Source organism: Faecalibacterium hattorii, assembly GCF_003287455.1.
GTDB classification, from domain to species: domain Bacteria; phylum Bacillota; class Clostridia; order Oscillospirales; family Ruminococcaceae; genus Faecalibacterium; species Faecalibacterium hattorii.
The window spans coordinates 57,079-113,931 of the sequence record NZ_PRLC01000009.1 but is presented as its reverse complement, the minus strand read 5'-3'; the positions used below and the strand labels follow the sequence as shown (position 1 = coordinate 113,931).

Below are 56,853 nucleotides of genomic sequence, written 5' to 3'. Positions count from 1 at the left end.
GAAAGACCATGCAAAAATGTCTGCGCAGGCAGCGTTCCGTACAAAAATACTGTTTGATACAAATCAGCTTTTACAGAGAGCAAAAAGCGAGGAAGAAATCCTCTCTCAGACAGCGTCCCAGTTGATGAAGCTGCTGAACCGGAGCCTGATCGTCTACCCGGAACAAAACGGAGATCTTGGTTCAGAACAGATTTTTTGGGTTGACGGGAAAACGGTGCAAAACATCTTTTCTGCACCGGAAGAACGGGATGCAGCAAACTGGACGTTTGCCAACAAAAAGCGTTCCGGCGCAGGCACGGATAGCTACCCGGATGCAAAGGGGCTTTATCTTGCGCTTCGGACCGGAGGCGGCGTGTTTGGAGTGATCGGGATCGATCTGTCCGAAAAACCGCTGGATGCCTTTGAAAACAGTGTGCTGCTTTCCATTCTGGGCGAAGGTGCGCTGGCCATCGAAAATCGCAGAAACGCGCTGGAAAAAGAGCAAGCTGCATTGCAGGCAAGGAATGAAGAACTGCGGGCAAACCTGCTGCGCACGATCTCCCATGACCTGCGCACCCCGCTGACCTCCATTTCCGGCAATGCCAGCAATCTGCTTTCCAACGGAGAAACGCTGGATACAGAGACCCGGAACAAGATCTGCACCGATATTTTTGACGATGCGCAATGGCTGATCGGTCTGGTGGAAAATCTGCTTTCCATCACCCGCATTGAAGATGGGCGGATGAATCTGCAGATCTCGCCGCAGCTGATGGACGAAATGATCGAAGAAGCGCTGCATCATGTCAACCGGAAAAGCTGCGAACACACCATCACAACACAGTATGGGGACGAGATCCTCTTGGTCAATGTGGATGCACGGCTGATCATGCAGGTGGTTGTCAATCTGGTGGATAACGCCGTCAAATACACCCCCGTGGGCTCGGTTATTCAGATTTCGGCTTACCGGAAAGACCATCAGGTCGTAGTGGACGTTGCAGATAACGGTCCCGGCATTCCGGATCGCGCAAAAGCACAGGTGTTCGAGATGTTTTATACCGGGCAGAGCCGCATCGCAGACAGCCACCGCAGCCTTGGACTGGGTTTGCCCCTCTGCCGTGCGATCCTGACGGCTCACGGCGGAACATTGACCCTGCGTGACAACGTTCCCAATGGCAGTGTCTTTTCCTTTGCATTGCCGCAAAGTGAGGTGAATATTCATGAATAAGCCGACCATTCTGGTCGTAGAGGATGATGTTCCTGTACGGTGTCTGATCACAACGACCCTGAAAACCCACGGCTATAAATATCTGACTGCTTCCAATGGGGAAACGGCGATCATGATGACTACCAGCCACAATCCGGACATCATGCTGCTGGATCTTGGGCTGCCCGATATAGACGGCATCGAGGTCATCCGCAGCGTCCGCACATGGTCGAACCTGCCCATCATCGTCCTGAGTGCCCGGAGCGAAGATTCTGATAAGATCGAAGCACTGGACAATGGCGCAGACGATTATCTGACAAAGCCGTTTTCCGTGGATGAGCTGCTGGCAAGACTGCGTGTAACGCAGCGCCGATTGAATCTGCTGGCTTCTGACGGCATAAACAGCCCGGTTTTTGTCAATGGTCCTTTGAAGATCGACTTCTCGGCAGGCTGCGTCTGGCTGAGCGAGAATGAATTGCATTTGACCCCCATCGAGTACAAGCTGCTGTGTGTGCTGGCGCATAATGTGGGCAAAGTGCTGACGCATACCTCCCTCACGCAGAAAGTATGGGGCAGTACGCAGGAAAATGACATTGCTTCCTTGCGAGTTTACATGGCATCCCTGCGCAAAAAATTGGAACGATGCCCGGATGCGCCGCATCTGATTCAGACCCATGTTGGTGTCGGATACCGGATGCTGCGCGCAGAAAATGATGAAGCATAGTAAAAAAAACAGGATGCGTCCTTGAATAGGACGCACCCTGCCAAAAGCCGCAGACAACAGCGATATGTACAACAGGGAGTTCCCCGATGCTGGGTGTTCGTAAAACAGTTTTTGAGAACCAACACGGCAACTGCCGGTCAGGATTGGTTACGAGTACCCGGCTAGACCGAGGAAGCATCTAAAGCGGAAGTTATGGGAGGGAAGCTCAATGGAGGAACGGACATATCAGACCCGTTGCGGAACGATTCACTATTGGGTGAGTGTGTCAAACCCGGATACAATTACGCTTGTTTTTCTGCCGGGATTGACGGCAGACCATCGATTGTTTGATAAGTAGATTCAGTATTTCGAGAACAGGTATAATGTTATCGTCTGGGATGCGCCGGCACACGGTTCCTCATGGCCGTTTCGATTTGATTTTGATCTGTTCGATAAGGCAAAATGGCTGGATGATATCTTAAACCAAGAAGGAATCACAAAGCCTGTCATTGTTGGGCAGTCCATGGGTGGATATGTGGGACAGGCTTATGCACAGCTTTACCCAGACAAAATGACGGGTTTTGTCTCCATTGATTCTGCACCGCTGCAACGAAGCTATGTGACGGCAGTTGAGATCTGGCTTTTGAAACGGATGGAACCGGTATATGCTCACTATCCGTGGAAATGGCTCCTGAAATTGGGGTCGGAAGGCGTTGCCACGTCTGATTATGGTAGAAATCTCATGCGTGAAATAATGCTGACTTATGACGGCAATCAGAAACGCTATGCGCAAATCGCCGGACATGGTTTTCGTATTTTGGCAGCGGCTATGGAGAAGGACCTGCCGTATGAAATCAAGTGTCCCGCATTATTGATGTGCGGCACACAAGATCACGCTAGTTCGTGTATACGGTACAACAAAGCATGGCATCGCAATACGAAAATTCCTTTGACGTGGATCGAAGGAGCAGGACACAATTCCAATACAGACAAACCCGAACAGGTGAATCGTTTGATAGAGGAATTTGTTGCTGATATTTTATAACAGACAATTTCCAGTTGGCCGTAAACAATCTTAGCAAGGTTTGGGGTGGGACCGCGTTTGCGAAGTGTAGCGGAGCAATGAAAGCCCCAGTTGGGCTTTTAAGCGGCAGCGCGGTCTGCGACAGCAGATGGAGGGGCGTTGTCCGGCTTGCTCACGGAAAGTGTGAGGTCATGGCGCAGTAGGGATAAGCTGTAAAAAGAAGCATGGACGCCCCCGAAAAGGAGAGCGTCCATGCTTCTTGCTGTATCCGAATGGAGGAGATTGCGAAATCAGTGATTGTCCGGGCAGACGATTTCCAGCATCTGATCGAAAACCTCTTCCATCTGCCGCACCAGTGTGAACTGGGTGCGGGCGCGGTCGAGGTTGTGATCCGGGCGAGCAATATGGAAATAATGGTCGCCCTCCAGATAGTCAGTCAGAAAACGGATGCCGCATTCCAGCGTCATGAGCCTTGCACCCCATGCAAGGCTCTTTTTTTCTGCTATGCTCATGGATGCCCCGGCAGTGGAGAGATACCCTTTGGCGAACACTTCGTACAGATGCAGGTCAAAATGGACTTTGCTCTGGTCAGGTTCGTCCTCAGCGCAGTCGTTGGCACCGGTGCGGATGGAATCGCCGAAGTCGTAGGCCGAAAGTCCCGGCATCACGGTGTCGAGGTCAATGACACAGATGCCTTTTCCGGTAGCGGCATCGATGAGGACATTGTTGATCTTGGTATCATTGTGGGTGACGCGCAGAGGAATTTCGCCAGCTGCCAGCTGATCCAGCAGGACATGGCAGTCCTGCTCCCTCGCATGGATAAATTCGATTTCCGACGTGATATTTTTTGCTCGGCCCAGTGCATCGGCGGCGAGGGCTTTTTCAAAATTGGCATAGCGGTTGGGCGTGTCGTGGAAGCGGGCGATGGTTTCGTGGAGCGTGGAGGCCGGGTAATCCTCCAGCTGGTTCTGGAATTTGCCCAGTGTCTCGGCCACGGTGCGGAAGTCGGCTTCGCTGCCGACCTGCTGCAAACAGATGGTATCTTCTACAAAGTCGTAGGCACGCCATGCGCCGCCGTCTGCATCTAGATAGCAAGTCGACCCCGACAAAGTTGGGATGACATTCAGCGTTTCCCGTGCTGGGTCGCCGCCCTCGGCAAGAATTTTCGCCCGCAGATGCCGGGTCACGCCGCAGACATTCTCCATCAGGCCCACCGGGTTAGTAAAGGTATCTGTGTTGATGCGCTGCAAAATAAAGCGTTTGGAATGATCTTCCCGCCAGACCACAAAGGTGTCGTTGATATGCCCCTCACCATAGTGGTGAGCATCGCAGAGCACAGGCCCGCCAAAATCAAAGGCATTTGCAGCAGACTGGAGCAGAGAAAGGGTAACGGATTTCATCATAAATTCCTCGTTTTCGTTATACTTCATGCCGTTTTGACGGGGCAGGGCGTTGTCCCTGCCGCACCTGACGGCGGTATTCATTGGGGGTCAAGCCTTCCGCCTTGCGGAAGCATTGGGAAAAATAGCTGGGAGAGGAAAAGCCCATCAACTCGCTGATCTGCGCCAGACTGTAACCGGTGTTGCCCAGCATATATTTGCTTTCCTCAATGCGGCGGCGGTTCAGATAGGTGATCGGAGAGATGCCATACTCTTTTTGGAAGGTATGGGCCAGATAGTATTTGTTGATGTGGGCGATTTCGGCAAGGGTATCCAGCGAGATATCTTCGCGGTAGTTGCTGTCCAGATACCGCTTGATCTCCACACACTCCCGGCTGTCGGAGCGGGGCGTTTCCTCTACCTGCAAAGAAAGCGTGGTACACCGCACCAGCCAGATGAGCAGCACTTCCAGCAGATCCTGACAGACCGTTTCGCAGCCGTCCAGACTGCGGTCTGCTTCGGCCAGCAGCATATGGAGCAGCGTCACCATCCGCTCCCGATTTTCCCGGCAGTTGAATATGGCGTAGGAAGAATCTGATTTTCCAAATAAGATCTCGATGCCAGCAACGCCCAATACAATGTATTCCAGCGGTGAAGCATTCAGGCTCAACTCGGTATGCTCTACCTGCGGATTGACGATAATCATATCATCCGGTTTGACCGGATAAAGCTGACCGCTTAAATAAAACTGACCTTCTCCGCTCAGACAGTAGAACAGCTCTGTGCAGGAATGGGTGTGGGCAGTGCTATTCCAATCGCCGCCAAATTTGCTTTTGCTGATGTACAGCAGCCGGAAGGATTCCCGTGGAGCGGGAGCATGGCGGATATCAAATCGCTCGGTACTCATAAATGGCTCCTTTTGAGGCGAAGAGCAAAAAACATAAAAATAAAAGCAAGATACTAAAAATATGAACCTAAAAACGATGCGGTACTTCGTACGTTTTTTCTCATTATAGAGGCAATGAAGAAAAAATGCAAGCCCTGATTTTTGGATAGGATCAATACTTTTGCCTTTGATAGCATGCAAAAATGTGTCAAATTGGTTACAGATGGGGAAATGTTCCAAAACAATTCGGCCAATTTTAGTGCTTTTGCTGAAAGAATTTTCCAAAAAGCAATATTTCTAAAAAATGAAGCAACAAAGACCTTGCTGCAAACCGTAAAAACCTCTATATTGGAACCAGAAAAAACCACAGCCCTCTCGGACGAAGCCTGTTTGCCCCGGCTGTGTTTTGAACGGAATTTTATGATGGAGGATACACTATGAAACGCATTTCTCGTCGCAATTTTCTGAAAGCGGCTGGCGTGGGTGCCGCTGCACTGGGTCTGGCCGCCTGCGGCGGTTCTTCCAGCTCTACCGCGTCCAGCACAGCTTCTTCTGCCGTTGCATCGTCCGCTGCTCCCGCTGAGGACGTGACCATCAAGGTCGCCGCCATTGAGACCGCTTACGGTTCCGAGATGTGGCAGAAAGTCACTGATGCCTTTACCGCCCAGACCGGCATCAAAGTGGAGCTGACCACCGACAAGAATCTGGAAGATGTCATCGGCCCCTCCATGCAGGGCGGCGACTACCCCGACGTGGTCCATCTGGCCACCGGCCGCGAAGCTGCCCTGACCGAGCAGTTTATCAAGGGCAACCTGATCGCCGACATCACCGATGTGCTGAGCATGACCGTGCCCGGCGAGAGCAAGAAGGTGAGCGAGAAGATCGCCGGCGGCTTTACCGACACCTCCCTGACCAACCCCTACGGCGACGGCAAAACCTATCTGGCTCCCATGTTCTACAGCCCCTGCGGCCTGTTCTACAACGCCGGTTTCCTGAAGGAAAAGGGCTGGGACATGCCCACCACTTGGGATGAAATGTGGGAACTGGGTGATAAGGCTGCTGCCGAGGGCACCTATCTGTTCACCTACCCCACCACTGGCTACTTCGACGCCTTCTTCTATGCGCTGATGTACGCTGCCGGCGGCCCGGAGTTCTTCAACAAGGCCACCCACTACACCGAGGGCATCTGGGACACCCCCGAGGCACAGACCTGTTTTGATATCGTGACTAAGCTGGCCTCCTACACCAATCCCATCACTCCAGCACAGGCCAACGATCAGGACTTTACCCAGAATCAGCAGCTGGTGCTGGATAACAAGGCCCTGTTCATGCCCAACGGCACTTGGATCGTGGGCGAGATGGCCGAAGCACCCCGCGCCGACGGCTTCGAGTGGGGCATGACTGCTCTGCCGGCTGTCAAGGCGGGCGGCGACCAGTACAGCTACACTTGGTTCGAGCAGGCATGGATCCCGGCGGGTGCAGAACATCTGGATGCAGCCAAGCAGTTTGTAGCCTATCTGTACAGCGATGAAGCCTGCAAGCTGTTTGCCGAGAGCGGCGCTATCCAGCCTGTGCTGGGCATCGCCGACAGTCTGGAAGGCGACAACAAGATGTTCTACTCCATTTATGATAACGGCGCAAAGGCAGCTATGGGCAACTTCGCTTCCTTTACCGCGATCCCCGGCGTGGAAGTCCGCACCGTGTTCTTCGACCCTGTCAACTCTCTGGTGTCCGGCAGCATGACCGAGCAGCAGTGGATCGACGGCATCAAGTCCGCCAGCGACCAGATGCGCGCCAACATCATCGAGTAATTGAGCCCTGCCCAGCGGGGGCGGTTTTTACCGCCTCCGCTTTTTTGGGCTGTACAGTACCATCAAGAAAGGAGCGGTCAATCCCCTATGAGAACGGATAAAAGCCGCAAACGGTTCGTATTCCTCTGTGTGGCACCGGCTACCATCCTGTTTTTCCTCTTTATGATCCTGCCCACCCTCAACGTGTTCCGCATGAGTTTGTATGAGCGGGGTGCCTATTCTCCCAACGAGACCTTTGTGGGGCTTAAAAACTTCCAGCATCTGCTGCGGGACGCCCAGTTCATCCGCTCCATGCAGAATATGATCCTGCTCGTGGTGGTGGTCACCATCGTCACCTTTGCGTTTGCGCTGGTGTTTGCCGCCATCCTCACCCGCGAAAAGATCAAAGGCCAGAACTTTTTCCGCATCATCTTCTACATCCCCAACATCCTGTCGGTGGTCGTCATCTCCGGCATCTTCTCTGCCATCTATAAGCCGGAAAACGGCATGCTGAACAGCATCATCGGCCTGTTCCACAACATGAGCGACCCCATCCTGTGGAAGGGCGAAAAACTGGTCATCCCCTCCATCATCATTGCCATGGTGTGGCAGGCCATCGGCTACTACATGGTCATGTACATGGCCTCCATGTCTGCCGTGCCCATCAGCCTGTACGAGAGCGCCAATCTGGACGGTGCCGGGCGGCTGACCCAGTTCTTCCAGATCACCATCCCCCTCATCTGGACGAATATCCGCACCACCCTCACCTTCTTTATCATCTCCACCATCAACATGGCTTTCCTCTTCGTCAAGGCCATGACCAGCGGCGGGCCCAACGGCGCATCGGATGTGGCGCTGAACTATATGTACAGCCAGAAAGACGCTGGCCTGTATGGTTACAGTATGGCCATCGGCGTGGTAATCTTCCTGTTCTCGTTTGCCCTGTCCGCCTGTGTCAACAAGGTCACCAACCGCGATACGCTGGAATTTTAAGGAGGGAAGAAGATGCAGAATACCACCGAAAAATCTTCCCGCTCTGCGGAAGGTCTGTACAAGTTTTTCATCTATTTTGTGCTGGTTCTGCTGGCCGTTACCATCATCGTGCCGGTGGCATGGGTGTTCATGGCCTCCATCAAGCAGAATGCAGAGTTCTACGGCAACCCATGGGCACTGCCCGCCGGGTTCTACTGGCAGAACTTCGTCAACGCATGGAACGGCGCGAAAATGGGCGAATATATGCTCAACTCGGTCATCGTCACCGCGCTGGCGCTGGCGCTGCTGCTGGTCGTTGCCCTGCCCGCCGCCTACTGCCTGTCCCGCTTCTACTTCAAGGGGCGCAAGGTACTGAACACCCTGTTCATGGCGGGCCTGTTCATCAACGTGAACTACATCGTGGTGCCCATCTTTTTGATGCTGCGGGACAGCGATGTGTGGCTGAAAGGCCATTTCGGCAGCGGCTTTCTGCTGAACAATCTGGTGGTGCTGGCGGTGGTGTACGCCGCCACCGCGCTGCCCTTTACCATCTACCTGCTGTCGGGCTACTTTGCCACCCTGCCCCACGATTTTGAGGAGGCCGCCTACATCGACGGTGCAAGCTACTTTTCCACCATGACCCGCATCATCTTCCCCATGGCAAAGCCCTCCATCATCACCATCATCCTGTTCAACTTCCTGTCCTTCTGGAACGAGTATATCATCTCCATGACCCTGATGAGCTCCACCAAGGCACCCCGCACCCTGCCGGTAGGTCTTTTGAACCTGATGCAGGCGCAGCAGAGCGCCGCCCAGTACGGCACGATGTATGCAGGCCTTGTGCTGGTGATGCTGCCCACCCTGATTTTGTACATCTGCGTGCAGCGGCAGCTGACGCAGGGCATGACCGTGGGCGGCCTGAAAGGTTAAGGTGACAGACGATGAAAGCATATTGGAAAAACCATCCCGCCCTGCGCATGATCCTGATGCTGGTGCTGTTCGTACTGGCACTGGTGCTGGTGGTGTCCGGCTGGAAAATGACCGGGCAGCTGGCAGGGCTTGGCATCATGCTGGTGGGCGTAGCGCTGCTGCTGGCTGTGCTGGCGCTGTATAACGCCGCCTACGATTGACCCCCTACGATTCAAAGAGAGGCAAAAGGAGAGTTTCCCATGGATGAAACAAGAAAGTCCGGGCGCGTGACCATCCCCACCGACTTGGACGTTGTGCCCGAAACGCTGGAGATCTTAAAAAAGTGGGGTGCTGATGCCATCCGCGACTGCGACGGCACCGACTTTCCGCAACAGCTCAAGGATGCAGACGCCAAGATCTACTCCACCTACTATACCACCCGCAAGGACAACGCATGGGCAAAGGCAAACCCGGACGAGGTACAGCAGTGCTACATCATGACCGGCTTTTACACCGCCCCCGGCGACACCGTGACCATCCCGCTGATGAAGGGCATCAGCCCGGAGCTGATGCAGGTGAACACCAACGACGACATCACCCGCTGGTGGGAGGTCATGGATCGAACCACCGGCCAGCCCGTGCCGCCGGAGCAGTGGAGCTACGCCGACGGCAGTGTGACCGTACAGGCCGTACCGTTCCATGAGTACACCGTCAGTTTTCTGGCTTACCTCATCTGGGACCCGGTGCATATGTACAACGCTACCACCAACGGCTGGACGAACTTTGAGCACCAGATCACCTTTGACGTGCGTCAGCCCAAGACCCACAAGTATTCCATGGAGCGCCTGCGCAAGTTCATTGCAGAGCACCCCTATGTTGACGTCATCCGCTACACCACCTTCTTCCACCAGTTCACCCTGATCTTCGACGAGCTGAAGCGGGAGAAGTTCGTGGACTGGTATGGATACTCTGCTTCGGTCAGCCCTTATATCCTCAACCAGTTTGAGCAGGAAGTGGGCTACAAGTTCCGCCCGGAGTACATCATCGATCAGGGCTACTATAACAACCAGTACCGGGTGCCCAGCAAGGAATTCCGGGATTTTCAGGCCTTCCAGCGCCGCGAGGTGGCAAAGCTTGCCAAGGAGATGGTGGACATCACCCACGCGTGTGGGTGCGAAGCCATGATGTTCCTCGGCGATCACTGGATCGGCACCGAACCTTTCATGCCGGAGTTCAAGACCATCGGACTGGATGCCGTAGTGGGCAGTGTGGGCAACGGCTCCACCCTGCGCCTGATCTCTGACATTGAGGGCGTGAAGTACACCGAGGGCCGTTTCCTGCCGTACTTCTTCCCCGACACCTTCCACGAGGGTGGCGACCCGGTGCGGGAAGCCAAGGAGAACTGGGTTACAGCCCGCCGCGCTATCCTGCGCAAGCCCATCGACCGCATCGGCTATGGCGGCTATCTGAAACTGGCCTTGCAGTTCCCGGAGTTCGTGGACTACGTGGAGAGCGTCTGCAACGAGTTCCGCGAACTGTACGAGAACATCAAGGGCACCACACCCTACTGTGTCAAGCGGGTGGCTGTGCTGAACTGCTGGGGAAAAATGCGGGCTTGGGGCTGCCACATGGTACACCATGCCCTGTATTACAAGCAGAATTACAGCTACGCCGGCGTCATTGAGATGCTGTCCGGTGCGCCCTTTGATGTGAAGTTTATCAGCTTTGAGGATATCAAGAACGACCCGCATCTGCTGGATTCGTTGGATGTCATTATCAATGTCGGCGATGCCGATACCGCACACACCGGCGGCATCTGGTGGGAAGACCCGGAGATCTCCTCCGCTATCCGCAAGTTCGTCTGGAACGGCGGCGGCTTTATCGGCGTGGGTGAGCCTTCCGGTCACCCGTATCAGGGCCACATTCTCCAGCTTGCCAGCGTGCTGGGCGTGGAGGAAGAAAACGGCTTCACCCTCAACTACGACAAGTACAACTGGGAAGAACACCCGGACCATTTCATTCTGCAGGATGCCGACCGGCCCATTGACTTTGGCGAGGGCAAGAGGAATATTTATGCGCTGGAAGGCACCGAAGTGCTGGTGCAGCGAAACAAAGAAGTGCAGATGGCGGCACACGACTTCGGCAAGGGGCGCGCCGTGTACATCAGCGGCGTGCCGTACAGCTTTGCCAACAGCCGCACCCTTTACCGCGCTATCCTGTGGAGTGCCCACAGCGAGGAGGAACTGCATACATGGTTCAGCTCCAATTATAATGTAGAAGTTCACGCCTACGTCAAGAACGGCAAGTATTGTGTGGTGAACAACACCTACGAGCCGCAGGATACCACCGTTTACACCACGGACGGCAGCAGCTTTGCTCTGCATCTGGATGCCAACGAGATCAAGTGGTATGAGATCTAAGTTCTCCTTTTCATAAACGAACACAACGGGCAGCTCTGTTACCAGAGCCGCCCGTTGTGTTTGCTGTATCTGCCGATAACTCAACCTGTGTCAATCGAACGCTGCAATGGAGATGGCTGGAAACGCAGAAATTCAGTAATGCGAGCGTAATAGACCTGCAGAAAAAGAAATTGTCGAATTATCGTCTCTATACAGACTTGAAGCTGAATCCGGGCAACGTGAACGCATGGCTCAAACACAACGATTCCAGCAAAATGAGCCTCGACTGTGCACGAAAAATTTATCAATACGCAAAAGAATAGGATAGAGCATAGAAAAGCCCCCGGCGCCCTGCCAATTGCCAGCAGGACACCGGGGGACTTATGCGTTGAAGTTTATTGCTCTTCCGTTTCGGCCTTGGTCTGATCGAGGAAGGCTTTGATCTTGTCGATCTGGATCTGGGCCACGGCGCGGCCGGTCTCGTAGACGCGGCGGAGCTGGGCGGGGTCGCGTTCCATCGCGCCGATCTCCAGCGGGATGGGCGGGCGGATGACGTAGTCCACGCCGGACGTCTCCAACATGGAGAGGTAGCTCAAAGTCTCGTTGTAGCGCTCGTGGCGGTCGGCTACGGCCTCCACAAAGGCCGGGTAGCGCAGATACCGCGCCCGGATGGCGGGCAGCATGGGGTTCTTCTTCTTGACGAAGCCCTTGGGCTGGGTCAGGATGATGAGATTGCGCTTGTAGCCGATGGACTCAAAAAAGCGGATGGGGATGGAGTCGGCCACGCCGCCGTCCAGCAGCCCGTAGTGGCCGATCTGGACAATCTTCGCGGCCAGCGGCATGGAGGCGGAAGCTTCCATCCAGCGCACATCCTCGGCGTCGCCCTTGCGGCACTTGTGGTAGATGGGGCTGCCGGTCCGGACGTCGGTGCAGACGACGAAGAAATCCATGGGGGACTCCGCAAACGCCTTTTCGTCAAACGGGTCGAGCTTTTCGGGAACGTCATGATAGCAGAACTGCTCGCTGTACAGGTTGCCGGTGCGCAGCAGATTCTTGAAGCTGGCGTAGCGCTTGTCGTTGCAGTACTGGGTGTTGTAGCGGATGGTGCGGCCGATCTGGTGGGACTTGTAGTTACAGCCGAACACCGCGCCTGCAGACACGCCGATGGCGCCGTCCACGGTGATCCCGTTTTCCATCAAAACATCCAGAACGCCTGCGGTGAACATCCCCCGCATGGCGCCGCCTTCCAAGACCAATCCGGTTTTCATATGAGGCACTCCTTCTTATCCAGATAGATTACTTTCAGTATACTCGAATTTTTGGAGAAAACAAGAGGAAAATACCCAAAAGACCTTGAAATCTGGGGTGTGAATCCGGTATACTAGGTAAAATCGAAATGCTGTAGCAAAAGCTTGGAGGAAGAGACTGAAATGAGACTGCTGGAAGATCGGATTCGGAGAGACGGCATCGTCCGCGAGGGCAATGTGCTGAAGGTGGACAGCTTTATCAATCATCAGATGGATATCCCGCTGTTCCGGGAGATGGCAAAGGAGTGGAAGCGTCTGTTTGCGGGCAAGCCCATCAACAAGGTGCTGACCATCGAGGCCAGCGGCATCGGCATCGCTGCCGTGGTCGCCAGCGAGTTCAATGTGCCGGTGGTCTTCGCCAAGAAGTCCATGAGCATCAATCTGGACTATGACAACTATGAGACCAAGATCCAGTCCTTCACCCACAAAAAGATCTACAACGTCATCGTTTCGAAAAAGTTCCTCACCCCGGAGGATCATGTCCTCATCATCGACGACTTCCTCGCCAACGGCTGCGCCCTGATGGGTCTGCTGGATCTGGCCAAGGAGGCCGGTGCCACCGTGGAGGGCATCGGCATCGCCGTCGAAAAGGGCTTCCAGCAGGGCGGTGAGCTTATCCGCAGCAAGGGCATCCAGCTGGAGAGCCTTGCCATCGTCGAGTCCATGGATGCCGCTACCGGTGAGATCAAGTTCCGCGAGCAGCCGCAGCAGAATTAAATCAAATGTCCATCAGACCGCTTCGGCGGTCTTTTTTGTTGTGCGCGGTCAGGCTCCGTCGAAGCTGTCGCCGTCGGCGGGGAGGTCGGCGGCGGTGGGCTCTGTCGGGGCGGCGTCCGGCACGGCGGCGCGGGGAATGCCCTTGTAAACGAGGGTCTGTTCCAGCACTTCGGCGCAGACGGGGGCCGACAGGCTGCCGCCCGCCGTGGTCCAACTGTGGGGTTCATCGAGGCAGACGAGGCAGAGGAACTGCGGGTCGTCGATGGGGGCCACGGCCACGAAGCTGGCGATGCGGGCCTTTTCGTCGGCGCTGTCGAGCTTCTGGCTGGTGCCGCTCTTGCCGCCCACCCGGTAGCCCGCGATCTGGGCGTTCCGCCCGCCGCCGTAAAGGACGACGGCTTCCATCATCTCCCGCATCGTGGCGCTGGTCTCGGCTTTGAGCACCTGCCGGGTGCAGGTGGGGGCGATGTGCTCGATGAGGGAGCCGTCCGGCGCGAGGATGTCCGATACCACGTAGGGCTGCATCAGCTTGCCGCCGTTGACCACGGCGCAGACCGCCGCCGCCATTTCGAGGTAGGAGACCTTGCTGCTCTGCCCGAAAGCGCAGGAGGCCAGCTCCACCGGGCCCATCCGGTCGGCGGTGTAGTAGAGGCTCTTTTTCGGCTCGGCAGGCAGGTCGATGCCGGTGGGCTCCCGGAGGCCGAAGGCGGCAAAATAGCTGCAGAAGGCCTCTTTTCCCAGCCGGGCACCGATCTGGATGAAGCTCTGATTGCAGGAGTTTTCGAGGGCTTGGGTCACGGTCTGTGCTCCGTGGCGCTTGTGGTTGGCGCAGTGGAACCGGGTCCCCGCCACCGAGATGGACTCGCCGCAGTAGAAGCTGGAATGCTGGGTGACAGCCCCGGTGTCCAGCGCGGCGGCACAGGTGATGAGCTTGAAGACGCTGCCGGGCTCGTACAGGTCGCTGACGGCTTTGTTCCGCCACTGGGTCTGCTGGGCCAGCTGCAATGCGGCGGCCCGTGCGCCGCCGGAGAGGGCTTCCACCTGCGTCCGGGCGGCGGCGTCGAAAATGACGCGGGGCTCGTTGGGGTCGTAGGAGGGGGTGGTGGACATGGCCAGCACCGCCCCGGTGTTCACATCCATCACGATGCCCACCGCCCGCGCGGCGACATGGTGCTCCTGCACCGCGTAGCCCAGCGCGTTTTCGAGGTAGTGCTGGATGTTGGCGTCGATGGTCAGCCGCAGTCCGTCCCCCTCGGTGGGGAAGCGCTCGGTCTCGTAGCTCTGTTCCAATGTGTAGCCCCACGCATTGACGGCGGTGAGGACCACCCCGTTTTCCCCGGTGAGGAGGCCGTCGTATTTCAGTTCCAGCCCGGAGACGCCCGCGTTGTCCACATTGGTGAACCCCAGCACGGACGCGAGGAACTGCCCCTGCGGGTACCACCGCTTTGAGTCCTGATTGATCCGGATGCCGGTGATGCCGTTCGCTTCGCAGAGATCCCGCACCTTGTCTGCCGTTTCCCGGTCCACCCGGTAGCGGAGCAGACAGTCGTTGGAGCGGCGGTCGCTGAATTTTTCCAGCAGCGCGGCGGCGTCGAGGCCAAGGATGTCCGCAAGGCCGTCGGCGGCGAGGGGGAGCTTTTCCTCCGGCATCTCGCGGGGGGAGGCACGGAGGGTCCAGCAGCTGCTGTTTGCGGCCAGCAGGACGCCGTCGGCGCTGTAGATCTTCCCCCGGTCGGCGGGGACGACGGTGTCCCGCAATTGCTGGCCGAGGGCGCGGTCGGTGTACCAGCCGCCGCTGCGCAGCTGCAAAGAAAACAGCCGCACGGCCAGCCCCAGACAGACCGCGCAGAACACCGCCGCCACCACCCGCGCCCGGCGGCGGAAGGCATGTTCAGGGAGGGTGCGGAGCATGGAGTCATCTCCTTTCGTTTTATTTTACGCGCAGAGCGTGCCAAAAAGACTAAGCGCCAACACTCCGGCGTACAATAAGAAGACTGGGGGTGACGGGATGAAACAGGCGGCGTTGACCAAACGACGGGTACCGCTGCGGGTGCTGCCGGCGCCGGATCTGCCATTTCTGGTGCTGGTGCTCACGCTGGTGGGGTTCGGGCTGGTGATGCTGGGCAGCGCATCGGGGGCGGTGGCCCTCTACCGGCGGGGCGATGCCTTGGCGTATCTGCGGCCGCAGATGCTTTATGCGGCCATGGGCATTGCCGGGATGGGGCTGGCCAGCCGGGTGGACTACCATATCTTTCACAAGCTGGCGTGGCCGCTGCTGGCCGTTTCGCTGGTCTTGCTGGCAGCGGTGCTGTTCATGCCGGAGTACAACGGCTGCAAACGGTGGCTGGTGCTGCCGGGGCTGGGGACTTTACAGCCCAGCGAGATCGCAAAGTTCGCGGTGGTGCTGGTGTTTTCCCACATCATCTCGCTGAACCATGACCGGATGCAGAGCTTTGCCGTGGGGGTGCTGCCCTTTGCGCTGGTGCTGGGCGTGGTGGCGGCGCTGATGCTGCTGGAGCCGCACCTTTCCGGCACCCTGCTCATCTTGGGCATCGGGGCCGTGCTGATGTTTGTGGGCGGCACCGGGCTGCGGTGGTTCGTGCTGGCGGGGGTCGGCGGGGCTGCGGCCATTGCGGCGGCGGTGATCCTTATGCCGGAGCTGGTGCCCTACGCGGCGGACCGCCTCCGCTCGTGGCAGGACCCCTTTGCCGACCCGCTGGGCGACGGCCACCAGACCATCCAGAGCCTGTACGCCATCGGCTCCGGCGGGGCCACCGGGCTGGGGCTGGGCAACAGCCGCCAGAAGCACCTTTTTGTGCCCGAACCTCAGAACGACTTTATCTTTTCCATCGTCTGCGAGGAGCTGGGCTTTGTGGGAGCCTGTGCCGTGGTGGGGCTGTTCGTGCTGCTGCTGTGGCGGGGCATCATCATCGCGGCCAAAGCCCCCGACCGCTTCGGGGCTCTGCTCGTGGTGGGGTTCGTGGTGCAGGTGGCTCTCCAAGCTGTGCTGAATGTGGCCGTCGTCACCAACACCATCCCCAACACCGGCATCAGTCTGCCCTTTTTCTCCTCCGGCGGCACCAGCCTGATGATGCTGCTGGGAGAAATGGGAATCGTCTTGTCGGTTTCGAGAGGAGAGACCTGAAAAGCCACAACAAACTCCATCGGCGATCAGATCCGAACATCCAGCCCTCATTTCGCATACTGTGGGGTATCTTTTGCGAAATGGGGGCTGCATTTATGGAAAACCGGATCGTGGTAACAGGCGGCCGTCCGCTGAACGGTGCGGTGCGCATCCCGGCGGCGAAAAACAGCGTGCTTCCGCTGCTTGCGGCGTCCATGCTGTGCTCGGAGAGGGTGCGGCTGCGGGCAGTGCCCCGCCTTTCGGATGTGGCGGTGAGCCTTGCACTGCTGCGGGGAGCAGGGTGCGCGGCCCGGTGGGAAGGGGAGGATCTTGTCCTCTCCGGCCCGCCGAAAACCGGTGCGCTTCCGGGACAAACGGCGGAACAAATGCGGGCGTCCATCCTGTTCTGTGCGCCGCTGCTGGCGAAGCTGGGCCGCGCCGAGACGAATCTGCCCGGCGGGTGCAGGATCGGGGCCCGGCCCATCGATCTGCATCTGGCCGGGCTGCGGCAGATGGGGGCTGTGGAGTGGGACGCCGGGCCGGGCCGGTTGGTGCTGACGGCCCCCTCCGGCCTCCACGGGGCTGAGATCACCCTGCGCTTCCCCAGTGTGGGGGCGACGGAAACGCTGGTGCTGGCGGCGGCGTGCGCCAAGGGCACCACCGTGCTGCGGGGCGCGGCGCGGGAGCCGGAGATCACAGATCTGGCGGAATTCCTGAACCGCTGCGGTGCGGCCATCCAAGGTGCGGGGAGCTCGACGATCCGGATCGAGGGGCGGCGGAATCTGAGTGGCTGCATCTTTTCGCCCCTGCCGGACCGCATTTTTGCCTCCACGCTGGCCTGTGCTGCGGCGGCGGCCGGGGGGCGGGCGGAATTGCTCGGCTGCCCGGCGGGGCTGTACGCGCCGGTGTTGGAAATTCTGGAACAAATGGGCTGCCGGGTGGAGGCGGGCGGCGAGAGCGTCCGAGTTTCCCGGTTCGGGCGGCTGTACGGGGCAGGGCGGGTGTTCACCGGCGTCTACCCGGCGCTGGCCACCGACGCGGCCCCGCTGCTGGCGGCGGCCATGGTCTGCGCCGAGGGGGAAAGCAGCATCGAGGATGTGATCTTTGAGCGGCGGTTCGGCTGCGCCGTCGGTTTTGAACGCTTTGGCGCGAAGGTGCGGGTAGATGGACGAACGTTGTCGGTGGCGCCGGGCAGTACGCTGCGGGGAGCCGCCGTGGAAGCGCCCGACCTGCGGGGCGGGGCTGCGCTGGTGCTGGCGGCGCTGGCGGCGTCGGGCACCAGCGTCATCACCCATCCGGAACATATCGACCGGGGGTATGCCGCTTTTACGGAGATTTTGGCATCTTTGGGAGCACAAATTCGCCGCGAAGCGCCACTCCGAAACACGTCCGCGAAAAAAACCTCTTCAAAAAAGCAAAATCATCTTGCAATCGGGCCAAAAAGATGGTACGATACAGTTATATAAATGTAGGTTTGATATAATTCTGTGCGAAACGCTCAGGTCTACGATAACATCCGCATTGGAGGACAAAAGATATGGCACTCATGCTTGACGAAGAAATGGATGAAAACGTTACGACGATCAAGGTCATCGGCGTAGGCGGCGGTGGCGGCAACGCAGTCAACCGCATGGTCAGCGACGGCCTGCAGGGCGTCGAATTCATCGCAATGAACACCGACCAGCAGGCGCTGGCCAAGAACCATGCTGCTACGAAGGTGCAGCTGGGCTCCAAGCTCACCAAGGGCCGCGGCGCGGGCGCAGACCCGGAGATCGGCCAGCGGGCTGCTGAGGAGAGCAAGGACGAGATCGCAAATGCGCTCAAGGGTTCCCAGATGGTCTTCATCACCGCCGGTATGGGCGGCGGCACCGGCACCGGTGCAGCTCCCGTTGTGGCGGAGGTGGCACACGATCTGGGAATCCTGACCGTCGGCATCGTCACCAAGCCCTTCTCTTTTGAAGGCAAGCGGAAGATGGGCCTTGCCGAGCAGGGCATCGCCAACCTGCTGATGCATGTGGACAGCCTGATCGTCATCCCCAACGAGCGCCTGAAGATGATCAGTCAGGAAAAGATCACCCTGATGAACGCCTTCCAAGCAGCCGATAACGTGCTGCGTCAGGGCGTGGAGTCCATCTCTGCCCTGATCAATGTGCCCGCTTTCATCAACTTGGACTTCGCCGATGTGCGCTCCATCATGAAGGATGCGGGCTACGCTCACATGGGCGTGGGCAGCGCCAAGGGTGCCGGCAAGGCCGAGAACGCTGCCAAGGCCGCCATTTCCTCCCCGCTGCTGGAGACCAGCATTGCGGGTGCCCATGGCGTCATCATCAACATCACTTCCAGCCCCGATATCGGTCTGGAGGACGTCGAGACCGCAGCCGGCCTCATCACCCAGAGCGCCCATCCCGATGCGAACATCATCTGGGGTACTGCGTTCGATGAGAACCTTTCCGACGAGATGCGCGTGACCGTCGTTGCCACCGGCTTCGACAACAAGATCCCCGAAGGGCTGCGCAGCACCCTGAACGGTGCCACCGGTGCCGCAAGCTCGACCCCGTCCGCTGTCTTCAGCTCCGACGTGGCCGCTGCGAAGAACACCGCAGCCCCTGCTTCGGCTTCCGCCGGCGCAAAGCCCGTGGAAGAGGAGAGCAGCGACAACCGTTACTACGACGAGCTGCTGGCGATCCTGAACAAGCGCAAGTAATAACGAACGGTGTGATCTCTTGCGCGGGAGCGTAAGGAGGGCAGGAGGATGCTGGACGTATGGCTGCGCACCGAGTGGCTGAGCTGCCGCAAGAACAGCGTGCTGCGCTGTGTGGAGCGGTACAGCGCCGCTGCGGCCAGCGAATACCGCCGCGCTCTGCGCAAGGTGCAGGAAGTGGAGGAAACCATGGTGCAGGGCGAGGTGGAAGCACTGAACCGCCGCCTTTCGGCAGCCAATGCCGAGATCCGGCGCTATCAGACCCGCTTGTTTGCCTGTGAGCGCGAGATGGTCGCGCTGCGGCAGGAGAACGCGGAGCTGGAAGCACTGTGCGATCAGGCCCGGAAAAACGAGCTGCTCCCCCAAAAGCGTCCCCAGCCCCCGGTGCTCGATCAGCCGGGTCTGCCGGTGATCGTCTTTCCCGGTCAGGCAAAGCCGGAGGCAGAAGCTCCTGCTCCGGAAGAAACCAGACCGGAGCCGCCCGCCGCACCGCAGGAGGAAGAGCAGCCATCCCCCTTTGAACAAAAGGACTGGAAGCCCACCACCGCCCTCGATCAGCTTTCGGTGGACATCGTACATCAACTGGAAGCCCTGATGGGTTAAGAAACACAAAAAGCCGCCTCAGATGCAGCTGCATCCGGGACGGCTTTTTTGCGTGTTATCGTACCGCACTGGTGCGGTGTTCCATGAGATAGGTGGCCTCAAGGTCTGCGATGTGCAGTTTGACGGCCAGCGGGTACTTGTCGTAGGCTTCCGAGATGGCAAAGCAGCCGCCCTTGGCTGCGTCGTCAAAGCCGCCCATGTGCCAGCGGATCGCCACGGCCTCCTCGATCTTCAGCTTCATGAACCGCTCGATGAGGAAGACGCTCTTCTCGCCGTGGCCGTATGGGAACAAGTCCTCTACGCTGTAGGAGGGCACTTTTTCCCACTGGCCGGTGACGTCGTTCTTCACGTTGCGGGTCCCGGCCTTGTAGTAGTTGGCCTTGCACAGGTCGTGCAGCAGGGCGCAGATGGCGAAGGTCTCCTCGCTGTCGCCTTCGGTGAAGAAGGTGTCGTGCAGCGCATGGTAAACGTTCAGGCTGTGCATACACAGGCCCCCTTCACACGCGCCGTGGAAGCGGGTGGACGCCGGGGCGGTGAAGAAATCCGTCTTCTTGTCCAGCCAGTCCAGCAGCTTTTCGCTGCCGGGGCGGGAGACGTGCTGGTGCCAGATGGCCAAAAACTCTTCGCGGTCTCCCATCTTACAGCTCCAGATCGTCGAGGATGCCCTTGAGGATGGCCAGCTCGTCGTGGCTCAGGGAGATGCCCTTGCCCATGCGGGTACCGTCCGGGGACCAATCACGGATGTCGTACTTAGGGTCGCCGTCGTTCCAACTGATGAGGTTGAGCTGGCGCTCCCAGCCGCGGGGCCGCTGAGACAGCACCGCGATGCGCTGGACGACTTCGTATTTGATTTCTGCCATAGTTCCTTTACCTGCCTTTGCTTTGTTTGCTACCATAATAAAAGAACACGGCGAAGATTTCAACCGGAAATTGAAAATTCTTTGAAAATTTTAGCCAATGTTTAGCCATAGGGGGCTTCCTGCCGCCAGTCCACCAGCTCGCGGACGCCTTCGGGGTCGTCGGGGGCGGGGTGGCGGCTGTGCTGCTGCTGCGCCGGGCCGAACAGTCCCAGCCCGTACTGGGCCATCACGCCCGGTACATTCCCCGCCAGAAACTCTTGGGCGTTCTTCTGGCGGCACGCCACCGGCGTCCCGTCCGTCATGGGGATGCTGCGCTTTTTCGGTTCCATAAAAACACCTCCACGTTTAAGATTTGCAGAAACGTGGAGGAATATGTATGGGAGAAAAATGTAAGCAGTTGCGAAACGAAGGCACTGCGTTGCGGAAGCGCAGCCCCATCGGAAGCACGATCTAAACCGAGGCTCTGCGCCGCCTCTGCCGGGCTTGCCCTCTCCGTCATCGCTTGCGCGATGCCACCTCTCCCAAAGTGAGAGGCCTTGGCAAAGGCGTGAAGTCTGAGCACAACGCCTGACGGCTCTTTTTGCGGCAGCAGGGCGTAAAGTATAAAATGGAAAACTTGGCGGACTGCCAAGGGCTCTCCCTTTGGGAGAGCTGGCGCGAAGCGCCTGAGAGGGCAAGCCCGGCAGAGGGAACGCTATGCCTTTGTTTAGCACAGCGTACCGTAAGGCAGAGAGGGCAAGCCCGCCAGCGGGGCAGCAGCACGTCAGTTTAGATTGGACTTAGGATGAAAAGATCACACGACCAACTCCACCGTACTCCCTCCGCTGCGGGCCTTTTTGACCAGCACCTGTCGGTCAATGCGGTCCTTGAGGGCGGCGACGTGGGAGATGATGCCCACAAGGCGGTCGCCCTCGGTGAGGGAGGAGAGGACGCGGATGGCCTGTTCCAAGCTCTCGTCGTCCAGCGAGCCGAAGCCTTCGTCGAGGAAAAGGGTATCCAGCCGGATGCCGCCCGCGGTGCGCTGTACTTCGTCCGAGAGGCCCAGCGCCAGCGCCAGTGATGCTTTGAAGCTCTCGCCGCCGGAAAGGGTCTTGACGCTGCGGCGGGTGCCGTTGTAGTGGTCGATGACGCCGAGGTCAAGGCCGGATTGGCTGCGCTGGTTCTCTGCCCCCACCCGTTCCAGCTCGTACTGCCCGGCGGTCATCTGCATCAGCCGGGTGTTGGCGTGGACGAGGATGCGGTCAAGGTAGTGCATCTGGATGTAAGCTTCGAGGCGGATCTTCTGCTTGCTGCTCAGGGTGCCGCCCGCCGTAGCAGCCAGCGCGTTGACCCACTGCCACCGGGCTTCGAGGGTCTGGCGGGCATCGGCAAGGCGGCGGTAGTCGGCGGCGGCGCTTCGGTTGGGCACGAGCTGGGCCGTCAGGGCCTTTTCCAGCGCGGCGGCCTGTCCGCGGGCGGCTTGCAGCTCCGTCTGCCGGGCCCGCAGGGCGTCGAGGTCACCGGGAACGCTCTGCTTGGCGTCGGTGAGCTGCTGAGCCAGCGCCGCCGCCGTAGCGGTGCGGGCGGCAGCGGCTTGTTCGGCGGCAGCGGCGGCGGCTTCCAGCGCGGTGCGCTGAGCGGCTTTCGTTTTGCGTGCCGCTTCCAACTGGGTGCGGCGGGTGCAGTCGGCACCCGCTTTCCGCAGGGACTCCCGGTTCTCGCGCTGGGCCGCCTGCAGGGCGGCGGTCTCCTCGGCAAGGGCTGTTTTCAGCAGGACGACCGTCAGGGGCACCGGCCCGTCGGGGGAGGTGAACCGCTCCGGCAGAAGCTGCTCGGCATCCCGGCGGAGGGTGGCCTTGCCCTCCCGCTGGGTGGCAAGAGCCTCCCGCGCGGCAGCGGCGGCTTCCTGTGCGGCGCGGTCAGCAGTTTCCGAAGCTTTTTTGGCGGCGGTCACCTGCGCTTGGGTGGGGGCGGTGCGGGGAAGCGAGGCCTTAGCCGGGTGGTGGGTGCTGCCACAGACGGGGCAGGGCGTGCCCTCGGTCAGAGTCTGGGCCAGCAGCCCGGCCTGTGCGTCCAGAAAGCCGCGCTCCAGCGTGTCCCGCTGGGCGTGGGCGGCATCCTGCGCCTCGGCGGCAGTGCGGTAGCGCTCCTGCGCCTGTTTGGCGGCGTGGGTGCGGCGCTGGTCCTCGGTCAGGCTGTTGGAGAGAGCGGCGAGCGCCGCCTCCCGCTGGGCCAGCTGCTGCTTTTGGGCGGTGAGGAGGGCGTTCTGCGTCTCCGGGTCGCCGAGGGCGGCCAGCTCCGTCTCCGTCCGGGCCAGCTCCTCGTCCAGCGTGTTGAGCTGGGCCCGCGCCCGGCGGGCCTTGGCCTGTTCAAGGTCGGCTTCGCTTTGGGCGGCCCCTTGCTTGGTTTCGAGCTGGCGGCGGAGGGCTTCCGCCTGTTCCGCCTTGCCGAGGGTCTGCTGTAAAGCGTCCAACTGGGTCTGCGCGTCCGTGTGGGCGGCAGCGGCGGCGGACAGGGCCGCTTCCTGCCGGGTGAGCAGGGCGTCCAGTCGGTCGGTCACTTCCTCCGGGGCTGTCTGGGCCGAAAGCGCCCCCAGCGCGTCGGCGTCAGGGTCGTCGGCCGGGTATCGGATGCCGGACAGCACCGCGTCCAACTGGACGTTCTGGGCCGTGCGCTGGGCGGTGAGCTTGGCGTTTTCCTCTTGGAGGGCGTCCTGCAATTTCTGATAGCGCTGGGTGCGGAACAGCTTGCGGAAGATCCGGCTCCGTTCTTCGGTGGTAGCGTTCAGCAGCCGGGTGAACTGCCCCTGCGCGATCATGGCGATCTGGGAAAACTGGTTGTAGTCCAGCCCGATGAGCTCAGTGACGGCGGCGGTGACCTCTTTCGCCTTGGTCACGGGCGGGCGGCCGTCGGCAAAGGTGAGGGTGGCGTCGGCTTTTTCGGTGGTGAGGCCCTCACCCCGCGCCTTGGGGCGGAGATATTCCGGGTTGCGCCGGACGGTATACCGTGCCCCGCGCACCTCGAATTCCAGCTCCACGAAAGTGGGGGTGCCGGGGTCGGCGTATTTGCTGCGGAGCATCCCGCCGTCCCGCACGCCGCCGCTGGAGCGGTCGTACAAAGCATAGGTGATGGCGTCGAAGAGGGTGGTCTTGCCTGCGCCGGTGTCGCCGGCGACGAGGTAGAGCCCGCCTTTGCCGAGACGTTCCAGCTCCAAGGTGGTGGCGCTGGCATAAGGGCCGAAGGCCGAAAGGGTCAGCTTGAGCGGTCTCATACATCCTCCTCCTTCCAGAGCGTTTCGATGAGCTGCTGGCAGAAGGCGGTCTGCTGGCTCGTCATGGGTTGGTTGTTCTGCAATTCGTAGAAGGCCGCGAAATGTTCCAGCGGCGTTTTCTGCTCGGTCCGGGCCGGGGCGTCGAGGTCGTTCTGGGTCCGGGTGCGGAGGTTGTCGTAGTCCAGCCGCATGAGGTTCGGGTAGATGACCCGCAGCCGCGCCAGCGCGTCGGGCACGTCCTGCTGGTCGGTCAGGGTGATGTGGAGGTAGTCGTCCACGGCGGTGTCTGCGTAGCGGCGGCGGTCCGTCAGTTCCATGTAGCTGCCGCGCACTTCCCGCAGGTCGTGCCGGGGCGTCAGGGGCAGGGTGGTGATGCGGACATCGCCCTTCGCCCCCAGCTCTACAAGGGTCGCGCTCTTGTGCTGGCGGGCTTCGGAAAACGAGTACTTGAGCGGAGTGCCGCAGTAGCGCACCGTGTCCCGCCCCACCTTCTGCGGGCTGTGCAGGTGGCCCAGTGCCACATAGTCGAAGGCGTCGAAGAGGGCAGCGTCCACACAGTCCAGCCCGCCCACCGAGGGTTCCTCGCTCTCACAGGCGGCGGCCCCGGCTACGAACTGATGGGCCACCAAGACGCTGCGGCGGGCGGGGTCGGGGGCGCAGCGGCGCAGCACACAGCCCAGCGCGTCGCTGTACGTTTCGATGGGCTCGTCCGGGTACACGTGGCGCACCATGGCGGGCTTCAGGAAGGGAAGCAGATAGATGTCCACGGGGCCGAAGTCGTCGGTCAGGGTGATGGGCGCGGGGACTCCATCGAACACCGGGCTGACGTAGACCCGGCTCCCGGCCAGCAGGTGCGAGCCGAACGCGATCCGCTCGGCGGAATCGTGGTTGCCGCTGATGGCGAACACCGGCAGCCGCCGGGCCGAAAGCGCGGTGAGGAACCAGTCCAGCAGCCGGACGGCCTCGGCAGGGGGAACGGGCTTGTCGTACAAGTCGCCCGCCAGCAGCACAGCGTCCACGGGGCTGGAGTCGAGGAGGGAGAGGATCTGCTCTAAAATGTACCGCTGGTCGTCCAGCATCGAGAACTCGCACACCCGCTTGCCGAGGTGGAGGTCGGAGAGATGAAGTAAGCGCATGGTGCACCGCCTTTCGGTTGAGATACCCTTATTATAACACAAAAACGGCATCTGCAAGGGGGTGACTTGCAGATGCCGTTTTGTGAAAATTTAGAACATCTTTTCCCACGTTGCCTTGCCGACGGAGCCGTCAGCGGTCAGGCCGTTGCGGCGCTGGTAGCGCTGGACAGCGGCAACGGTAGAAGCGCCGTATTTGCCGTCGGTGGTCAGCTTCTCACCCAGCGAGTTCAGCTTCTGCTGCACCAGCCGGACGGTGCCGCCCGCGGTGCCGCTCCGCAGCACGACGCCGGGGTAGGGGACATTCAGGCCGTGCTTGGCCGTGTACTTGGTGTAGAGCACGTTCCATGTGTTTGCGCCCACTTTTCCGTCCATGTTCATGCTGTTCTTGAGCTGGAACTCCTTCACGGCGTTCTCGCTCTTGGTGCCGAAGCGGCCGTCCACGGCCAGCTCAGGGTACCATGTGCAGCTGTCCCGCACACCGTTGAGCCATGTCTGCACCAGCGCGACATCCGGTCCGGTGGAGCCGTTCTGGATCAGGGAATAATACGCAGGGATCGCCATTGTGGTCACACTCCTTCCACAATCAGCTTATGCAGCGCAGGGAAGGGACGTGACTTAACGGCTGCCGATGAGAATCTTGTCCCGGCGGCTGGCGGTCCATCTCTGCCATGTTTCCACGCACTTGAACCGCAGGACGTACTGCCCGCAGACGAGGTCGTTTTCGGCGGGGGCGGCGTAGCCGCCGCAGGCGGAGCGACACAGGCTGGGGTAGAGCACGCACCACCAGTTCCGGCCGTAGGGTGCCGCGCCAAGGTCGATCCGCACAGCCTGATACCGCCCGGCGGGCAGAACGCCGGTGGGATACCGGGTGGTATCGAAGTACATTTCCACCAACTGCACCCGCACCGGTGCAAAACTGCCCCGCCGCGCCAGCGCCCCGGCGGCGGCAAGCTGCAAGTCGGGCAGGTGTGCGGCAGCCCACGCGCGGGCTTCGGGCTGGGTGGAGGCGGTGCAGTGGGCGTCCAGATAGGCCAGCAGAGCGTCCCGCACGGCCAGCTTGTCCGTCTGGTCGGCGATGGTATCGCTGGCGGCACGGATGTGCAGCCGCAGCGTGTCGGCAGAGAGCGCGGCCCCGGTGTCCAGCTGGGCGCGTCCCCAGCCAAAGAGCGCTTGGATGCCGACGCAGAGCGCCAGCGCCGCGCCGAGCGTGATGCAGCCAAGAAGCATCCTGCGGCGGGAGAACATTGCAGATTCCATAAAAAACAGACCTTTCCGCTGGAAATGATATCCAGAGGATTGGTCTGTTGAGGGGGATCTATTCAATCATAGCAGGAAAAGGGAAAATTCAGCCGTTTGCCACCATCTCGATCAGCTTGGCACCGCCCTTGGTGTTCAACTGGAAGAAAGCCTTATTGCGGGCCTCGTCGATGGAGACGTCGATGGGGGTCTTGGTGCCGTCGGCGTTGACCAGCAGCAGAGAGTAGCCCTTGACCGCATCCACCGGCAGCTCGATGTTCGTGGTGGTGTCCGAATCCATCACGCGGGCGGCGGTGGTGCGCAGGTTCTCGACCTTACCGCACTTGGCGCAGACAGCGTTCTGGATGTAGGTGGAGTTGTAAAAGGCAACGGTCATCACCGTTTTGCCGTTTTTCAGGCTGCCCTTGTACACCTTGATGTTGGAGTAATTCGAGAAAGCGAACTTCACCTCGCTCAGCCGCTCGACCGGGTCAGTCTTGCCCTCCTTGCCGCAGTGGGGGCAGAGGGTGATGGTCTCTCCGTCAAGGGAGAAGTCGGTGGGGACGCAGTCCTCTTTCCACTCCTCGGTGATCTTCCACTCGTGCTTGCCATCCTTGCTCTTGGGGCAGGTATCCTTGTTTGCAGCGTCTGCGGCGAAGCCGGAAACAGCACTGCCCACCAGCAGACAGGCTGAAAGCCCCAGCATCGCAAGCGTTTTCAGAATACGGGTTCTCATAGCAGTTCCTTTCTCCCTGCGAACGGGCAGGGCCACACGGTTAAATTTCGTTCAAAGCGTCGTTTCCGCGTGTTTTTCTGCACCCTCATTATACCATTTGAAGGAAAATGCTGTCAATGGTTCCTTTTTAACCGAAGTGCCGTCCTGCCGCTTGCGTGCAGGGCCGGGACGCGCTATACTATTCTCATTAAGATGCGCCGATTTGGGCGAATCACGGAAGGGAGAAATTGATAAGATGTCTGTGATGGAAAAGCTTTCCACCCGCCGCACCTACCGCCGGTTCCGGCAGAAAGCTGTGCCGCAGGATGTGGTGGAGGACCTCATCGAAGCCGTCCGTATTTCCTCCAGCGCTGCCAACCGCCAGCCGGTGCGGCTGGTCATCGTGAATACCCCCGAAGCCGTGGCTACCGTGCAGCCGCTGGTCAAATGGGCGGCCTATCTGCCGCCGGAGCAGGGCACCCCGAAGGCCGACGAACAGCCGACGCTGTATGCCGCCGTGGTGGATGACACCTCGCTGCCCGGTGACCACGGGGTTGACCTCGGTATCGCGCTGGCCAACCTGACGCTGGCCGCTTGGGATAAAGGCGTGGGCAGCTGCATCATGGGGGCCATCGATAAGCCCGCCCTCACCGAGCTGCTCCACATCGAGGAGCCGCAGAAGCTGATGTACATGGTGGCCTTCGGCTACCCATCCCACGAAGCACACATCGTTCCTATGACCGAGGAGACCGGCGTGAAGTATTATCTGGACGAAAACCGGGACTACTGCGTTCCGAAGCGGAGCAAAGAGGAAATTGCAAGATACTTGTGAGGCTTTCTGCATATATACATTCATTTCTCCCATCTGATTGCATAAGTGTTCTCAAAAAGGTTTCATTTTTATCGAATTTTTGCACAACACTTGACTTTTTTATTTGTACAATCTATACTAAAGCCGTTCTCCGGCGCTTCGATGAATCGCATCGCCGCCCCAGACGTGAAAGATTATACAATCAATTGAGGAGTGTTTGAATATGAAAAAGATTACTCGCCGCAGCTTTCTCGCTGCCGCTGGTCTGACCGCTGCCGCTCTGGCTCTGACCGCATGTGGTGGTTCTTCCTCCAGCACCGCTTCTTCCGTTGCAAGCTCTGCTGCCGCTTCTTCTGAGGCTGCTTCTTCCAGCGCTGCCGCTGCTGAGCTGACCACCGTTGAGGCTGGCAAGCTGACCATGGCTACCAACGCCGCCTTCCCTCCGTACGAGATGACCACCGATGCCGGTGACTTCGAGGGCATCGACATTGAGACCGCTCAGGCCATTGCCGACAAGCTGGGTCTGGAGCTGCAGATTGACGACATGGACTTCGACGCAGCGCTGCTGAGCGTCCAGCAGGGCAAGGCTGATATCGTCATGGCTGGCGTCACCGTCACCGACGAGCGCAAGGCCGTCATGGACTTCTCCGACAGCTATGCCACCGGCATCCAGTCCATCATCGTGCCGGAAGGCTCTGACATCGCTTCTCCCGACGATCTGGCGGGCAAGAAGATCGGCACCCAGCGCGGCACCACCGGCTACATCTACTGCTCCGATGACTTCGGCGATGAGAACGTCGTGGCTTACGACGACGGTCTGACCGCTGTGCAGGCTCTGAACAATGGTCAGGTGGACGCCGTGGTTATCGACAACGCCCCCGCCAAGGAGTTCATCGCTGCAAATCCCGGTCTGGTCATTCTGGAGACCAGCTACGCCGAGGAAGATTACGCCATCGGTCTGGCAAAGGGTTCTTCTCTGGAGGACGCCATCAACAGCGCTCTGGAAGAGCTGAAGGCAGACGGCACCCTGCAGTCCATCGTGGACAAGTACATCTCTGCTGAATAATCAGCTTCCAATGTACCCATGGGGAGGCGGCTCTACGGGAGCACCTCCCCTTTTTTGGAAAAACAAGGTTACAAAATTCTGACAAAAAAACGAAAGTGAGGATGCGAATGGCCGCACAATACGAACTGCTGAAAGAGCTGCTCAACAGCGGCACGAAGCTCGGCTTCGGGCAGGAAATGTTCTACAAATTTTATCAGGCGTTCATCCTGAAGGATCGCTGGATGCAGTACATCCAAGGCGTCGGCACCACCCTGCTCGTCACCGCCATTGCGTTGACGCTGGGCATCGTGCTGGGCAGCGTGGTTGCCTTGGTCCGTGTTGCCCACGACCAGCAGCGCCCCAACCACAAGAACCCGGTGCTGGGCTTCTTCAACGCCGTGTGTCAGGTGTACACCACCATCATCCGCGGCACGCCTATGATGGTCCAGCTCCTCATCATGAGCATGGTCATCTTCGCCAACAGCCGCAACTTCACGGTGGTCGGCGCACTGGCGCTGGGCATCAACTCCGGTGCCTATGTGTCGGAGATCATCCGCGGCGGCCTGATGGCCGTGGACCCCGGCCAGATGGAAGCCGGCCGCAGCCTTGGCCTGAACTACATGACCACCATGGTTGTCATCATCATCCCGCAGGCCATCCGCGCGGTGCTGCCCGCCCTTGGCAACGAATTCATCGTCCTGCTCAAGGATACCTCGCTGATCACCGTCATCGGCGGCAAGGAGCTGCTGTATGCGGCACAGGGCATCATGAACCGCACCTATGAGGCCATGTTCCCGCTGTGCGGCGTTGCAATCATTTACCTGATCCTCGTCATGCTGTTCACACGGCTGCTGGCGAAGTTTGAGAGGAGGCTGGCTCAAAGTGACCGATAAGATTCTGGAAGTCCGCGGCCTGACCAAGACCTATGGCGGCGAAACGAAAAAGGGCGCAAAGCAGCCCACCCCCATTCTCGATGTCCTGAAGGGCATCGACATCGACATCTACCGCGGCGATGTGGTCTGCCTGATCGGCCCTTCCGGCTGCGGCAAGTCCACCTTCCTGCGCTGCCTGAACCGGCTGGAGATCCCCACCAGCGGCTCCATCAAGTTTGAGGGCGTGGAAGTCGATGACAGCCACATCGACGCCGTGCGGCAGAAGATGGGCATGGTGTTCCAGCACTTCAACCTCTTCCCGCACCTGACCGTCAAGCAGAACCTTGAGCTGGCTCCCACCCTTCTGAAGCTGAAGGATAAGGAAGCAATCTCCGCCAAGGCAGACGAGCTGCTGGCCCGCGTCGGCCTGTCCGACAAGGCCGACGCCTACCCCAAGAGCCTGTCCGGCGGCCAGCAGCAGCGCATCGCCATCGCCCGCGCCCTCGCCATGGACCCGGACGTGATCCTTTTCGATGAGCCCACCTCCGCCCTCGACCCCGAAATGGTCGGCGAGGTGTTGGAACTGATGAAGGAGCTGGCCCACACCGGCATTACTATGCTGGTGGTCACGCACGAGATGGGCTTCGCCCGCGAAGTGTCCAACCGCGTCATCTTCATCGACGACGGCAAGATTCAGGAGGATGAGCCCCCGCAGGAGCTGTTCTCCAACCCCAAGCACCCCAGACTGAAAGCATTTTTGTCCAAGATGCTGTAAGATCAAGAGTACAAAAAACCGCTGCTATTGTGCAGCGGTTTTTTTGTTGCAGAATCTTAAAGCGTCGAATTCGGATCGTTCGAAGACTGTTCACTGGTATACAGCATCATCAAATGGTTTGCCGACGCTTCCAGCTGCTGTTTGGCCTGACGGAGGTTCGCTTCCTCGGTCTCGTTCATCTTTTCGGGCTTATCCTTCCGCAGACAGCGGCGGAGGTTTGCCACGTCGGCTTTGATGCGGTTCTTTTCGTCCTTGTCCAGTTCCTTTTTGCACTTGGAGAGTGCTTCGTCCACCTTGTAGGCCAGCACCTCGGCCTGATTGTGCAGGTCTAAGCGCTCCTTGCGGCGGCTGTCCTCGGCCTCATAGGCGGCAGCGTCCGCCATGGCACGCTGGATCTCATTTTCGGAGAGATTGGTGCTGCCGGTGATGGTGATGTTCTGCTCCCGCCCGGTGCCGAGATCCTTGGCCGAGACCTTGACCACGCCGTTGACATCGATATCAAACGTGACTTCGATCTGGGGCTTGGAAGAGAAGCTGGCACGGATGCCGTTGAGCTTGAACTTGCCAAGGCTCTTGTTGTCCCGCGCGAAGTGGCGCTCGCCCTGTAAAACATTGATCTCCACGCTGGTCTGCATGGGGCGGGCCGTGGTAAAGATCTGGCTCTTGCGGGTGGGGATCATGCTGTTGCGGGTGATAAGCGGGGTGGCCACGCCGCCCAGCGTCTCGATGGAGAGGGTCAGCGGGGTGACATCCATCAGGACGAGGCCCTGCGCCGCCGCACCGGTGGCACCGGCCAGCTTGCCGCCGCCTTGGAGCAGACCGCCCTGCACGGCGGCACCCATGGCCACGCACTCGTCGGGGTTCAAGCTGTGGCTGGGTTCGCACCCCAGCAGCTCCTTGACCTGCCGCTCCACGGCGGGCATCCGGGTGCTGCCGCCGACGAGGAGCACTTTGCCCAGCTGGCTGGCGGACAGCCCTGCGTCCCGCAGGGCATTCTGCACCGGCTGAATGGTGCGGGCCAGCAGGTCGCCGGTCATCATTTCAAACTGCGGGCGGGTGATGGTCAGATCAAGGTGGTGGGGGCCGTCCTTCCCCACCGCGATGAAGGGCAGGTTGAGCTGGGCGCTGGGCGCGCTGGAAAGCTCCTTCTTCGCCTTTTCGGCCTCTTCCTTCAAGCGGCCCATGGCGGCGGGGTCGCGGCTCAGGTCGATGCGGTCGGACTTCTTGAACTCCGCCACGGCGTACTCCACGATCCGCTCGTCGAAGTCGTCGCCGCCGAGGTGGGTGTCGCCGCCGGTGGCCAGCACCGTGAAGGTGCCGTCCTCGATCTCAATGATGGAGACATCGAAGGTGCCGCCGCCGAGGTCGTAGACAAGGATCTTCTGGGGGGCCTCGTTGTCAAGGCCGTAGGCCACCGCTGCTGCGGTCGGCTCGTTGATGATGCGCAGGACGTTCAGCCCCGCGATACGGCCCGCGTCCTGCGTGGCCTTGCGCTGGCTGTCGTCGAAGTAAGCGGGCACCGTGATGACGGCCTCGGTCACCGGCTCGCCGAGGTAGCTCTCGGCGTCGCGGCGGATCTTGGTCAGAATCATGGCGCTGATCTCCTGCGGGGTCAGATCCTTGCCGTCAATGCGGACCCGGTAATCGGAACCCATGTGGCGCTTGATGCTGGAGATGGTGCGGCCGGAGTTGGTCGCAAGCTGGCGCTTGGCTGCGCCGCCCACCAGACGCTCGCCGTCCTTGGTAAAGGCCACCACGCTGGGGGTGGTGCGCTCGCCCTCTGCGTTGGCGATGACGACGGGCTTGCCGCCCTCGACCACTGCCACGCAGGAGTTGGTCGTTCCAAGGTCGATTCCGATCACTTTGCTCATACTGCTTTGTCCTCTTTTCTTGCGGCGTGATTTTTTTCCAAGAATATCTTACCGGTTTCCTATGACGATTCCGTAGAACAAATGTAAAGAAACTGTGTTTTGCCCGATCAGCGGGGCTGATTTGCCTCGGCCACCAGATCTTCGATGAGTTTCTGGGTCTCGTCGAGCCAGAGCTGCGCGTCCGGGGCTGCCTGTTCCAGCTGGACCCGGAAGCCCTGTTCGGCCTCAGCCAGTTCGGCGAGGGCTTTCCGCCGGGAGACGAAGCGGGTCTCGGTCTGGGCGATGCGGAGACGGATCTGGGGCGTATAGGCTACATCCGGCGTGCCGCGGCCCGCACTCTGGGCACGGCGGTAGTATTGCAGGGCCACAGCCAGCTCCTTGTCGGAGGCCAGTGCATCGTCGCCGAGGGCGATCATGGCCTGAACCTCCCCGGCAGCGGCCGCCTTTTTCCAGAGCTTGCGGGCCTCCGTCTTGCTGCGGCGGATGCCGCGGCCCTGATAGATGCAGTCCGCCAGCAGAGCCAGCGCCTCGGTGTTGCCCTCATCGGCGGCACGCTTGTAATAGTGAACGGCCTCATCCCACCAGCCGTGGCAGGCAGCCTCGTAGCCGCAGTCCAGCTCATCTGCGCCGGGGGCGTCGAGGTCCCCCCGCGCGGCGCGGAGCAGCCCCTTCAGGATGGAATTGTCCAGCGTGGCGGAATTCGTCCACGGGTCGATGACCACGCCGTCCAGCCCTTCGGTGTTCAGGGCGTATGCCATGGCTTCCCGCATTCCGCGCTCGGCCATGGGGCGGGTGGCAGTGGTGCGCTCGGCCTCCGCCGTCTTCACCGAGGTGAACAGCGGCAGGTAGGTGCGCTCCCGCCGGGTGTGGAGAAGCCACGGGGGCAGGTCTTCCGCCTTTTCCTCCGGGATGGGGAGCGATGCCCACGGGGCCGCACCGCTCTGGGGGTCGGTGGCGGCATCCAGCGGCACCAGCACCCGTGTTTTCAGCTCCAGCGCATAGTTCAGGGCGTTCATCAGGTCCCAGAAATGCGCCTCGCTCTGGTCGCGGTAGAGCCGCGCCACAGCCTCTTCCACCACCGGGCAGCCGGTGCCGGTGGGACCGTATTTCGGGGCGGTCTTTTTCTTCCGGCTTCCCACCGGGCGGAACCGCCGTGCGCCTTTCTCATATGCCATCTGCTTCACCCTTCTTTTTCGTCATATCTTTTTCGTCATAATAGATTATTATAGCAGGATTTCCCAATTTTCACAATGGGCGGAGTGATCCCGGAGATGCGGCCCATGCAGTTGCAATATTTTGCCAAAACAATAGCTTTCTAAGCCCAACTGCGCTATAATAAGCTGTTAGAAAGTTTATACCTGTTATAATGGAAAAGGAGATTTTCGCCTTGAACAAAATGCTTACCCATTTGAACGGCTATAGGCGCGAGGCCGTGCTTGCGCCGCTGTTCAAGATGCTGGAAGCCACGTTCGACCTGTTTGTTCCTCTGGTCATGGCAGACATCGTCAACGTCGGCATTGCGGCACACGACCTGCATTATATCCTTGTGCGGTGCGGCATCCTCCTGCTGTTGGCGATGGTCGGTCTGGCGTGCAGCCTGACGGCCCAGTACTTCTCGGCCAAGGCGGCGGTGGGCTACTCCACCTCGCTGCGCCACAGCCTGTTCGAGCATATCCAGAAGCTTGGCTTCACCGAGATGGATACCCTCGGCACCAGCACCCTCATCACCCGCATGACCAGCGATATCAATCAGGTACAGAGCGGCCTGAACCTCTTCCTCCGCCTGTTCCTGCGCAGCCCCTTCGTGGTGTTCGGTGCCATGATCATGGCGTTCACCGTCAATGTGCGGGCCGCATGGATCTTCGTGGTCGCCATCCCGCTGCTGAGCATCGTGGTCTTCGGCGTCATGGTCATCACAAATCCGCTGTATAAGACCGCCCAGACCCGGCTGGACCGGGTGCTGGGCCTGACCCGCGAGAACCTGACCGGCGTGCGCGTCGTCCGCGCTTTCGATAAGGAGAAGAGCGAGATCGACCGCTTTGAGTCGGCCAACGATCTGCTGACCAAGATGCAGCTCCATGTGGGCCATATCTCCTCCCTGATGAGTCCGCTGACCTATGTGATCATCAACCTCGCCATCGTGGCGCTGCTCTATGTGGGCAGCATCGAGATCAACATCGGCGGCATGGCCTCCGGCGATGTCATCGCGCTGGTCAACTACATGAACCAGATCCTCGTGGAGCTGGTCAAGCTGGCCAACCTCATCGTTCAGGTGAGCAAGGCGCTGGCCTGTGCCAGCCGCGTTCAGGCTGTGCTGGACACCGAGCCGGGCATGGAGTTCCCCACCCAGCTCCAGAGCGCCGTGGACGCCGACAAGGCAGACGACGCCGTTCGTTTCGACCATGTCAGCCTGACCTACGCCGGGGCCGGTGCACCCAGCCTCTCCGACATCAGCTTCACCGCCAAGCGCGGCCAGACCATCGGCGTCATCGGCGGCACGGGCAGCGGCAAATCCAGCCTCATCAGCCTGATCCCCCGCTTCTATGACGCCACCGAGGGCACCGTCGAGATCCTCGGCCGCCCGGTCAAAGATTACCCCCGCGAGACTCTGCGCGGCAGAGTGAACGTCGTCATGCAGAAGGCCCAGCTCTTCGGCGGCACCATCCGCTCGAACCTGCTCTGGGGCAGCAAGAACGCCTCCGACGCCGACCTGTGGGCCGCGCTGGAAACGGCTCAGGCCGCAGAATTCGTCAAAGCGAAGCCCCTCGGCCTTGACGAGCCGGTGGAGCAGGGCGGCCGGAACCTGTCCGGCGGCCAGAAGCAGCGCCTGACCATTGCCCGCGCACTGGTGGGCAAGCCCGATATCCTGATCCTCGACGACAGCGCCAGCGCGCTGGACTACGCCACCGATGCGGCCCTGCGCAAGGCGCTGGCCGCGCTGCCCGGCAGCCTGACCGTCTTCATCGTCAGCCAGCGCGCCGCCAGCCTCCAGCACGCCGACCAGATCCTCGTGCTGGACGACGGCAAGCTCGTGGGCCTCGGCAAGCACGCCGAGCTGCTGGCAAGCTGCCCGGTCTACGAAGAGATCTACGCCAGCCAGTTCAAGAAAGGGGATGCGCAGAAATGAGTGCAAAAGCGAAAAGCAGGCTGACCCCCGAACAGCGCAAGGCAACGCTCCGCCGGGTCCTTGAAAAGATCCGCCCCTATAGCTTTTTCGTGGTGTGCAGCCTGATCGTGGCTGCCGTCAGCGTGGCGGCCCAGTTGTATATCCCCATCCTCTGCGGCAGCGCCATTGACCTGATGCTGGGCAAGGGCACCGTCGATTTTGCCGGTGTGATGCGCATCGTTGTGCAGATCGTCGTGGTGGCCGTCATCGCCGCCTTTGCGCAGTGGCTGCTCAGTGTCTGCAACAACCGCATCACCTTCTCCGTCAGCCGCGACCTGCGCAACGCCGCGCTGCGCAAGATCCAGACCCTGCCGCTCTCCTACCTCGACAGCCACCCCTCCGGCGACATCGTCAGCCGGATGGTCGCCGATGTGGACACCTTCGCGGACGGTCTGCTGATGGGCTTCACCCAGATGTTCTCCGGTCTGCTGACCATTTTCGGCACCCTGCTGTTCATGCTGAAAGAGAATGTGCCCATCACCTTGGTGGTGGTCTGCATCACTCCGCTGAGCCTTGTGGTGGCCAGCTTCCTTGCCAAGCGCAGCTACAAGTATTTTCAGGGGCAGAGCTCCGTGCGCGGCGAGCAGACCGCGCTGGTCAACGAGATGATCGAAGGCCAGAAGGTCGTTCAGGCCTTCGGCCACGAAGCCGAGAGCCTCGACGCCTTTGACGAGGTGAACGGACGGCTGCAGGACGTGAGCCTGAAAGCCATCTTCTTCTCCAGCATGACCAACCCCGCCACCCGCTTCGTCAACAACATCGTCTACGCGGGCGTTGGCCTCGTGGGCGCTGTCTATGCTGTGGCGGGCGGCATCACCATCGGCCAGTTGAGCATCTTCCTCAACTACGCCAACCAGTACACCAAGCCCTTCAACGAGATCTCCGGTGTCGTCACCGAGCTGCAGAACGCACTGGCCTGTGCGGCCCGCGTCTTTGAGCTGCTGGACGCCGAGGACCAGATCTCCGAAGCCGAGAACGCCAAGGCGCTGCAGACGGACGGCCATGTGGAGCTGAAGGATGTCTCCTTCCGCTACTTGCCGGACCGCCCCCTCATCGAGGGGCTGGATCTGGACGTCAAGCCCGGCCAGCGCATCGCCATCGTCGGCCCCACCGGCTGCGGCAAGACCACCCTCATCAACCTGCTCATGCGGTTCTATGATGTCAACGGCGGCTCCATCGAAGTGGCGGGTGAGGACATCCGGAACGTTACCCGCGCTTCGCTGCGGGGCAGCTACGGCATGGTGCTGCAGGAGACATGGCTGCGGGCCGGCACCGTCCGCGAGAACATCGCCTACGGCAAGCCGGACGCCACCGACGAGGAGATCCTTGCAGCGGCCAAGGCAGCCCATGCCGACAGCTTCATCCGCCGTCTGCCCAACGGCTACGACACGGTCATTGCTGAGGACGGCGGCAACATCAGTCAGGGCCAGAAGCAGCTGCTCTGCATTGCCCGCGTCATGCTCTGTCTGCCCCCGATGCTGATCTTGGACGAGGCAACTTCCTCCATCGATACCCGCACGGAAGTGCGCATCCAAGCGGCCTTTGCCCGGATGATGCAGGGCCGCACGAGCTTCATCGTGGCCCACCGCCTGTCCACCATCCGCGAGGCCGACGTCATCCTCGTTATGAAGGACGGCCGCATCGTCGAGCAGGGCGATCACGACGAACTGCTGGCGCAGGGCGGCTTCTACGCCAAGCTCTACAACAGCCAGTTCGAGGGCGTGGAGACCTGAGCCAAACGCAAACAAAATGGGATGTTCGCAAGAGCAGGGTTCCCATAAAACAGTATTTGCAAAAGTTCCCGCAATGGGGCAGATTTGGCGTGACTTCGGTCACGCCTTTTCTTTTGCTTCCAGTTCATCCAGAGGGATATACCCCAGCCCATCATACTTAATATGGATGTGCTGCACCCGCTTTCCGCTGGACTTATCCGGGGCATCCACATAGATGGCCGACACCAGTTCACGGAGAGCATAAGGGGTGAGTTCTTCAATATGAACGTACTTGTGCGCTTTCTGGACGAACTTCTCAATATTCTCGATCTGCTGTTCCTGTACTTCGATTTCCTGCTGGATAGAGAAGGCTTCCTCTTCCAGATGCTTCTGTTCGGCATCGTAGCTTTGGCTCATCATGTCAAAGCGTTCATCGCTCAGCTTTCCGCTGGCGTTATCCTCGTAGATTTTCATGAACAGCCGTTTGAGGTCTGCAATCCGCTTCTCATTCCGGGCAAGCTGCTTCTTTAGGACGGTCAGCTTTTCGGTGCTTTCCACCCGAAGCTGCTCCTCCATGACCTTGCGGAAGTAGTCTTCATGACGGAGAATGTAGTCCGTCACCCGCTGAACATGACTCAGTACACGTCCTTCCAGAACCTTTACCCGGATGAAGTGTCCCTTGCACTTGCTCCCGTTCTTCTTGTGCAGAGAGCAATCAAAGAAGTCTTGACTGAAGTCCCTGTTGTTGGACGAACCATATTGCATCTTAGAACCGCAGTCAGCGCAGTAGACCATACCGGAGAAAATGCTGCTCTTGCCTGTCCGGGTCATGCGGTGACGCTGGTTACGAATCTCCTGAACCTTTTCAAACACATCATCGTCAATAATGCGCTCATGTGTATCTAGGAAGATAGCCTGATTTTCCACAGGATTCAGATGTCTCTTTTTATCCCAGATAGAGTTAGTATAGGTCTTGAAGTTGACTGTGCAGCCAGTGTACTCCCGGCGTTCCAGAATCAAACTTACTGCTCTTTTATCCCAGCGGTAAGGGTCTTCCGGGGCAGGTGCGTTTGTACTCCGGCCATGGCTCAACTTGTAGGCGGTAGGAGTCAGAACTTTATCTGCCCACAGTTGGTTCGCAATTTGGGTCGGCCCACGTCCCTCCATGCACATGGAGAAGATGCGCTTCACAATCGCAGCCGCTTCCGGGTCAACAAGCCAATGCTTCGGGTTCTCCGGGTCTTTCACATAGCCGTAGGGGACATTGACCGTCAGCGGTACTCCACGCTCTCCCTTGGCCTTCTGGACAGCCCGAATCTTGCGGCTGGTATCGCGGGCGTAAAACTCGTTGAACCAGTTCTTAATGCCCGCAAAATCGTTGTTTACGCTGTTCGGGTCAATGGTGTCGTAATTGTCGTTAATGGCAATGTAGCGAACGCCATACTGGGGAAAGGTGAAGTTTGTGTACAGACCCGTCAAGGCAGAGTTGCGCCCCAGTCGGGACAGGTCTTTTGTGATAACGATTCCTACACGCCCTGCTTCGATCTCGACCAGCATACTCTGAAAGCCGGGGCGGTCATAGTTCGTGCCAGAATAGCCATCATCAACAAAGAACACCGGGTTCGAGAAGTGGTTCTTTTTAGCGTAGTCCAAAAGGATATCCTTCTGGTTCTCGATAGAAAGGCTTTCGCCGAGCCGTGCGTCCTCTTGCGACAGTCGGCAGTAAAGTGCGGTGATTTTATTCGTTGCTCCAGACATTGTTGTGTCCTCCTTACTCTGTGGAGCAACTGTCGGTACAGGATTGGTTACCGGGTCAAGTATAGCAGAATTGGACGCAGTTGTCATTCGTCTGCACCCTCATCTTCAAATTTTTGCTGGGCGTTCTTGGCAACAATGCGCTCCAGCTTCTTCAAAAAGGACTCCTTGCCCTCATAGCTGCCGGTCACGGTGTAGGTGGTGTGACCGACTTTCTCCGTGGTGGTCAGTTCTGGAATCCAGAAAGCGGACAGGTTCTTGACATGGAGGTTGCCGTTCTCGTCCACATAAGAGCTGTGTTTCTTCTGCTCTTCGGTCAAGGGCTTCCGCTTGAAATAGATTTCATTTTCGGAGATGTTCACAGTCTCGCTGGTCTGCTCTTTCGGGGCATCATCATACAGCTGTGCGAAAAATGCCAGTGCATCTTCGGGTGGTTCTTCCTCCATGAGCTGCTCGAAAACTCGCTGTTCCTCTGCCGAGAGGTTATTCCATGCGGCTTCCAACTCCTGCTCGTTGGCTGCGTTGACGAAGGCTTCGATCTCTTTTTTCATGGTGCATCCTCCTTTGGCTGCGAAAAGCGGATTTTCAAAAAGTATGGGTTTTCGTGAGAGCAAGAATCGTCCCGTGGCCACAAATTTTCAATTCTTGAAAATTCTTGCCCTTTTGGGACAGCTTCTTGTTGGGGCGTGCCTGCCCCAAACCCTGCTAGGTGATTTCATTCTTGGTGGTTGCTATATTGCTTATATGCCTTTTCAAATCCTGATTTGTTATATATGATAAATTTATAACATTCTCCATCTTTCATGGAAATTGCTGCAACAGGAACGACCATCTGACTCCATGAAAGCTCCCTTATCTCGTTCATGGGCAATACAAGGTTGCGATACAGTGGACTGACTGTGAGCTTTTGAGTTGAATATGTAATGCTCTGTTCATCAATGTACAAACCACCGCCAATGATTCCATTACGGCATAAGCTACACACAAAAGTTTTTCCCATAATATTACCGCCTCCTATTAGTTGATGGTTGGTTAAGTTGAGTATATCATATTGATTTCCAGAAGAACACCCCTATATAGGAGATTTTAGCCGTTTTACTGCGTACGTGCGTACGAGAGATTGGTACGCACGTACGCAGCGATTTGCCCGAAGCGCACCCTATATAGCCGTTTCCCCCTCGGAGAGCCCACTACACTTTGCAGACCACAGGGATGAAAGTGTCATAGTGAGTTATTACACTTCCGCAGAAGTGCCTTCTCCTCGCCGCAGACAGCCGGGTGTGCCTTTTGTGAGAGCTTTCTGTGCGGCGAATCTACATCGCCCACAGGCGATGTAAGCAGGGATTCCAAAGGGGCGCAGCACCCTTGGCACACGACTTTGGTACAAAGTCTAGTGTGTTACACCTTTCCAGAGATGTACACGTTCCTGAAATGCAAAAAGCCCCATACCCAACACCTTGACGGTGCGGACATGGGACTTGATGATTCCTCGGCCTAGCCGGGTACTCGTAACCAATCCTGACAGGCAGTTGCCGTGTCATTTCTCGAAAACTGTTTTACGAATACCCAGCAAGCTGCGAGCATCCCATTTTGTTTGTCTGTTTGTTTGTTGGGACCTGATGGAGCGGAGGAGCGATCACTCTGCGGCCTCGATGATCTCCGGCTCCGCGGGGGGCGGGGTCAGGGTGGAATGGGCACGGACAAAGGCGGCAGCCCGCTGGCTGGCGATGCCCTGCCGCAGTTTCCGCCGGTCGTTGGAGGGGAAGGTGCGTTCGCCCTTCCAGCCCGCCAGCGCCGCGTCCACCTCGGCCTCGGTGGGCCAGAGCTGTTCCTTTTCGGCCACCAGCAGCAGCCCCAGACGGCCCCGCAGCTTCTGCTCGGCCCCGGCGTGGAGCTCGGCGCGGAACTGCTCGACCGTCTGGTTCCGCACCTTTAAGTATTGGTCGAAGTTGACATTGTTGGCCTGAAGCCGCAGGTTGAACTCCCGCTGCTCGGCGAAGTAGTTGCCCGCCACCAGCTGCTTGGGCAGGGTGCCTTTCACCTCGCCGCCCAACTGGTAGATCAGCTCCCGCTCTGCCAGCGTCTCGGCCTGTGCGCAGCGGGTCCTGTAGATCTCCTGCGCCACCCGCCGCCGCAGGGCAAGCTTGCCCGCCTCGTCGGCGGCGCGGTCCTCGTCGCCGTGGTGGCGGTTGATTTCCAATTCCAGCGTCAGCTTCCGGATGGGCCGGGGCTGAATGGGCTGGACAAAGCCGGTGTACCGGCCCAGCTCCAGCGGCGGCAGACAGAAAAACTCCGCCCCCGCCCGGAACCCCTCGGCCCGGTTGACGGCCAGCAGCTCAAAATCCGGATCGGTCACCGGGATGAGATGGTGTTCCTCCATCAACTGCGCGAACAGGGGCGAAAAGCCCTCCAGAATCGCCCGGTTGACAGCGTTGGTCAACAGCTCTTCCTCGTCTGCCGGGGCGTCGGGGGCCGCCTGTTCGGCCTGTACCGCTGCTTCCAGCTCGGCGGCACTGGCCGAAAAGACCACCCGGCAGTCGCCCGGTTCAGCCATTCCAAAATGTTCCAGTTTCATCGCAGACCCTCCTTACCGCATAAAGCCCGCCATCAGAAGCAGCAGCACGACGGCCAGCACGAAGTAAAGCACCTCGGCACCCAGCACCGCGCGGTCGCCCTCGACGTACATCTTTTCGAGGTTCTCCGGGTCATAATATAAGGTAACGTCTGCCCCGGTGTCGAAGCCTTTGCCCTTGGAGGCTTTGGGATAGTGGAGTCGGTGGCTGCCGCCGGCAGTCTCGAACTCCAGCACGTAAGCTTGGCCGTCCCGGCCCTGCACCGTCCCGGCGACGCGGGCGGTGACCTTTTCGCCCTTTTGGCACAGCTTCCGCCGCGCAAGCACACTGCGCAGCCCCATGCCGAACATGAGCGCTGCACCGAGGACAAAGATCAGAAAGTTGAACATGTGTGGTTCCCTCATTCCATCGTATTTCGCTGTGGGACACTCAGCCCCGGACAGCTTGGCTTTTATTGTATCATATTCTGACGAAAATTTCGCCCCATCGTCCACATTTTGGCGCAAAAATTTGCCCGGAATTTTTGTCAGAAAAATTTGAAAAATCCGCTTGACATTTCCGAATCCCATGGTATAATTACTATCGTTCCGAGCGACACGGCTCACGAACAAAAATAAAATATGCGGATATGGCGGAATTGGCAGACGCGTTAGATTCAGGTTCTAATCGGGGCAACTCGGTGGAGGTTCAAGTCCTCTTATCCGCACTGAAAACACAGCACACTTTGTGTGCTGTGTTTTTTCGTGCGGATAAGAGGACTTGAACAGGGCGGCGTCGGCCATCGATCCTATAACAACACCCCTTCGCCAACAGCTTGGCGAAGGGGTGTGCTTTGTATCATGAAGATCGTGCGATCAGTTCTTCAGCGACTGCATCGGCGCGGGCAGACGGCCGCCGCGGTTGATGAAGACGGAGGGGTCGCGCTGGTTGACGGGCATGATGGGGCCGTAGCCCAGCAGACCGCCGAAGTCGAGGATCTCGCCCGCTTTGCGGCCGATGGCAGGGATGACGCGGACGGCGGTGGTCTTGCTGTTGACCATGCCGATGGCGGCTTCGTCCGCGATGAGGGCGCTGATGACGGCGGGGGTGGTGTCGCCGGGGATGATGACCATATCGATGCCCACCGAGCAGACGGCGGTCATGGCTTCGAGCTTCTCGATGGTCAGGCAGCCGCACTCGGCGGCGTGGATCATGCCGTCGTCCTCGCTGACGGGGATGAAGGCACCGGACAGGCCGCCCACATGGTTGGAGGCCATGACGCCGCCCTTCTTGACGGCGTCGTTCAGCAGGGCGAGACAGGCGGTGGTGCCGCAGCAGCCGCAGGTCTCAAGGCCCATCTCTTCGAGGATGTTGGCCACGCTGTCGCCCACGGCGGGGGTGGGGGCCAGCGACAGGTCGATGATGCCAGCGGGCACGCCCAGTGCCTTGGAGGCGAGGTTTGCGACCAGCTGGCCTACGCGGGTGATCTTGAAAGCCGTGCGCTTGACCAGCTCGGCCACCTCGTCGATGGGGGCGTCCTTGGGCAGCTTTGCCAGCGCGGCGCGGACGGCGCCGGGGCCGGAAACGCCCACGTGGATCTCGCAGTCGGGTTCGCCGGGGCCGTGGAACGCACCGGCCATAAAGGGATTATCCTCCGGCGCGTTGCAGAAGACCACCAGCTTTGCCGCGCCGATGCACTGGCGGTCGGCGGTCAGCTCGCTGGCCTTTTTGACGGCCTCGCCCATCAGCTTGATGGCGTCCATGTTCAGGCCCGCCTTGGTGGCACCGATGTTCACCGAGCTGCAGACGATATCCGTCTGAGCCAGTGCGCGGGGGATGGACTCGATGAGCCGCCGGTCACCCGCCGAGAAGCCCTTGTGCACGAGGGCCGTGTAGCCGCCCACGAAGTTGACGCCGACCTTTTTGCCCGCAGCGTCCAGCGCCTTGGCAAAATCAACGGGGTCAGCCTCCGGGCAAGCACCCAGCAGCATGGCGATGGGCGTTACGCTGATGCGCTTGTTGATGATGGGGATGCCGTACTCGGCGCTGATATGCTCCACGGCGGGCACCAGATTCGCCGCCTTGGTGGTGATCTTGTTGTAGACCTTCTCACAGGCCTTTTTCGGGTCCGGGTCGATGCAGTCCAACAGGCTGATGCCCATGGTCACGGTGCGCACATCCAAGTTGTCCTGCGTGAACATCTCGATGGTTTCGAGGATGTCGCCGGTATTCATCATACTCATTTGGAAAGTACCCCTCTTTCATGTTAGGCTATCGTTTTAGATCGTGTGCATCGCGTCAAAAACTTCCTGACGGGTGACATTGATCTGCATCCCCATCTCCTTGGCAAGGGCGTCTGTACGCTTGTGCAGCTCCTCGTGGCTGACGCTGCAATGGGTGATGTCCACCAGCATGATCATGGCGAACATGCCCTGCAGGATGCTCTGGGTCACGTCTTCAATGTTGATGTTCAGCTCGCTGCACAAGGCGGCGACTTTTGCGACGACGCCGACGGTGTCGTGGCCGATGACTGTGATGAATGCTTTCATATTCCTTACCCCCGTTAACTCAATGTGAAAACTCCCTCCGTCATCGCTTGCGCGATGCCACCTCCCTCAAAGAGGGAGGCTGATGTTGCAAATAACTCCTTCCGTCATCGCTGACGCGATGCTACCTCCCTCAATGAGGGAGGCTTTCACAGTTCACCGTTACGCCAAGGCTCCCTCCGAGAGGGAGCTGGCACGGCAAAGCCGTGACTGAGGGAGTTGTGCAACAGCCCCTGTCGCCGGGAGGCGACTGGGGGAGTACGTCTCTTCCAGTATAGCAGATTTACCGATTTTTGAACACACTTTTTAGAAAAAAGAGCAGGAGACAGGGCGAAAAGACGGTCTATCTAAAAAACAAGATGCAAACGCGCCGCAGTTGTGCTATACTTAAAAATAACAATCGGCGCGGGATGCCCGCGAGCCGGAGATAAAGGAGTAACGACGATGGAACAGCTTTTGAAACTTCTGGAAGATAACGCGCGGCTGCCGATCGAGGACATTGCCACGATGCTGAATAAATCCCCCGCCGAGGTGGCGGCAATGATCGACCTTGCCCGCGCACAGGGCATCATCAAGGGGTACAAGACCCTTGTGGACTGGGAAAAGGCCGGGGTGAACCGGGTGGAGGCTGTCATCGAGCTGAACGTCAGCCCCAAGAAGAGCCGCGGCTTCGACGAGATCGCGGCTACCATTGCCGCCTTCGACGAGGTGGAGAGCGTGCTGCTGATGAGCGGCGGCTACGATCTGCAGCTGGTCATCAAGGGCCAGACCTTCCAAGAGATCGCGCTGTTCGTGGCCAAGCGCCTGTCCCCGCTGGACGACGTGCTGTCCACGGCTACCCATTTTGTCCTGCGTACTTACAAAAAAGAGGGCCGCTTCTATCAGGACGACGAAATTGATGAAAGAGAGTGCACCGTGCTGTGATGGACTACGATAAACTGATCGCGCCTGCCGCCAAGGCCATGCGCCCCTCCGGCATCCGCAAATTCTTCGACCTCGCCGCCGACATGCCGGAGTGCATCAGCCTCGGCGTCGGCGAGCCGGATTTCAAAACGCCGTGGGCTGTCCGGGAAGCGGGCATCGAGAGCTTGGAGCACGGCCGCACCCGCTACACCGCCAACGCGGGCCTGAAGGAGCTGCGCGCCGAGATCTGCCGCTATCTGGAGCGGCGGATGAACCTCCATTACGATCCGCTGACGCAGGTGCTGGTCACCGTGGGCGGCAGCGAAGCCATTGATATGTGCATCCGCACCATCGTGCAGCCGGGGGATGAGGTTATCATCCCGGAGCCGTGTTTCGTCTGCTACGAGCCCATCACCACCCTGTCCGGCGGTGTGCCGGTCCATGTGCCCTGCCGACAGGAGGACGAGTTCCGTCTCCGCCCGGAGGCGCTGAAAGCGGCCATCACCCCCAAGACCAAGCTCCTCATCATGCCCTTCCCCAACAACCCCACCGGCGCGGTGATGGAGAAAGAGGATCTTGAGGCCATTGCCGAAGTGCTGCGGGACACAAACGTCCTCGTGCTGTCGGATGAAATTTATGCGGAGCTGAACTACGGGCTGCGGCCCCATGTTTCCATCGCGACCCTGCCCGGCATGGCCGAGCGGACCGTGGTGGTCAACGGCTTCTCCAAGAGCTACGCCATGACCGGCTGGCGCTTGGGCTACGCATGCGGCCCGGCCCCCATCATCAAGATCATGACGAAGATCCACCAGAGCGCCATCATGAGCGCCCCCACCACCAGCCAGTACGCCGCCATCACCGCCTTGCGGGACTGCGACGGCGAGATCGACCGGATGCGGGACGAGTACAACATGCGCCGCCGTCTGGTGGTGCGTACCTTCAACGAGATGGGGCTGACCTGCTTCGAGCCGCGGGGCGCGTTCTATGCCTTCCCCTGCATCAAGTCCACCGGCATGACGAGTCAGGAGTTCTGCACCAAGCTCTTGGAGCAGAAGCATGTGGCCCTCGTGCCCGGCGACGCCTTCGGTGCCTCCGGCGAGGGGTACTGCCGGGTGTCCTACGCCTACTCGGTGGAGCATCTGACCGAGGCGATGAAGCGCATCCGTGCCTTTTTGTGGGACAACGGCATCCGCACGAACGGATGAGAAGGAGTTTGAAATGGCAAAGTTGAATCGTGTGACGGTTCTGGCCCCGGCCAAGCTGAACCTTGCACTGGACGTGGTGGGCACTCTGCCCAACGGCTATCATGATCTGGATATGACCATGCAGGCCATCACGCTGTATGAAAAGGTCGTGCTGACCCGCAGCAACGGCCTGAACCTGACCCTGCCCGGCAGCCCCGTGGCCGCCAACGACAGCAACACCGCCATCAAGGCAGCCATCGCCTTTTTCCGGTACACCGGGCTGCTGGCGGGCGTGGATATCACCGTGTATAAGAACATCCCGGTGCGGGCCGGGATGGCGGGCGGCAGCGCGGACGCCGCAGCCGTCCTCGTGGGTCTGAATGCGCTGTACGGGGCACGCCTTTCCATGAGCGAGCTCTGCGCGCTGGGGGCCAAGGTGGGCGCGGATGTGCCCTTTGCCCTGATGGGCGGCACCTGCCGGGTGCAGGGCGTGGGCGATGTGATGAAAGCCCTGCCGCCCTGCCCGGACTGCTGGTTCACGGTGGTCATGCCGGACTACGGTGTTTCCACCCCGGAAGCCTTTGCGGCTTATGACAAGGTCGGCAGCAGCCATCACCCCGACTGCGAAGCGCAGGAAGCCGCCATCCGCGCCGAGGATTTGGCCGGGGTCTGCGCCGCTGCGGGCAACGCGCTGGAAGAGTGCAGCGGTGCCAAGGATAACGAGGCCATCAAAGCGGCGCTGCGCCGGCACGGGGCGGTGACGGCCCTGATGACCGGCAGCGGCGCGGCGGTGTTCGGCATTTTCGAGCAGGAAGCCGACGCCCGCAAAGCCGCCGAGGCTCTGAAAACCCGCTGGCCGCAGGTCTATGTGGCCCAGCCCGACAAGGGCGGCGCACGGGTCGCAGCCCCGAAGTGAATCTTATAATACAATAAAAAAGCTGCTGCCAACTCCCTCAGTCACGGCTTTGCCGTGCCAGCTCCCTCTCGGAGGGAGCCTTGGCGTAACGGTAAGCTGTGAAAGCCTCCCTCTCAGAGGGAGGTGGCATCGCGTAAGCGATGACGGAAGGAGTGATGCAGCAGCTTTTTTATTTATGTCTCTTCGTCTGCAAACAGGCCCGGAATGCCGCAGACAGCGGCAATGCCGACGACTGTAAATACGATGCGGGACCAGATGGAACTGCTGCCGCCCAGCAGCCAGCCGACAAAATCAAACTGGAACAAGCCGACCAGCCCCCAGTTGATGCCGCCGATGATCATCAGGATCAGGCATACTTTATAAAAGGTCTGCACAAAAAGACCCCCTTTCTTTTGGGTAGTTTTGCCCAAGGGAAAGGGGGTTATTCATCAGTCGTCCCAGCCCATGAGGTCGGGCAGGGTGAGGGTCTCGTCCGAGCAGTGGGGGTTCGCATCGGCGTGGGCCTGTACGGTGGCTGCTTCCACGGCCTTGACAATCTCGGCGATGGCGGCGCAGTCCTCCGGCAGGTCGGTCTGGCTGCGGCCGGAGTGGGTGAACAAGATCTTGCCCTTGTGGCCCACCACCAGCGTCAGGGGCAGGATCTGCGGGGCGGCTTTGTCGTAATGGTAGCCCGCGTCCTTGGCGGCCTTGTAAATTTTTTGAGCCGCAAAGCTCCAGCTCAGCAGACCGCGGGTCTGCTCGACGCCGAGGTAGCCGTAGAGCACGCCCGGCCCGTCGCAGATGACGGGGAAGGGAAAATCCGATCCACGGGTGGCGGCGGCCACGGCCTGAGCGCTGGACCGCACCACACAGGCCAGCCGCGCCCCTTTCAGGGAGGGCAGGGTCTTCAGATAGCGGGTGATGTACTCGCGGCTCACGGGATGATCGAACCCCGGCAGGAAGATCATGCACAGCGGCCGTCCGCCCTCACAGAGCCCGTAAAAATCGTTTTCCGGCACCGTGGGGGTGTCGTAGGTAAAGCGGGGGATGCTCGTCCCCACCAGATGCTCAGACTTCATGCCGCAATGCACATCCTTTCAGATATAAAAAAATCCACACACGTTCCTCTTGGCAGAGGACAGTGGTGGATGAGTCCCTATAAAAAGATCCCGCCCGGTCGTCTGCGGCAATCAAACCTACCCTTACGGACAGGTGGGTGCCCTGTCTCCGGATTCGCGCTTCCTCATCGAGCCTCTGGGGTCGAACCCACAGCGGGGAGGTCTGCAATCCGCCGGCGAACGCCGGGCTCCCGTTGAATGATTAGTAGGATCATATAAACCGCAACAATTCGAGCCGGGCAGGAAGTCTTGCACGGGTCAATCGTCTGGAAAATTTACTCGATCTCGAACTGGTCGCTGAGCCGCTTTTCGAACAGCTTGCTCACTTCCAGCAGGGTCTCGTCGTCTTCCACGACATCCAGATATTCGCCCTCGCTGTCCTCGCCGACGCTCAGGATGACGAGCTGTGCATCCTCGTTGACGTCTTCTTCGTCCTCGGCGTATTCCACGACGGCCATATAGTGCACGCCCTTATGGTCCAGCGCGTCGATCACCTCAAAAGTGACTTCGTTGCCGTCCTCGTCCTCAAGGGTCATCAGGTCGGGCTGATACTCCTCTTCGGCGTTCGGGTTCTTGATCTCTTCTGCCATAAGATACGTTCTCCTGTAAAAGAAAATAAAAGTGATCCATAGCGGGGGAAGCTCTGCGCTCCCGCAGCCCCCGGCTGTGCTTATAGTGTAGCGTTTTTTTGCCCGCTCGTCAAGATGTTTTTCGCACAGAAATCTACTGGCAAATTTTCACCCATTTTCCTCTCGATTCCGCCGGGGAAATATGATATACTAAACTCTGTGTATATTCCCATCCTATTCACCGAGAGGTCAGAGTTATGAATCGTTTTTATAAAAAGGCGCTGGCGGTGCTGGCGCTCCTGAGCTGCCTTGCGCTGACGGGCTGCTCGCTGAAGGAAAAGCTCAGCGGCAGCGCGTCGGGCACGAAGACCATCTCCCGCCCGGCGGTGGAATCTGCCGAAACCCAGTTCGCCCACCCGGCGGCGGGGGACACGGTGGCCGTGTTCGATACTTCGGCGGGCGTGTTCAAGGCGCTGCTCTTCCCGACGCTGGCTCCGCAGGCATGCGATAACTTCCTCGGCCTCGTACAGGCGGGCTACTACAACGGCCTGACCGTCTCCCGCGTCGAGAACGAGTTCCTCGTCGAAGCCGGGCAGGGGGCCGACGGCAGGGGCGCGACCATCTGGAACGGCAGCCGCTACCCAGTGGAAGCCACCGACAAGCTGCACCACTATTCCGGTGCACTCTGTGCCGCCACGGACCCTTCCGGCCAGTGTGCCAGCGTCTTCTATGTGATGGAAACGCTGCCCGGCTCGGCCTCCGTCACGCAGGAGCTGGTGGACCAGATGAACGCCGCCGGTTACCGCGCCGAAGTCGTGGCCGCCTACCAGACGGCGGGCGGCGCCCCTTACCTCGACTACACCGACACCGTGTTCGGGCAGGTGTATGAGGGCATGGACGTGGTGGACGCCATCGCTCAGACCGCTGTGGACGAGAACCAGAAGCCCGCCGAGGCCATCACCATCCACAGCGTCAGCATTGAGACATATCCGTAAAAAAGAAAACGCAAAAGGCTCCCGCGGCAGTGGGAGCCTTTTTGCTGCTCAGATCTCGCCGGGGTGCTCTTTGCGCCATGCAAGGTAATCCTCTAAGATGACCGTGGCGCTGACGGAATCCAAGATCTCTTTCCGCTTGGTGCCGAAGGTGCCGGCCTCGGAGAGGATGTCGGCGGCTTCGCAGGTGGACTGGCGCTCGTCCCACATCCGGACGGGCAGCCCGCTCCAGATCTGGATCGTCTTTGCCAGCTTTCGGCTCTTCTGGGCCCGCTCGCCCTCGGTGCCGTCCATGTTCAGCGGCAGACCGATGACGATGAGCTCTGCCTGAATATTTTTTGCTGTTTCGCAGACCTTGGCCGCCACTTTCGGGCGGCCTTTTTCCGTGATCTGGGGCGTGATGGCGGTGGTCAGAAATTCGGTGACATCACAGGTGGCAAGGCCGGTGCGGCTGTCCCCGTAATCGACAGCGAGTATTTTCATGGGGATCCCCTTTCTGTTTGCATCTTTGCTTAGTGTAACACAGAATAGATGTTCTTGCAATTTTGTGGTACAATAAAGGCTACCAATGAACGCAGGGCCCGCGCTTTTACGCAAGCGCAGACCCAAGCAGTCAGCAGGAGTGAACCGATCTGTCAAAAGCTCCCACTTTGGGGGAGCTGGCACGCGAAGCGTGACTGAGAGGGCGAGGCCGCTGACCGAGGAGATGCCGTTATGTTAAAATTGATCCTAGGCGGTTCCGGCAGCGGCAAGACGACGCTGCTGTATCACCGCATCCGCACCCGCGCCGAGGCGGGGCAAAAGAGCATCCTGCTGGTGCCGGAGCAGTTCACGTCCTCCACCGAGGGGCGCATCTACCGCGAATTGGGGGATGCGCTGTCCGGCATGGTGGAGAGCTTTTCCTTCACGAGCCTTGCCGAGAAGATTTTGTCCGCCGAGGGCGGCAGCGCCGTGCAGACCCTCTCCGACGCGGGGCGGGCCGTGCTGGTGCGCCGCGCACTGGAAGAATTGCAGGACAATGTCCGCTATTACTACCGCCACCGCCGGAGTGCGGCTTTCTGCCAGATGGCGGCCGAGACCATCGACGAGCTGAAGAGCGCGGGCCTGTCCGGCACCCGGCTGGCGGAGCTGGCCAAGAGCTGCGGGGCCGAGAGCGGGAAGCTGAGCGAACTGGCGCTGATCTTTCAAGGCTACGAGACGCTGCTGTTCCGCAGCGGCATGGACCCCGCCGACCGGCTGGAGCTGGCCGGTGCCCGGCTCGAAGAGGCACTGGCGGGGGGAGAGGTGCCGGGATTTCTGCGGGGGCGGGAAGTGTTCATCGACGAGTTCGATACCTTCAACGCGCCCAAAAAGCGGCTGCTGGGGGCCATGCTGGCCGCGCTGCCCTGCGTGACCGTGGCCCTCTGCGACGACGGCGCGCCCCTCCTCCCCGGTGACGTGAGCCTTTTCTCCGGCGCAAAGCAGGTGGCGGTGCAGCTCCGCCAACTGGCCCGGAAAAATGGGGCCGAGGTGGCCGCCCCCGAACTGCTGCGGCGGGATCTGCGCCATGCCGCCGCCCCCGGCCTTGCGGCGGTGACGGAGCTGCTGGAAACAGGGGTCTGCCCGCCGTTGGATGCCCCGGCGGACGAAGTGCGGCTCTTTGCCGCCCCCAGCCGGGAGGAAGAAGCCCGCGCCGCCGCCGGGGCCATCCGCCGCCTGATGCGGCAGGGTGTCCGCTGTGGGAAGATCGCGGTGGTCTGCCGCGACATCGCAAAATACCGCGCGGCGGTGCGGTACGAGTTCCGGATGGCGGACATCCCGCTCTACTGCGACGAGCCCACCACCCCGGAGTTCAGCGCCCCGGCCACGGCGGTCAAGGCGCTGCTGGCGCTGGCCCGCGGGGCCGACTTGACCGAACATCTGACCACCCTCGCCAAAACGGGTCTTTGCGCCCTGACCGAGGAAGAGGTCTGCGCACTGGAAAATTATGCCTATACATGGTCGCCGAATGCGGCGGCATGGCGGGCGGAATTTCAGAACAACCCGAAAGGTTTCGGCGACATCACCCCCACCGAGGAGGACAATGCAGATCTGGCCATGGCGGAAAAGGCCCGCGCCCTGCTGGTGAGCGCCACCGACGCGCTGCGGAGCAAGGTGCGGAACGCCAACGCCGAGGCCATCAGCCGGGCGGTCTATTTCTGCCTGAAGGAGCTGGGCGCGGAGGAGCAGCAAGCCGCACAGGTGGAGGCCATCCGCGCCGAGCGGGGCATCCCGGCGGCGGAGGAAGCCGCCCGCGAGTGGAACGTGGTCATGGGACTTCTGGACCAGATGGCGCAGCTGCTGGGCGAACAGACCGTGACCGTGGGCGAGTACGAGGATCTGTTCGGGCTGCTGCTCCGCTCGTCGGACCTCGGCCACATTCCGCAGACGCTGGACGCCGTGGTGCTGGCCAGCGCGGGCAAGATGCGGCTGGACGCGCCCGATCACGTTTTCGTGCTGGGGCTGGCCGAGGGCGAGTTCCCCACGGCCCCCAGCGAGGCGGGGCTGCTGACCCACGCCGACCGCGACGCCCTGATGGCCCAGCAGATCGACCTGCCGGACTGCTTTGAAAACCGCGTGGTGCGGGAGCAGGTCTGCTTTTACAAGGCCCTCACCGCCCCGTCCAAGGGGCTGTGGATGAGCTGGCCAAAGGGGCAGGGCCTGACCCTCTGCGCAGCGCTGGAACCCATCGTGGAGGCACTGGAACCCCAGCCCCCGGCGTTGGAGCTGCCCGACCTCGCCGCCACCCCCGCCGACGGGCTGGACTGCCTCGGCGGCGGCTGGCCGCTGACCGATACCGAACGCGCCAGCCTGACCGAGGCACTGCACGCCCCCGGCGAAGCTGAACCGGAAGGGCTGGCCCTGCTGCGCCGGATGGCCGAGGCCGCGCCCCGGCAGGTCCATGACTTGACCGCGCTGGAAGCGCTGCTGGGCAAGCGGCTGCGCATCTCGCCCAGCCAGTTGGAAAAATACTACACCTGCCGCTACGGATACTTCCTGCAATATGTTTTAGGCTTGCGCCCCCGCAGGCGAGCCGAGCTTTCCGCCGACCAGAGCGGCAGTCTGATGCACTGGGTCTTACAGATGGCGCTGGACCCGGACCCCGCGCCGGACAACCCCTGCGCCAACATGTCGGCGCCTTTCATCGAGCTGGACGACGAGGCGATGGCCCAGCTGGCGGGGCTGCTGGTGGACGAGTACGCCCGCCGCTACCTGCCCGAGGACACCGCCCGCTTCACCTATCTGCTCTCCCGGCTGAAAAAGAGCATGGCAAGCCTTTTGTGCTACCTGCGGGACGAGCAGCGCCAATCCTGCTTCAAGCCTGTGGCCTGTGAGCTGAAGATCGGCCGGGGCGAGGACGCCGTGCCGCCCCAGCTCTATCATCTGTCGGATGGGCGGACGGTCCAGCTCATCGGTACGGTGGACCGGGCCGACGAGTGGGTGGAAGAGGACGGCACCCGCTGGGTGCGGGTGGTGGATTACAAGACCGGCACCAAAAAACTGGATCTGAAAGAGGTCTACTGCGGGCTGGACTGCCAGATGCTGCTGTATCTGTTCAGCCTGACGCGGGACGCCAGCGGCCGCTTTACCGGGGCCGAACCGGCGGGCGTGCTCTACCTGCTGGCCGATCCGGCTCCCGAAAGCACCACCCGCGCCAACGCCGCCCGCAGTGTGGAATACAAGCTGGATGGTCTGGTGCGGGACGAGGAAAAGATCTTCCGGGCCATGGACGCCGAGGAGACGGGCCGGTATCTGCCCTTTGGCTATCTGCGGGGCGCGCCCAGCCCCTACCAGAAGGACAAGCGGGCCGACGCGGCCAAGCTCAGCCGCATCCGACTGCATCTGGACGACCTTGTGACCCAGATGGGCGAACAGCTTTACGGCGGGCAGATCGCCGCCGAGCCGCTGGTCACGGGCCGCAGCCCCTGCCGGTGGTGCGATTACGGCTTCATCTGCTGCCACGAGAGCGGCATCGGCGAACGGGCGCTGGACGCCCCCGCCAAGCCCTTTGAAGCCCCTGAAGAAACCGAGAAAAAGGAGGAACAGCCGTGAGTGGACCCAAATGGACAAGCGCCCAGCAGGCCGCCATCGACGACCGGGGCGGGGCGCTGCTGGTCAGCGCGGCGGCGGGCAGCGGCAAGACCGCCGTCCTGACCGAGCGGGCCGTCCGGCTCATCACCGACCCGGAAGCCCCCATCGACGCGGACAAACTGCTGATCGTGACCTTCACGAATGCGGCGGCGGCTGAGCTGCGGGCCCGCATCGGCCAAGCGCTGCTCCGCCGCAGCCAAGCGGAACCGGGCAACACGGCCCTGCGCCGCCAGCGGATGCTGCTGCAGCGCGCCCCCATCTGTACCATCGATGCCTTCTGCCTTGACCTGCTGCGCAAGCACTTTCAGGCGCTGGACATCCCGCCGGACTTTTCCCCCGCCGACCCCGGCAGTGTGGAAACGCTGCGGGCGGCTGCGTTGGCCGAGACGCTGGAACGCGCCTATGCTGACCCGGATTTCTGCGCCTTTGCGGACCTCTACGGCAAAGGCCGCAGCGACAAAGCCGCCGGGGAGACCATCCTGCACACGTACGATTTCCTCCGCGCCCTGCCCGACTACGACCGCAAGCTGGACGAATTTCTGGCGCCGTGGAAGGCCGAGCGCGGCTTTGACAAGACCTGCTGGCACGACCTGCTTCTGGCCGAAGCGGCCCGCGATGCCAAGGCAGGGCGGGAGCTGTTCTGCGCCGCCCTGAGCGACTGCAAAAACGACTTTGTGCTGGCCCGCATCGAGGCCGAGAACAAGGGAAAGACCGACGCCGCCCGCGCAAAAGGCGTGGCCGGGGCCAATGACAAATTCGCCGAGCCTTTGGAGCGGCTGGAGAACGCCGCCGCCCTGCTGGGCGAGGTGGAGCGGCTGGCCGAGGCAGGAGAGTGGACGCCCCTCTATGACCGGCTGACGCCCTATGTCCTCGGCATGGAGCCGCTGCCGGGGCTGAAGGGGATGAAAAAGCGGCTGACCGGCGAACACAAAGCCGCCGTCAAGACCCGCGCCGACGAGGCGGCGGGCTTGTTCGGACAGATCTTGGAGCTGATCGCTTGCAGCGAGGACGAGGCCGAAGCCGACCGGTTGGCGGCGCTGCCCCGGCTGCAGGCCCTGTTTGCCGCCGTGCGGGATTTTGACGCCCGGTTTGCCGCCAAGAAGCAGGAGCGGAAGCTGCTGGAATTCAGCGATTTCGAGCATCAGGCTCTCCGGCTCCTCCGCAGCCCGGACGGCACCCCCACCCCCCTGTGTGAGAGCATCCGGCAGAATTACGCCGCCGTCATGGTGGACGAATATCAGGATACAAATGCGCTGCAGGATGCGCTCTACCGTTGTCTGGCCAGCCCGGCGGGGGATAACCTCTTCCTCGTGGGCGACTTGAAGCAGAGCATCTACCGTTTCCGTCAGGCTGACCCCAGCATCTTCCGGGAAAAACTGGACACATGGCCGCTGCTGGAAGGCGAAGCCGCCCGCTCCCGCCCGGCGGAGGGAATCCCCGGCCGGAACGCTCTGCTGGCGCTGGACGCCAACTTCCGCAGTGCGCCGGAGGTGGTGCGGGGCATCAACTTCCTCTTTGAGCAGCTCATGACCCCCGCGCTGGGCGATACCGCCTACGGCGACGGGCAGCGGCTGGTCTGCGGCGCACCGGGGGAGTACGCCGGCAGCGTGGAAGCGCAGTTTTTGCCCGACGACACCGCCGAGACGGACGCGGCGTTTATCGCGAAGCGCATTGCCGAACTGGTGGCTTCCGGCGAACCGGTGCGGGAGGGCAGCGCCACCCGCCCGGTGCAGTACGAGGATGTCTGCATCCTGCTGGCCGCGCGGGGGGATTTCCCGGCCTACGTGGAGGCGCTGACGGCCAAGGGTATCCCGGTCTACGCCGACGCCCGCGAAAATCTGCTGGACGCGCCCCATATCCGGCCCCTCATCGCGCTGCTGAAAGTCATCGACAACCCGGCGCAGGATATTTATCTGGCCGCAGCCATGCTGGGCCCGCTGTTCGGATTTACGGACGATGACCTTGTGCGGCTCCGGGCCTTGCAGCGCAAAACGAGCCTGTACGGGGCTGTGCTGGCCGCTGCGAACAGCGCCGAGCCGGACGCTTTTACCGAAAAAGTCCGGCAGTTCTACACCCGCCTGACCGCCCTGCGCCGGATGGCCCGGAGCGTGTCGGTGGAACGATTGCTGGAAGAGATCTTTGCGTCCACCGGCTATCTCGCCGCGCTGGGCGTGATGGAAAACGGCACCCGCCGCCGGGAGGATGCCCGGCGGTTCGCCTCCTTCTGCGCCGGTGCCGGGGCAAACGGCATCTCCGGCCTTGTCCGCGCCATCGACGCCGCCGCGCTGGCGGGTTCCACCGGGCAGGATACGGTGCCCGGCGGCGCCCGCCCCGGCTGCGTGACCATCATGACCATCCACCGCTCCAAGGGACTGCAGTTCCCGGTGGTCTTTGTGGCGGACACGGCCCGGCGGTTCAATGCCGCCGACACCCGCCAGCCCGTGCTGCTGCACCGAGTGTACGGGGCCGGGCTGCGCCTCCGCCCCGAAGACGGCGAGGGTTCCTATAAAACAGCGGCCTATGCGGCGCTGTCCAATGTCCACGCCGCTGAACTGCGCAGCGAGCAGATGCGGCTGCTGTACGTGGCTCTCACCCGCGCGCAGGACAAGCTGATCCTGACCATCCCCCTCGGCATGACCAAGACCACCAACCCCTTGGCCAAGGCCTCGGCCTTCCTTGCGGCGGGGGCAGGGGAGACGCTGAACCGTCAGGCCAGTTCCTTTGCGGATTGGCTGCGGGCAGCCCTTCTCGTCCACCCGAACGGCGGGCCCCTCCGCCGCTTGGCCGAAAATCTGGAACTGCCCTTTGTGGAAACGGAAAGCACCATCGCCATCGCGCTGGAACCGGAGCAGGAGGACGAGGCCCCCGAAGCCGCCGCCTCCGCGCCGGAGGAGCGCCCCGCTGCGGACCCGGCTCTGACCGCCCGGCTGCGGGAGGGCTTCGGCTGGCAGTACCCGGCGGCCCCGCTGGCCGCTGTGCCCGCAAAAGTCAGCGTGACGAGCATCGTCCACAAGGCCGAGCAGACGACGCTGGAGCGCCCCGGCTTCCTGTCGAAGGACGGCCTGACCGCCGCCGAGATGGGC

The 56,853-nt window shown here is 60.5% G+C and carries 51 protein-coding genes, 1 tRNA gene and 1 other RNA gene (2 of these 53 cut by a window edge); 27 read left to right on the top strand and 26 right to left on the bottom strand.

Annotation, left to right across the window (positions count from 1 at the left end):
• The 3 genes from C4N23_RS07790 to C4N23_RS07775 all read left to right on the top strand — a co-directional run.
• Positions 1–1,204, top strand: partial view of an ATP-binding protein gene (locus C4N23_RS07790; RefSeq protein WP_112145244.1) — the 3' portion only. It extends 680 nt beyond the left edge of the window; only the last 1,204 of its 1,884 coding nucleotides appear in the window; its start codon lies off the left edge, out of view; it ends in the stop codon at positions 1,202–1,204.
• Positions 1,197–1,907: a response regulator gene (locus C4N23_RS07785; RefSeq protein WP_112145241.1), complete on the top strand. Its 711-nt coding sequence runs from the start codon at positions 1,197–1,199 to the stop codon at positions 1,905–1,907. Before C4N23_RS07790 ends, C4N23_RS07785 begins: the two co-directional genes overlap by 8 nt.
• A gap of 337 nt (positions 1,908–2,244) precedes the next feature.
• Entirely contained in the window at positions 2,245–2,931 is a 687-nt protein-coding gene (locus C4N23_RS07775) for an alpha/beta fold hydrolase (RefSeq protein WP_342587750.1), read from the top strand.
• A gap of 269 nt (positions 2,932–3,200) precedes the next feature.
• Here C4N23_RS07775 and C4N23_RS07770 read toward each other — a convergent pair whose 3' ends face one another.
• Both C4N23_RS07770 and C4N23_RS07765 read right to left on the bottom strand, forming a co-directional pair.
• Complete coding sequence (locus C4N23_RS07770; RefSeq protein WP_181567093.1) at positions 3,201–4,310, bottom strand: aminoglycoside phosphotransferase family protein; 1,110 nt, start codon at positions 4,308–4,310, stop codon at positions 3,201–3,203.
• A gap of 19 nt (positions 4,311–4,329) precedes the next feature.
• Entirely contained in the window at positions 4,330–5,196 is an 867-nt protein-coding gene (locus C4N23_RS07765) for a helix-turn-helix domain-containing protein (protein ID WP_097840244.1), read from the bottom strand.
• Positions 5,197–5,337: 141 nt separating this feature from the next.
• On the opposite strand from C4N23_RS07765, the gene C4N23_RS14015 reads away from it, so the two are divergent.
• The 6 genes from C4N23_RS14015 (at position 5,338) to gnpA (ending at position 11,266) form a co-directional block, all read left to right on the top strand.
• A complete protein-coding gene (locus tag C4N23_RS14015; protein WP_112145235.1) occupies positions 5,338–5,616 on the top strand; it encodes a hypothetical protein in 279 nt (92 codons plus the stop codon).
• The gene (locus C4N23_RS07755) at positions 5,613–6,986 is read left to right on the top strand and encodes a carbohydrate ABC transporter substrate-binding protein (protein WP_112145233.1); all 1,374 of its coding nucleotides are present in this window, start codon (positions 5,613–5,615) and stop codon (positions 6,984–6,986) included. Before C4N23_RS14015 ends, C4N23_RS07755 begins: the two co-directional genes overlap by 4 nt.
• Before the next feature lie 87 nt (positions 6,987–7,073).
• A complete protein-coding gene (locus C4N23_RS07750) occupies positions 7,074–7,958 on the top strand; it encodes a carbohydrate ABC transporter permease (protein WP_112145230.1) in 885 nt (294 codons plus the stop codon).
• 12 nt (positions 7,959–7,970) lie between these two features.
• Entirely contained in the window at positions 7,971–8,867 is an 897-nt protein-coding gene (locus tag C4N23_RS07745; protein WP_112145228.1) for a carbohydrate ABC transporter permease, read from the top strand.
• Between the two features lie 11 nt (positions 8,868–8,878).
• Positions 8,879–9,067: a DUF6903 family protein gene (locus C4N23_RS07740; protein ID WP_005926920.1), complete on the top strand. Its 189-nt coding sequence runs from the start codon at positions 8,879–8,881 to the stop codon at positions 9,065–9,067.
• 39 nt (positions 9,068–9,106) lie between these two features.
• The gene (gnpA, locus tag C4N23_RS07735) at positions 9,107–11,266 is read left to right on the top strand and encodes a 1,3-beta-galactosyl-N-acetylhexosamine phosphorylase (protein WP_112145226.1); all 2,160 of its coding nucleotides are present in this window, start codon (positions 9,107–9,109) and stop codon (positions 11,264–11,266) included.
• A 374-nt stretch (positions 11,267–11,640) separates the two neighbouring features.
• On the opposite strand, the gene C4N23_RS07725 is transcribed toward gnpA, so the two are convergent.
• Positions 11,641–12,513 (bottom strand): patatin-like phospholipase family protein, encoded by an 873-nt coding sequence (locus C4N23_RS07725; RefSeq protein WP_112145224.1) that lies wholly within the window; start codon positions 12,511–12,513, stop codon positions 11,641–11,643.
• Positions 12,514–12,675: 162 nt separating this feature from the next.
• Here C4N23_RS07725 and C4N23_RS07720 point away from each other — a divergent pair, with 162 nt between their 5' ends.
• A complete protein-coding gene (locus tag C4N23_RS07720; RefSeq protein ID WP_055189958.1) occupies positions 12,676–13,269 on the top strand; it encodes a xanthine phosphoribosyltransferase in 594 nt (197 codons plus the stop codon).
• A 48-nt stretch (positions 13,270–13,317) separates the two neighbouring features.
• On the opposite strand, the gene C4N23_RS07715 is transcribed toward C4N23_RS07720, so the two are convergent.
• Complete coding sequence (locus tag C4N23_RS07715; RefSeq protein WP_112145222.1) at positions 13,318–15,180, bottom strand: peptidoglycan D,D-transpeptidase FtsI family protein; 1,863 nt, start codon at positions 15,178–15,180, stop codon at positions 13,318–13,320.
• Between the two features lie 97 nt (positions 15,181–15,277).
• Here C4N23_RS07715 and C4N23_RS07710 point away from each other — a divergent pair, with 97 nt between their 5' ends.
• The 4 genes from C4N23_RS07710 to C4N23_RS07695 all read left to right on the top strand — a co-directional run bounded on the left by C4N23_RS07710 (position 15,278) and on the right by C4N23_RS07695 (position 19,697).
• Positions 15,278–16,414, top strand: a complete 1,137-nt coding sequence (locus C4N23_RS07710; RefSeq protein ID WP_112145220.1) for an FtsW/RodA/SpoVE family cell cycle protein — start codon at positions 15,278–15,280, stop codon at positions 16,412–16,414.
• Positions 16,415–16,509: 95 nt separating this feature from the next.
• Positions 16,510–17,859, top strand: a complete 1,350-nt coding sequence (gene murA, locus C4N23_RS07705) for a UDP-N-acetylglucosamine 1-carboxyvinyltransferase (protein WP_112145218.1) — start codon at positions 16,510–16,512, stop codon at positions 17,857–17,859.
• A 71-nt stretch (positions 17,860–17,930) separates the two neighbouring features.
• Complete coding sequence (ftsZ, locus tag C4N23_RS07700; protein WP_097840252.1) at positions 17,931–19,097, top strand: cell division protein FtsZ; 1,167 nt, start codon at positions 17,931–17,933, stop codon at positions 19,095–19,097.
• Positions 19,098–19,145: 48 nt separating this feature from the next.
• Positions 19,146–19,697: a hypothetical protein gene (locus tag C4N23_RS07695; RefSeq protein WP_055189968.1), complete on the top strand. Its 552-nt coding sequence runs from the start codon at positions 19,146–19,148 to the stop codon at positions 19,695–19,697.
• Between the two features lie 55 nt (positions 19,698–19,752).
• Here C4N23_RS07695 and C4N23_RS07690 read toward each other — a convergent pair whose 3' ends face one another.
• The 8 genes from C4N23_RS07690 to C4N23_RS07655 form a co-directional block, all read right to left on the bottom strand.
• Complete coding sequence (locus C4N23_RS07690; RefSeq protein WP_055189970.1) at positions 19,753–20,334, bottom strand: hypothetical protein; 582 nt, start codon at positions 20,332–20,334, stop codon at positions 19,753–19,755.
• A gap of 1 nt (position 20,335) precedes the next feature.
• The gene (locus C4N23_RS07685) at positions 20,336–20,557 is read right to left on the bottom strand and encodes a YdbC family protein (protein WP_055189971.1); all 222 of its coding nucleotides are present in this window, start codon (positions 20,555–20,557) and stop codon (positions 20,336–20,338) included.
• Between the two features lie 101 nt (positions 20,558–20,658).
• Positions 20,659–20,886, bottom strand: a complete 228-nt coding sequence (locus tag C4N23_RS07680) for a hypothetical protein (RefSeq protein WP_181567092.1) — start codon at positions 20,884–20,886, stop codon at positions 20,659–20,661.
• 464 nt (positions 20,887–21,350) lie between these two features.
• Positions 21,351–23,807, bottom strand: a complete 2,457-nt coding sequence (locus C4N23_RS07675; RefSeq protein WP_112145215.1) for an AAA family ATPase — start codon at positions 23,805–23,807, stop codon at positions 21,351–21,353.
• Positions 23,804–24,943: an exonuclease SbcCD subunit D gene (locus C4N23_RS07670; protein ID WP_112145212.1), complete on the bottom strand. Its 1,140-nt coding sequence runs from the start codon at positions 24,941–24,943 to the stop codon at positions 23,804–23,806. The genes C4N23_RS07675 and C4N23_RS07670 overlap by 4 nt, the downstream gene beginning before the upstream one ends.
• Before the next feature lie 90 nt (positions 24,944–25,033).
• Positions 25,034–25,504 carry a peptidoglycan-binding domain-containing protein gene (locus tag C4N23_RS07665; RefSeq protein ID WP_112145210.1) on the bottom strand — a complete coding sequence of 157 codons (471 nt, stop codon included), beginning with the start codon at positions 25,502–25,504 and terminating at the stop codon, positions 25,034–25,036.
• 54 nt (positions 25,505–25,558) lie between these two features.
• The gene (locus C4N23_RS07660; protein WP_242983751.1) at positions 25,559–26,200 is read right to left on the bottom strand and encodes a stage II sporulation protein R; all 642 of its coding nucleotides are present in this window, start codon (positions 26,198–26,200) and stop codon (positions 25,559–25,561) included.
• An 88-nt stretch (positions 26,201–26,288) separates the two neighbouring features.
• Positions 26,289–26,915 (bottom strand): hypothetical protein, encoded by a 627-nt coding sequence (locus tag C4N23_RS07655; RefSeq protein ID WP_112145208.1) that lies wholly within the window; start codon positions 26,913–26,915, stop codon positions 26,289–26,291.
• A 235-nt stretch (positions 26,916–27,150) separates the two neighbouring features.
• On the opposite strand from C4N23_RS07655, the gene C4N23_RS07650 reads away from it, so the two are divergent.
• The 4 genes from C4N23_RS07650 to C4N23_RS07635 all read left to right on the top strand — a co-directional run bounded on the left by C4N23_RS07650 (position 27,151) and on the right by C4N23_RS07635 (position 30,397).
• Positions 27,151–27,726 carry a nitroreductase family protein gene (locus tag C4N23_RS07650; RefSeq protein ID WP_112145206.1) on the top strand — a complete coding sequence of 192 codons (576 nt, stop codon included), beginning with the start codon at positions 27,151–27,153 and terminating at the stop codon, positions 27,724–27,726.
• Between the two features lie 202 nt (positions 27,727–27,928).
• Entirely contained in the window at positions 27,929–28,771 is an 843-nt protein-coding gene (locus C4N23_RS07645; RefSeq protein ID WP_112145203.1) for an ABC transporter substrate-binding protein, read from the top strand.
• A 107-nt stretch (positions 28,772–28,878) separates the two neighbouring features.
• Positions 28,879–29,643: an amino acid ABC transporter permease gene (locus tag C4N23_RS07640; RefSeq protein WP_055189983.1), complete on the top strand. Its 765-nt coding sequence runs from the start codon at positions 28,879–28,881 to the stop codon at positions 29,641–29,643.
• Positions 29,633–30,397 (top strand): amino acid ABC transporter ATP-binding protein, encoded by a 765-nt coding sequence (locus tag C4N23_RS07635; protein WP_055189985.1) that lies wholly within the window; start codon positions 29,633–29,635, stop codon positions 30,395–30,397. Before C4N23_RS07640 ends, C4N23_RS07635 begins: the two co-directional genes overlap by 11 nt.
• Before the next feature lie 56 nt (positions 30,398–30,453).
• On the opposite strand, the gene dnaK is transcribed toward C4N23_RS07635, so the two are convergent.
• Both dnaK and C4N23_RS07625 read right to left on the bottom strand, forming a co-directional pair.
• A complete protein-coding gene (gene dnaK / locus C4N23_RS07630; protein ID WP_112145201.1) occupies positions 30,454–32,268 on the bottom strand; it encodes a molecular chaperone DnaK in 1,815 nt (604 codons plus the stop codon).
• Positions 32,269–32,375: 107 nt separating this feature from the next.
• Positions 32,376–33,443 (bottom strand): SseB family protein, encoded by a 1,068-nt coding sequence (locus C4N23_RS07625; protein ID WP_112145199.1) that lies wholly within the window; start codon positions 33,441–33,443, stop codon positions 32,376–32,378.
• A 212-nt stretch (positions 33,444–33,655) separates the two neighbouring features.
• On the opposite strand from C4N23_RS07625, the gene C4N23_RS07620 reads away from it, so the two are divergent.
• On the top strand, positions 33,656–35,395 hold the full coding sequence (locus C4N23_RS07620) for an ABC transporter ATP-binding protein (RefSeq protein ID WP_280953110.1): 1,740 nt from the start codon (positions 33,656–33,658) through the stop codon (positions 35,393–35,395).
• Positions 35,392–37,167 carry an ABC transporter ATP-binding protein gene (locus tag C4N23_RS07615; protein WP_112145197.1) on the top strand — a complete coding sequence of 592 codons (1,776 nt, stop codon included), beginning with the start codon at positions 35,392–35,394 and terminating at the stop codon, positions 37,165–37,167. The genes C4N23_RS07620 and C4N23_RS07615 overlap by 4 nt, the downstream gene beginning before the upstream one ends.
• A 99-nt stretch (positions 37,168–37,266) precedes the next feature.
• Here C4N23_RS07615 and C4N23_RS07610 read toward each other — a convergent pair whose 3' ends face one another.
• The 5 genes from C4N23_RS07610 to C4N23_RS07590 all read right to left on the bottom strand — a co-directional run bounded on the left by C4N23_RS07610 (position 37,267) and on the right by C4N23_RS07590 (position 41,863).
• Positions 37,267–38,991 (bottom strand): recombinase family protein, encoded by a 1,725-nt coding sequence (locus C4N23_RS07610; RefSeq protein WP_112145195.1) that lies wholly within the window; start codon positions 38,989–38,991, stop codon positions 37,267–37,269.
• On the bottom strand, positions 38,988–39,452 hold the full coding sequence (locus C4N23_RS07605) for a hypothetical protein (RefSeq protein WP_112120869.1): 465 nt from the start codon (positions 39,450–39,452) through the stop codon (positions 38,988–38,990). Before C4N23_RS07605 ends, C4N23_RS07610 begins: the two co-directional genes overlap by 4 nt.
• 164 nt (positions 39,453–39,616) lie before the next feature.
• On the bottom strand, positions 39,617–39,901 hold the full coding sequence (locus C4N23_RS07600) for a hypothetical protein (RefSeq protein WP_015538118.1): 285 nt from the start codon (positions 39,899–39,901) through the stop codon (positions 39,617–39,619).
• Positions 39,902–40,537: 636 nt separating this feature from the next.
• A complete protein-coding gene (locus C4N23_RS07595) occupies positions 40,538–41,476 on the bottom strand; it encodes a SurA N-terminal domain-containing protein (RefSeq protein WP_112145193.1) in 939 nt (312 codons plus the stop codon).
• Positions 41,477–41,488: 12 nt separating this feature from the next.
• Positions 41,489–41,863 (bottom strand): DUF3592 domain-containing protein, encoded by a 375-nt coding sequence (locus tag C4N23_RS07590; RefSeq protein ID WP_055190633.1) that lies wholly within the window; start codon positions 41,861–41,863, stop codon positions 41,489–41,491.
• A 233-nt stretch (positions 41,864–42,096) separates the two neighbouring features.
• Here C4N23_RS07590 and C4N23_RS07585 point away from each other — a divergent pair.
• Positions 42,097–42,180, top strand: a tRNA-Leu gene (locus C4N23_RS07585).
• 148 nt (positions 42,181–42,328) lie between these two features.
• Here the strand turns inward: C4N23_RS07585 and C4N23_RS07580 are convergent.
• Both C4N23_RS07580 and C4N23_RS07575 read right to left on the bottom strand, forming a co-directional pair.
• Positions 42,329–43,696 (bottom strand): PFL family protein, encoded by a 1,368-nt coding sequence (locus C4N23_RS07580; protein WP_097838517.1) that lies wholly within the window; start codon positions 43,694–43,696, stop codon positions 42,329–42,331.
• A gap of 36 nt (positions 43,697–43,732) precedes the next feature.
• Positions 43,733–44,002 carry an ACT domain-containing protein gene (locus C4N23_RS07575; RefSeq protein WP_112145191.1) on the bottom strand — a complete coding sequence of 90 codons (270 nt, stop codon included), beginning with the start codon at positions 44,000–44,002 and terminating at the stop codon, positions 43,733–43,735.
• 441 nt (positions 44,003–44,443) lie between these two features.
• On the opposite strand from C4N23_RS07575, the gene C4N23_RS07570 reads away from it, so the two are divergent.
• The 3 genes from C4N23_RS07570 to ispE are packed head-to-tail and all read left to right on the top strand — an operon-like array spanning position 44,444 to position 47,002.
• Positions 44,444–44,923 (top strand): Lrp/AsnC family transcriptional regulator, encoded by a 480-nt coding sequence (locus C4N23_RS07570; RefSeq protein ID WP_055190616.1) that lies wholly within the window; start codon positions 44,444–44,446, stop codon positions 44,921–44,923.
• Complete coding sequence (locus C4N23_RS07565) at positions 44,923–46,107, top strand: pyridoxal phosphate-dependent aminotransferase (protein WP_112145189.1); 1,185 nt, start codon at positions 44,923–44,925, stop codon at positions 46,105–46,107. Before C4N23_RS07570 ends, C4N23_RS07565 begins: the two co-directional genes overlap by 1 nt.
• Positions 46,108–46,120: 13 nt before the next feature.
• Positions 46,121–47,002 (top strand): 4-(cytidine 5'-diphospho)-2-C-methyl-D-erythritol kinase, encoded by an 882-nt coding sequence (ispE, locus tag C4N23_RS07560; RefSeq protein ID WP_112145187.1) that lies wholly within the window; start codon positions 46,121–46,123, stop codon positions 47,000–47,002.
• A gap of 173 nt (positions 47,003–47,175) precedes the next feature.
• On the opposite strand, the gene C4N23_RS07555 is transcribed toward ispE, so the two are convergent.
• From C4N23_RS07555 to C4N23_RS07540, 4 genes are all read right to left on the bottom strand, one after another.
• Positions 47,176–47,376: a DUF378 domain-containing protein gene (locus C4N23_RS07555; protein WP_055190610.1), complete on the bottom strand. Its 201-nt coding sequence runs from the start codon at positions 47,374–47,376 to the stop codon at positions 47,176–47,178.
• A 54-nt stretch (positions 47,377–47,430) separates the two neighbouring features.
• Entirely contained in the window at positions 47,431–48,060 is a 630-nt protein-coding gene (locus tag C4N23_RS07550; protein ID WP_055190608.1) for an AhpC/TSA family protein, read from the bottom strand.
• Between the two features lie 83 nt (positions 48,061–48,143).
• Positions 48,144–48,348, bottom strand: a non-coding RNA gene (ssrS, locus tag C4N23_RS07545) — 6S RNA.
• A 26-nt stretch (positions 48,349–48,374) separates the two neighbouring features.
• Entirely contained in the window at positions 48,375–48,689 is a 315-nt protein-coding gene (locus tag C4N23_RS07540) for a DUF1292 domain-containing protein (protein ID WP_055190606.1), read from the bottom strand.
• 236 nt (positions 48,690–48,925) lie between these two features.
• Here C4N23_RS07540 and C4N23_RS07535 point away from each other — a divergent pair, with 236 nt between their 5' ends.
• A complete protein-coding gene (locus C4N23_RS07535; protein WP_112145185.1) occupies positions 48,926–49,663 on the top strand; it encodes a peptidylprolyl isomerase in 738 nt (245 codons plus the stop codon).
• Between the two features lie 48 nt (positions 49,664–49,711).
• On the opposite strand, the gene ruvX is transcribed toward C4N23_RS07535, so the two are convergent.
• A complete protein-coding gene (ruvX, locus tag C4N23_RS07530; RefSeq protein WP_055190602.1) occupies positions 49,712–50,143 on the bottom strand; it encodes a Holliday junction resolvase RuvX in 432 nt (143 codons plus the stop codon).
• Between the two features lie 231 nt (positions 50,144–50,374).
• On the opposite strand from ruvX, the gene C4N23_RS07525 reads away from it, so the two are divergent.
• Both C4N23_RS07525 and C4N23_RS07520 read left to right on the top strand, forming a co-directional pair.
• Positions 50,375–53,731 (top strand): PD-(D/E)XK nuclease family protein, encoded by a 3,357-nt coding sequence (locus C4N23_RS07525; RefSeq protein ID WP_112145183.1) that lies wholly within the window; start codon positions 50,375–50,377, stop codon positions 53,729–53,731.
• Positions 53,728–56,853 carry the 5' portion of a UvrD-helicase domain-containing protein gene (locus C4N23_RS07520; RefSeq protein WP_112145181.1) on the top strand. The gene runs 537 nt beyond the window's last position, so the window shows 3,126 of its 3,663 coding nt (coding positions 1–3,126); the start codon lies at positions 53,728–53,730; its stop codon lies beyond the right edge, outside the window. Before C4N23_RS07525 ends, C4N23_RS07520 begins: the two co-directional genes overlap by 4 nt.

Bases quoted from the DNA above. Each gene is read 5' to 3' on its own strand.
- C4N23_RS07725 (WP_112145224.1), bottom strand. From the start codon at position 12,513: ATGAAAACCGGATTGGTCTTGGAAGGCGGCGCCATGCGGGGGATGTTC.
- C4N23_RS07715 (WP_112145222.1), bottom strand. From the start codon at position 15,180: ATGCTCCGCACCCTCCCTGAACATGCCTTCCGCCGCCGGGCGCGGGTG.
- C4N23_RS07650 (WP_112145206.1), top strand. From the start codon at position 27,151: ATGTCTGTGATGGAAAAGCTTTCCACCCGCCGCACCTACCGCCGGTTC.
- C4N23_RS07750 (WP_112145230.1), top strand. From the start codon at position 7,074: ATGAGAACGGATAAAAGCCGCAAACGGTTCGTATTCCTCTGTGTGGCA.
- C4N23_RS07540 (WP_055190606.1), bottom strand. From the start codon at position 48,689: ATGGCAGAAGAGATCAAGAACCCGAACGCCGAAGAGGAGTATCAGCCC.
- ftsZ (WP_097840252.1), top strand. From the start codon at position 17,931: ATGGCACTCATGCTTGACGAAGAAATGGATGAAAACGTTACGACGATC.
- C4N23_RS07765 (WP_097840244.1), bottom strand. From the start codon at position 5,196: ATGAGTACCGAGCGATTTGATATCCGCCATGCTCCCGCTCCACGGGAA.
- C4N23_RS07525 (WP_112145183.1), top strand. From the start codon at position 50,375: ATGTTAAAATTGATCCTAGGCGGTTCCGGCAGCGGCAAGACGACGCTG.
- C4N23_RS07660 (WP_242983751.1), bottom strand. From the start codon at position 26,200: ATGGAATCTGCAATGTTCTCCCGCCGCAGGATGCTTCTTGGCTGCATC.
- C4N23_RS07625 (WP_112145199.1), bottom strand. From the start codon at position 33,443: ATGGCATATGAGAAAGGCGCACGGCGGTTCCGCCCGGTGGGAAGCCGG.
- C4N23_RS07640 (WP_055189983.1), top strand. From the start codon at position 28,879: ATGGCCGCACAATACGAACTGCTGAAAGAGCTGCTCAACAGCGGCACG.
- C4N23_RS07605 (WP_112120869.1), bottom strand. From the start codon at position 39,452: ATGAAAAAAGAGATCGAAGCCTTCGTCAACGCAGCCAACGAGCAGGAG.
- C4N23_RS07740 (WP_005926920.1), top strand. From the start codon at position 8,879: ATGAAAGCATATTGGAAAAACCATCCCGCCCTGCGCATGATCCTGATG.
- C4N23_RS07745 (WP_112145228.1), top strand. From the start codon at position 7,971: ATGCAGAATACCACCGAAAAATCTTCCCGCTCTGCGGAAGGTCTGTAC.
- C4N23_RS07565 (WP_112145189.1), top strand. From the start codon at position 44,923: ATGGACTACGATAAACTGATCGCGCCTGCCGCCAAGGCCATGCGCCCC.
- C4N23_RS07535 (WP_112145185.1), top strand. From the start codon at position 48,926: ATGAATCGTTTTTATAAAAAGGCGCTGGCGGTGCTGGCGCTCCTGAGC.
- ispE (WP_112145187.1), top strand. From the start codon at position 46,121: ATGGCAAAGTTGAATCGTGTGACGGTTCTGGCCCCGGCCAAGCTGAAC.
- C4N23_RS07695 (WP_055189968.1), top strand. From the start codon at position 19,146: ATGCTGGACGTATGGCTGCGCACCGAGTGGCTGAGCTGCCGCAAGAAC.
- dnaK (WP_112145201.1), bottom strand. From the start codon at position 32,268: ATGAGCAAAGTGATCGGAATCGACCTTGGAACGACCAACTCCTGCGTG.
- C4N23_RS07600 (WP_015538118.1), bottom strand. From the start codon at position 39,901: ATGGGAAAAACTTTTGTGTGTAGCTTATGCCGTAATGGAATCATTGGC.
- C4N23_RS07685 (WP_055189971.1), bottom strand. From the start codon at position 20,557: ATGGCAGAAATCAAATACGAAGTCGTCCAGCGCATCGCGGTGCTGTCT.
- C4N23_RS07770 (WP_181567093.1), bottom strand. From the start codon at position 4,310: ATGAAATCCGTTACCCTTTCTCTGCTCCAGTCTGCTGCAAATGCCTTT.
- C4N23_RS07785 (WP_112145241.1), top strand. From the start codon at position 1,197: ATGAATAAGCCGACCATTCTGGTCGTAGAGGATGATGTTCCTGTACGG.
- C4N23_RS07575 (WP_112145191.1), bottom strand. From the start codon at position 44,002: ATGAAAGCATTCATCACAGTCATCGGCCACGACACCGTCGGCGTCGTC.
- C4N23_RS07570 (WP_055190616.1), top strand. From the start codon at position 44,444: ATGGAACAGCTTTTGAAACTTCTGGAAGATAACGCGCGGCTGCCGATC.
- C4N23_RS07610 (WP_112145195.1), bottom strand. From the start codon at position 38,991: ATGACAACTGCGTCCAATTCTGCTATACTTGACCCGGTAACCAATCCT.
- C4N23_RS07655 (WP_112145208.1), bottom strand. From the start codon at position 26,915: ATGAGAACCCGTATTCTGAAAACGCTTGCGATGCTGGGGCTTTCAGCC.
- C4N23_RS07665 (WP_112145210.1), bottom strand. From the start codon at position 25,504: ATGGCGATCCCTGCGTATTATTCCCTGATCCAGAACGGCTCCACCGGA.
- gnpA (WP_112145226.1), top strand. From the start codon at position 9,107: ATGGATGAAACAAGAAAGTCCGGGCGCGTGACCATCCCCACCGACTTG.
- C4N23_RS07710 (WP_112145220.1), top strand. From the start codon at position 15,278: ATGAAACAGGCGGCGTTGACCAAACGACGGGTACCGCTGCGGGTGCTG.
- C4N23_RS07675 (WP_112145215.1), bottom strand. From the start codon at position 23,807: ATGAGACCGCTCAAGCTGACCCTTTCGGCCTTCGGCCCTTATGCCAGC.
- ruvX (WP_055190602.1), bottom strand. From the start codon at position 50,143: ATGAAAATACTCGCTGTCGATTACGGGGACAGCCGCACCGGCCTTGCC.
- C4N23_RS07755 (WP_112145233.1), top strand. From the start codon at position 5,613: ATGAAACGCATTTCTCGTCGCAATTTTCTGAAAGCGGCTGGCGTGGGT.
- C4N23_RS07645 (WP_112145203.1), top strand. From the start codon at position 27,929: ATGAAAAAGATTACTCGCCGCAGCTTTCTCGCTGCCGCTGGTCTGACC.
- C4N23_RS07615 (WP_112145197.1), top strand. From the start codon at position 35,392: ATGAGTGCAAAAGCGAAAAGCAGGCTGACCCCCGAACAGCGCAAGGCA.
- C4N23_RS07550 (WP_055190608.1), bottom strand. From the start codon at position 48,060: ATGAAGTCTGAGCATCTGGTGGGGACGAGCATCCCCCGCTTTACCTAC.
- C4N23_RS07670 (WP_112145212.1), bottom strand. From the start codon at position 24,943: ATGCGCTTACTTCATCTCTCCGACCTCCACCTCGGCAAGCGGGTGTGC.
- C4N23_RS07595 (WP_112145193.1), bottom strand. From the start codon at position 41,476: ATGAAACTGGAACATTTTGGAATGGCTGAACCGGGCGACTGCCGGGTG.
- murA (WP_112145218.1), top strand. From the start codon at position 16,510: ATGGAAAACCGGATCGTGGTAACAGGCGGCCGTCCGCTGAACGGTGCG.
- C4N23_RS07590 (WP_055190633.1), bottom strand. From the start codon at position 41,863: ATGTTCAACTTTCTGATCTTTGTCCTCGGTGCAGCGCTCATGTTCGGC.
- C4N23_RS07580 (WP_097838517.1), bottom strand. From the start codon at position 43,696: ATGAGTATGATGAATACCGGCGACATCCTCGAAACCATCGAGATGTTC.
- C4N23_RS07690 (WP_055189970.1), bottom strand. From the start codon at position 20,334: ATGGGAGACCGCGAAGAGTTTTTGGCCATCTGGCACCAGCACGTCTCC.
- C4N23_RS07720 (WP_055189958.1), top strand. From the start codon at position 12,676: ATGAGACTGCTGGAAGATCGGATTCGGAGAGACGGCATCGTCCGCGAG.
- C4N23_RS07680 (WP_181567092.1), bottom strand. From the start codon at position 20,886: ATGGAACCGAAAAAGCGCAGCATCCCCATGACGGACGGGACGCCGGTG.